Consider the following 57,671-nt stretch of genomic DNA (forward strand, 5'->3'; position numbering starts at 1 on the left):
GTCAGTGCGTGCGGCACGACGCGCTGGCTCGTGAGCAAAAGTTCCTCGCCCATGGTACCAAGGGCGGCCAGCAGGGGAGTCGGCGCCACGAGCGGGGAGGATCGCCCGAGCGCGTCCTGCAGCGCCTCGTGCCACGCGTTGAACGTCACCGGATTCGGTCCCACGAGGTTGATCGGGCCGGAAATCTCCTGGTCCTCGATCGCGAACATGATTGCCGCGACGGCGTCGCCGATCCAAATGGAGGAAAAATACTGCTCGCCGCTGCCGAGCTGCGCTCCCAGGTGCCAGCGGTACAGCGGCTCCAAGACGCCAAGGAGGCCGTCGCCGGTATCCATGAGGTGGCCAGTGCGCAGTTGGATCGTGCGCACCCCCGCCTGTTCGGCAGCCTCGGCGGCCGCCTCCCACGCCAGGCACACCTGCGGCAGCCAGCCCTCACCGGGGCCGCTGTCCTCGCTCAGTTCGGTGGCGCCGCGCGAGCCGTAGTAACCGATGGCGGAGCCGCTGACGAACACCTCTGGCCGCTGCTCGCTCGGCAGCTCGGCGATCGTGCGGGCGAGGAGGTTCACGCTACCGACCCGCGAGGAGATGATCTCGCGCTGCCGAGCCGGCGTCCACGGCCGATCCGCGATGCCGGCGCCCGAGACGCACACGACCGCATCGGCGGCCGCGATCGCCGCCGGATCGAGCTCGCCGCGCGCCGGATCCCACGAGACCTCGTCGCCGCTGCGAGCCTCGCGTCGTACCAGGTGTTTGACGTGCCAGGAGTTCTCGCTGGCGTAGGCGGTGAGGGCCCCTCCGAGGAAGCCGGAGGCTCCCGCGATCAGTAGTGTTCTCATGGTGTCACCCTAGGGGCGCTTGCGCTCGTGCGCCTCCAGAGAGTCCCGGTGGCGGCGGTACTTCGCCAGCCGGGTGCTCATGCGCGACCCCCACGAACTCGCCGATTCCGCCTGCTGCAGGGCCCGGCGCTGCTGACGATAGATTCGGCCCACGAGATCGCGCTGCGCGACCCAGCCGACGAGCTTTCCGTCGTCATCAACAACGGCAATGCCCTCGATGCCGGCGTCCACGAGCGTGCGCAGGACGACCGAGGCGAACTCGCGCCGGTTGACGGCTTCGCGTGCGAGGGCGATGTCGGTGACGGGACGGTGTGGGTCGATGCCGTCCTCGCGTGCGGCCGCAATCCCGAGCGCCCCGAGCGTGCCGAGGTAGGTGCCATCGGGCGCGACGACGGGCACTGCGGTGGAGCCTGATTCGCGAATGACAGCGGCCGCGTCCCGGATGGACAGCGCCTCGCCGATGACGGCGGGCTCGCGGCCCATGAGGCCCTCGGCGCGCACTCGCCCTAGCAGGGTCTGTTCGACCGGGTCGTCCAGGACGTCGCCGCGGCGCACGAGTTTCGTCGTGTAGATCGTGTAGCGGGTGAGGAAGGCGGACAGGCCCGTGGCGAGCCCGACCGCGAGCATCATCGGCAAGATGAGAGCGTATTGGCCCGTCATCTCCACAATGATGAGGACGCTCGTCAGCGGCGCGCGAGCGGCGGCCGCGAAGGCAGCGCCCATGCCGATGACCGCGAAGGTCGTAAGGGAGCTGGCCGCAAAGGGTGCGAAGGCCGATGCGAGCAAGGCGCCCGTCGTCGCGCCGACGAAGAGGGTGGGACCGAATACCCCGCCGGAGCCGCCCATCGCGATGACGAGGGCGGCCAGCAGGATCTGCATGACGAGCAGCAGCGCGATCATTGCGGCATCGAACTGCCCGGTCAGCACGCGGTGCAGCGTCGCGGTGACATCGCCGTACATCGCGGGCACGGCCACGAGGCCGAGGCCCACGAGCAGGCCGCCGACGGCCGGGCGCGCCCATTCTGGTCCGCGGTAGGCCAGGTTCATGGCGTCGTCGACCAGATAGATCGAGCGCGAGAATGCGATTCCGGCCAGGCCCGCGACGAGGCCGACGAGCGCGACCCACCACAGGTCCGTCGTCGATTCGAGCAGGACGGCGGGGATGGAGACGACCTGGGTGTCGCCGAGGATCAGGTGGGCGATGACCGCGCCGGAGACCGAGGCGATGACGACCATGCCGATCGTCTCCGCGGTGAAGGAGACCAGGATCAGCTCGAGGGTGAAGACGGCGCCGGCGAGCGGGGTGTTGAAGGTTGCGGCGATGCCGCCTGCCGCGCCCGCGCCGCACAGCAGCGTCAGCTGCCGCGTGGAGAGTTTGAGTTTCTGGCCGAAAAACGATCCGATAGCGGCCCCCACCTGGACGATGGGCCCCTCTTTGCCGACGGGGCCGCCGCCGCCGATCGTGAGCGCGGTCGCGATGATCTTGACGATCGCGACGCGGCCTGGGATGACGCCGCCCTTGCGCCGCACGGCCAGCATGACCTCGGGAACGCCGTGGCCGCGAGCGAACGGCGAATATCGATTGATCGCGACCCCGCAGATGAGGCCCGCGATCGCCGGCGCGGCGATGACGAAGGCCGGATGCCAGCCCGTTGCGCCGTGGGGCGCGCCAAGCGTCGCGCCGTAATCGGCGTAACCGGTGGCAAGGCGCGAGACGGCGGCGATGAGGTATTGGAAGAGAACGGCGGCGAGGCCCACCCCGATCCCGACGAGCGCGCACAGGGCGGCGAAGGCGCTGCGGTGATGAGTCAGCAGCGAGCGCAGCCGGCGGACCGGCGGGCTCGGAGGCGTGATCGGGGTGGTCATGGAGACAGCGTCAGGCTAGGCCCACGGCACGTCGACCTCGACGTCGTGCGGCCTAAAGCCCAGGACCTCACCGTAGAACGCGAGCTCGGTCGCGATCGCGTCCTTGCGGGCCGCGGCCGCGCGGAAGCCGTGGCCCTCGCCGGGGTACATGCGCAGTGCGACTGGTTTGCCCGCGTTCGCCGTGGCGTCGTAGATGACGCGAGCCTGGCTCGGCGGGACGACCTTGTCATCCTCGCCCTGCAGCAGCAGGAGCGGGACGGTGAGCGCGTCGAGATGGTTAATGGGGGAGCGCTCCTCGTAGCGTTCGGCTTCCTGCGGGTAGGGTCCGATGAGCCCATCGAGGTAGCGCGCCTCGAACATGTGGGTCTCCTTGGCGAGCAAGCTCAGATCCGCGACGCCGAACAGGGAGGTACCCGCCGCGAACGTCTCCAGCGTCGTCAGGGCGCGCAGCACCGCATAACCACCGGCCGAGCCACCGCGAATGACGGCGCGCTTGGCATCGATGAGGCCCTCGGCGGCGAGGTGGCTGACGCCCGCGGCGATATCGGCGTTATCGATCTCGCCCCACAGTCCGGCGAGCGAGTCCCGGTAGGCGCGGCCATAGCCGGAGGATCCGGAGTAGTCGACGTCCAGGACGGCAAAGCCGCGCGTCGTCCAGAACTGGATGGCGTCGCGGTAGGTGGGGCTCGTGGCCGAGGTGGGCCCGCCATGCACCATGACAATGAGCGGCGGAGCCTCCTCCTGCGGTGCGGCCACCTCGGGGTGGTTTGGCGGGTAGAAGTAGCCGTAGGCCTCGTGGGTGCCAAAGCCATCTCCGGCCGGTACCTGCCAGGTCAGCGGCTCGGGCAGGGAGGTCCATTCCTCGGGCAGCGGGGAATCATCGGAGGCAAGGACGAGGCGAGTGCGCGCGTGTGGCAGGTCAATCGCAATGACCGCCGGTGCGGCGGTGGCGCTGGCCCCGAGGACGGCGACGCGGTCGCCCGCGACGGCGGGGGTGCCGAGCGGGTCGTAGCCGATGAGCCATTCCTCGAGCTCACCGGTGCGCCAGGCGAGCGAGCCGAGGTGGCGCTGCCCGTCGGCGGCCCACGTCACGAGCAGGTGATCGTCATCGAGCACCGCGTACGGCATCGTCATGACCCAGGGCGGATCGGCAAAATCGGCCTCCGCGGGATGGAGCGCCCGCACCCGGATCTTCTCGCCGAGTTCCGCGCGGTAGATATTCCACCAGCCGGAGAGGTCATCGATGAAGACGAGGTCGTCGTCGGTGACGAATAGCGGCGCGATGGCAGAGGACGTTCCGCCGTCGATGCGCGTGATCTCGGTGATGGCCGTCTCGAAGCATTCGCCGAGCATGACGCGCGTGTCCTCCCACGGCATCAACCCGAGGTCCCACTCGTACCACGTGATGCGTTCACCCGAGGGTGATAGGCGCACGCCGGCGATGAAGTCCGCGCCGTCGTAGATGACCGTGCGCTCGCCATCGGCGCAGTCGATGTCGACGATCGCGTGGCGCGGGTAGCCATCGGCGCGGGAATCGTCGTGGATTTCGGCGATCGCGATGACGTGGCCGTCGCGCGCCTGCAGGTCGGCGTACCGCCATCCGTCATCGGGCGTGATCGCGAGCGCACGCTCGCCCGGCGCTGCATTCAGCGATGCGCGGTACAGGCGGCCGGTGGTGCGATGGGAGACGATGACGTCGCTGCCATCAACGGCGATGGCTGGCCCGCCGTATTCGTGCAATCGGGAGCCGATCGGGATCTCCGTGCCCGACTCATCCAGCAGTGGGAAGTCGACGATCTCACCGTCACGTTCGAGTGCGAGTCGAGTGGTGCCGCTTGCCCCGGTGCGACCGACAACGATCCCGGTATCGGCGATGAGCGGGTCTGACAGCGTTGTCTTCGCGGCCGTGAGGGAGTCGATCGTGAGAATAGAGGGCCAAGTGCCATACGGCATCGTGGTGGTGGTCATAGCCTCCATTGTATGGCGCATCAGGGGCCAAATCGGCATAGAGTAGGAGGTCGAAGTAATGGCCGCCTGCTAGGAGAACCATGAGTCAGCTATCCCGCATCACCTCTGTTGACGTCGTGCGACAACTGACTCCGAGCGAGCTGGCAGAGCTCGCGAGCGATATTAGGGAATTCCTCGTCGAATCCGTGTCCAAGACGGGTGGACACCTCGGCCCAAACCTCGGCGTGGTTGAGCTGACGATCGCGCTGCACCGCGTGTTCGACTCGCCCAAAGATCGGATCGTGTTCGATACCGGGCACCAGTCCTACGTCCACAAGATCCTGACGGGCCGCCGCGATTTTTCTGCCCTGCGTAAGCGCGACGGTGTCTCCGGTTATCCGGCTCGCAGCGAATCCGAGCACGATATCGTCGAGAACTCGCACGCCTCGACGGCCCTGTCGTGGGCCGAGGGAATCGCGCGCGCTAACCGCATCAAGGGGCTCAACGACCGCAGCGTCGTCGCCGTCATCGGAGATGGCGCCCTGACCGGCGGCATGGCGTGGGAAGCGCTGAATACGATCGCCGACGAAGACGATACGCGGCTGGTCGTCGTCATCAACGACAACGGCCGTTCCTATGAGCCGACGATCGGCGGCCTCGCGCACCACCTCGATGCCCTGCGCACGACGAAGAGCTACGAGAAGATCCTCGACTGGGGCAAGCGCACCCTGCACAAGGGCGGAACTCCGGGCCACATGGCCTACGACGCGCTGCATGGGTTAAAGAAGGGCGTCAAGGATGTGCTGGCGCCGCAGGGATTCTTCGAGAACCTCGGCATTAAGTACATTGGCCCGGTCGATGGCCATGACACCATCGCGGTGGAATTCGCGCTCACCCGCGCCAAGGCCTATGGCGGTCCGGTGCTCGTGCACGTCATCACCGAAAAGGGCCGCGGCTACACCCCGGCCGAGAACCACGTCGATGACCGTTTCCACGCCGTTGGCGTCATCCACCCCGAGACGGGCTTGCCGGTCGCGCCCTCGCGCTTTGGCTGGACCAGCGTCTTTGCCGAAGAGATCGTCAAGGCGGCACGCAAGCGGCCCGACGTTGTGGGTATCACGGCAGCGATGCTTCACCCCGTGGGCCTTGCCCCGATGCGGGCCGAGTTTCCCGACCGGGTCTTTGACGTCGGTATCGCCGAACAGCACGCCGTGACCTCGGCCGCAGGGCTCGCCTTTGGCGGCATGCACCCCGTCGTCGCGGTCTACGCCACCTTCTTGAACCGGGCCTATGACCAGGTCCTGATGGACGTGGCACTGCACAATGCTCCAGTGACCTTCATGCTCGATCGCGCCGGCATCACCGGCGATGATGGCGCCTCCCACAACGGCATGTGGGACCTCGCCCTCATGCGCACGATTCCGGGGATGCGGGTCGCCGTGCCGCGCGATGGCGATGAGCTAACGGAGATGTTCAACACCGCCCTGAATGAGGACGGCGGTCCGACGCTGATCCGCTATCCGAAGGGCTCACTGCCCGAGCCACTGCCCGCGATCCGCTCGATCGGTGAGGGCTATGACCGGGTCGATATCCTCGACGAGGACGAGTCCGAGGCCGGTGGTCGCCGGGTGCTGATTGTCGGCCTTGGGCCGTTCGCGCCCACCGGCATCGCGGTTGGAAAGGCACTGGCTGCGCGCGGCGATCGGGTCACGGTCGCCGATCCGCGGTGGGTGTTGCCGCATTCGAGCACGCTTATGCAGCTCGCAGAAGACAGCGACCTCATCATCCATATCGAAGACGGCCTGGTTGATGGCGGCGTGGGCGATAGCCTGCGAGATGAACTCTCGCGGCGCGGCGCCGCCACGACGGTGCACTGCTTCGGGATCCCCAAGCACTTCCACACCACTGCGAGCCGAGCACAGCTCATTGACGATTTCGGCCTGACACCGGATGCCATTCTCGATGCCGTGGGAGGCGATCAGTGAGCGTTCAAACCCGCGCGGACGCCCAGGTCGCGCCACCTCCGGCGGCGCTGCGGTATGACGTCGTCGTCACCCTCTTCGTGGGGTTCTTGCTGCTGTCAAACATCGCGGCAACGAAACTCATCCAGTTCGACATTGGTCCCGCGTCGCTGATCTTCGATGGGGGAGCGATCCTCTTTCCGCTGACGTACATCCTCGGGGACGTCCTCGCCGAGGTGTTCGGCTTTGCTCGCGCCAAGCGCGCCATCATCTTGGGCTTCGTGGTTTCAATCATTGCCTCGCTGACCCTGTATCTGGTCCAGATTGCGCCAGCGGCCGCCGACTATGAAAACCAAGAGGCCTTCGCGGCGGTCCTCGGCTTCGTGCCGCGTATCGTGGCAGCCTCCCTTGCCGGTTATCTCGTCGGCCAATATCTGAACGCGCTCGTGCTGACGGTGATGAAACGGCACAGCGAAAACCACCTGTGGGCGCGGCTGCTCGGCTCGACGGTCGTGGGCGAAGGCGCCGATACCATCATCTTTTGCACGATCGCCTTCGGCGGGATTCTTACGGGAGGCAACCTCCTCAACTACATCCTCGTCGGCTTTGCCTACAAGGTCGGCGTCGAAGTGATGCTGCTGCCCATTACGTACCGAGTGATCGCATTGTTCAAGCGCTACCGGGCGGGAGAGACCGCATGAGTGAGGTCTTCACTCTCGGCACGCAGCTCGAGACCGGTGGACGCACCGGGATCATTCACACACCGCACGGCGACATCCACACCCCGGCGTTCATCCCGGTCGCGACCCAAGCGACCATTAAGGCCGTTTTGCCGGAGACCATCGCCTCCCTTGGCGCGCAGGCCGTTCTCGCCAACGCCTACCACCTCTACCTGCAGCCCGGACCCGAGATCGTCGAAGAGGCTGGGGGACTGGGCCGCTTCATGAACTGGCTGGGCCCGACCTACACCGACTCGGGCGGCTTCCAGGTGCTCTCACTCGGGTCGGGCTTCAAAAAAGTCCTATCCGATCAGTTTGCTGGCAAAGCCAATGCCGATACGGACATCGCCGAGGACAAGATCCGCCGCGCCCAGGTCGATGATGACGGGGTCTGGTTCACCTCCCACCGCGACGGCACCAAGCATCGTTTCACTCCCGAAGTCTCGATGCAGGTCCAGCACGCGCTGGGCGCCGACATCATCTTTGCCTTCGACGAACTCACGACGCTGCTGAACTCCTATGACTATCAGGTCGAGTCGCTCGAGCGGACTCGGCGCTGGGCAGAGCGGAGCCTGCGCGAGATCACGCGCCTCATGGACTCCCACCCCGAGCGCCCACGCCAACTCCTGTTTGGCGTGATTCAAGGCGCGCAATATGAGGACCTGCGACGTAAATCCGCGCGCGACCTAGGGGCCATGGAAGTCGACGGGCATCAGTTCCCCGGCTTCGGAATTGGCGGTGCGCTCGAAAAGGAAAACCTCGCCACCATCGTTCGCTGGGTGACGGAAGAACTGCCCGAAGACCGGCCCCGGCACCTCCTCGGGATCTCCGAGCCCGACGATCTGTTCAATGCCATTGCCGTCGGTGCCGATACCTTCGACTGCGTCTCGCCCTCGCGCGTGGCTCGGACCTCGGCGGTCTACACCCGGACGGGGCGAACGAATCTGTTGCGCAGCGAGAACCGCACGCGCTTCGAACCGATTGACGACTCGTGCCCGTGCTACACCTGCACGCACTACACGCGCGCCTACCTTCACCATCTATTCAAGGCCAAGGAAATGGTCGCCTCCACGCTTGCGACGATCCATAACGAGTTCTTCACTATCACCCTCGTTGACCGAATTCGTACGGCGATTTCCGAAGGAAATTTTGTCGAGCTGCGTTCGGAGGTTTTGGGAGATTATTACGGCCAAAAGGTGTGAGTGAGGACACCGGTCGAATCGGTCGAAAGTCCCCTGCGCGATTGTGACCTTTTCGTTACGGTAAGAGGGTAGAAACCGATCACTGAAGGAGGCCCGTAACGTGGCTACCGACACCGCCGCCGCCGACACCACTCAGGAAGCATGGCGCGGCTTCACTACTGGACGATGGAGCGAGACGATCGATGTCCGCGACTTCATCCAGCGGAACTACACTCCTTACGAAGGTGATAGCGCCTTCCTTGCGCCGGCAACCGAGCGCACCACCCACATCTGGAACGAACTGTCCAAGATGTTCCCCGAAGAGCGGGAAAAGGGCGTTTACGACATCGACCCGCACACCCCGGCGTCGATCACCGCTCATGCGCCCGGCTACATCGATCAGGATGAAGAACTCATCGTCGGCCTGCAGACCGATGCACCGCTCAAGCGCGCCATCATGCCCTACGGTGGCTGGCGCATGGTTGAGGGCGCGCTGAACACCTACGGGTACGAGGTTGACCCGGTTGTTCGCGACATCTTCACCAAGTACCGCAAGACCCACAACCAGGGCGTCTTCGACGTCTACCCGCCGGACGTGCGCAAGGCCCGCTCCGCGCACATCGTGACCGGCCTGCCCGATGCCTACGGCCGTGGCCGCATTATCGGTGACTACCGCCGTGTCGCCCTGTACGGCGTGGATAAGCTCATCGAAGCCAAGAAGGCCGAGCGCGCCGAGCTCGATTCGGTGCGTTCCACCGAAGACATCATCCGCGACCGCGAGGAAAACACCGAGCAGATCCGCGCGCTTGGCGAGCTGAAAGAGATGGCCGCCTCGTACGGCTACGACATCTCCGGCCCCGCTACGAACGCCCATGAAGCCATCCAGTGGCTCTACTTCGCCTACCTCGCGGCCGTCAAGGAGCAAAACGGCGCGGCCATGAGCCTTGGTCGTACCTCGACATTCCTCGACGTCTTCATCGAGCGCGACCTGGCCGATGGCACCCTGAGCGAAGAGCGCGCCCAGGAGCTCATTGACGACTTCGTCATCAAGCTACGGATCGTGCGCTTCCTGCGCACCCCCGAATACGACGAGCTGTTCTCCGGCGATCCGACGTGGGTCACCGAGTCCATTGGCGGCACCGGCAACGACGGCCGCACCCTGGTCACGAAGAACTCCTTCCGCATGCTTCAGACCCTGTACAACCTCGGCCCGGCCCCCGAGCCGAACCTGACGGTGCTGTGGTCGCCCGAGCTGCCCGAGGGCTTCAAGGAATTCTGCGCCCGCGTCTCGATCGATACCTCCGCCATCCAGTACGAGTCGGATTCCCTGATCCGCGAGTCCTGGGGCGATGACGCTGGCATCGCGTGCTGCGTGTCCGCGATGGCGATCGGCAAGCAGATGCAGTTCTTCGGAGCGCGCGTCAACCTCGCCAAGGCCCTGCTGTACGCCATCAACGGCGGCAAGGACGAAAACTCCGGCAAGCAGGTCGCTCCGGTCTCCGAGCCCGTGGGCGAAGGCATCCTCGACTACGACGATGTTCGCGCGAAGTTCGACAACCTGCTGGACTGGCTCGCCCAGACCTACGTCGATGCCCTGAACTGCATCCACTACATGCACGATAAGTACGCCTACGAGCGCATCGAGATGGCGCTGCACGACAAAGAAATCCTGCGCACCATGGCCTGCGGCATTGCCGGCCTGTCGGTCGCGGCCGACTCCCTGTCCGCCATCAAGTTCGCCAAGGTCACCCCGGTGCGCGATGATCGCGGCATCGTGGTGGACTACCTCGTCGAAGGCGACTTCCCGAAGTTCGGTAACGACGATGACCGCGTCGACGATATTGCCGTCGAGCTCGTGGGTTCTTTCATGGACAAGATCCGTGCGCTGCCGACCTACCGCAACTCGGTGCACACGCAGTCCGTCCTGACGATCACCTCGAACGTCGTCTACGGCAAGCACACGGGCAACACGCCCGACGGCCGTCGCGGCGGCGAGCCGTTCGCCCCCGGCGCCAACCCGATGAACGGACGCGACACCCACGGCATGCTGGCCTCGGCCCTGTCGGTTGCGAAGCTTCCGTACTCCGAGGCGCAGGACGGCATTTCGCTCACCAACACCGTCGTTCCCTCCGGCCTTGGCCGCACCGAGGACGAGCAGGTGAAGAACCTCGTCGGCCTGCTGGACGCCTACATGGGCTCCGAGGGCTTCCACGTCAACATCAACGTGCTCAACCGCGACACGCTGTATGACGCCATGGAAAACCCGGAGAAGTACCCGCAGCTGACAATCCGCGTGTCCGGCTACGCCGTGAACTTCGTGCGACTGACCCGCGAGCAGCAGCTCGACGTCATCTCGCGGACGTTCCACGGCTCCATGTAAGGACCGCATGACCCATCCTCATGGCGGCATCGCCGGCGATGGCGTGACCGGAGAAATCCGGCTCGAGCCCGCCGGCGATGACGTCCCTCGCCTTCGCGGCTCTGCTGGCCTCGCCGGTATCGATGCCGCGGAGGCGATGAGTCGTTCCGAACACTTCGCGGCCGTGCGGGCCGGGGAGATTGGCTCCCTGCACTCCTGGGAGCTCGTCACCGCAGTTGATGGCCCCGGCACGCGCCTGACGGTCTTCCTTGCCGGCTGCCCCCTGCGCTGCCTGTACTGCCACAACCCCGACACGCTGAAAATGCGTGACGGGGAGGCCGTGCGGGCTGATGATCTGCTGCAGCGCATCGCTCGCTACCGCCCGGTCTTTGACGCCACCCTTGGTGGCGTGACCTTCTCCGGTGGCGAGCCCCTCATGCAGCCCGCATTCCTCGCTCGCATGCTTGCCGGCTGTAAGGCCCTTGGCGTGCACACGGCGATCGATACCTCCGGTTTCTTAGGTGCGAACGCCAGCGACGAGATGCTCGACAACCTCGACCTCGTCCTGCTTGATTTCAAGTCCGGCATTCCCGAGACCTATCGCAGCGTCACCGGTCGCGACCTTGCGCCGACGATCGCCTTTGGCACACGGCTCAATGAGCTCGCCATTCCCATGTGGATCCGATTCGTGCTCGTCCCCGGTCTCACCGATGATCCCGATAACATCCAGCGGGTCGCTGACACCGTCGCGACATGGGGCGCCGTGCACCGCGTCGAGGTCCTGCCCTTCCACCAGATGGGGCGCGATAAGTGGGCGAGCCTCGGACTCGATTATCAGCTCGGCGACGTTGAGCCCCCGAGCGCCGAGGAAACTGCCGCGGCCCGCGACGTCTTCGCTGCGCGCGGCCTGACCGTGTACTAGAAAAGAAGCTATGCACTCCGACTCCTCAACGACCGCCGTCGTCCTCGGCGGCGATATCGGCGCCTACTCCGTAGCGCGGGCGTTCTTCCAGGCCACCGGCAACAAACCCGCGATCATCTCCGCCTTTGGCGGTGGCATCGTGCGCGATTCCTCCATCGCCGAGCTCATCGTCGAACCCGACATGGAAGACCTCGCCGTCCTGAAGGCCCGGCTGCTCGAGCTCGACTCCCGCATCACGAGCCCCCACATCATCGCCGTGGCAAGCGCGGACTGGAACGTCGAGAGCCTGCTGAGCTTGCGCGAGCAGCTGCCACCGCGCTGGATCGTGCCATACCCGGATGCGCAGACCGTCGCGAAAGCAACCGATAAGGCGAGTTTTTCCGCGATGTGTGAACGCCTGGGAGTACCGCATCCGCGCAGCATCGTGCGCGAACCGGGCGGCGACATTCCGCTCGATGGCCAGGCCCTGACCTACCCCATCGTCGCCAAGGCCACGGACACGCCCGCCTATCACGAGGTGGAGTTTGTCGGAAAGAAGAAGGTCTTCACCTTCGAGAGTCCTGAGGAGGCCCGCATCGCGCTCGGCGCCGCCGACGATGCTGGCTATCAGGGAGACTTCCTGTTGCAGGAGTACGTCCCGGGACCGGACTCCCAGATGCGCGTGCTGAACCTGTACTGCCAGGAGGGCGGCCGCGTCGTCTTCGCCGGGCTAGGACGGGTGCTGCTGGAGGAACACGCGCCGAGCGCTATCGGTAATTCGGCTGCGATCATCACGGAGATGGATCCGGGCATTGTCGCCGAAGCTGCCAAGATCGTGGCGGATCTGAAGTGGCGCGGATTCGCGTGTTTCGATATCAAGATCGATCCGCGCACCGGCTCGCCCATGATCTTTGAGATGAACGCGCGCCTTGGACGCGCCCACCACTATCTCACGGCGGTGGGGGCGAATCCGGCAGAATTTTATCTGCGGGATTTCGTGGCGGGCGAGGTTATTGAGCGGTGCTACACGGTCGCCAAAGAAGGGCTCTATACGGTCGTGCCGATCAGCCTGCTGATGCTGTACACACCCGGTCAGCGGGCACGAATCGCCAAACTCGTGGCCTCCGGCAGAGTCGCAAGCCCGTTGTTCAACACCGCCGAACGCCACCCGAAGCGCTGGGGGTACGTCCTCGCGGCATACGTCAATCAGTGGCGCAAATTCCTTCGCCACCACCCGCCGAGCAAGGTGAATCGCCCTGGCCTAAGCGGTTAGAGCGCGCGAAGTACCTGCGCGATCGGCTCTGCAAGGAGCCCGATCTGCCAGGACCTTGTCCCCATCTCATCGAGGGCCGCCCGCACGGCGGCTGGGCTGGCAGGAAACTCTACCCACGCCAGCAATCGCTGGTGGGCTGGTAGCAACATATTCTCGGCGGGCACGTTATGCTCCTCGCCGACCTTGGCAACGACATCCCTAATAGCGGCGAGTCGCTCGGCGGCTTCCGGATTGGATTGGGACCAGCGGCGGTGATCGGGCAGGCCCGCTTTACCGGGACCACGTTTGGAGGGCAGCTGGCTGTCATCGAGCAGCCGGGCGCGCTCGATCGCGGCCAACCAGTGATCCGCGAGCCGCCGATTGCGCAGGCCCGGGAGCTTCTTGACCTGTCGGGAGGTACGCGGATTGGCCTTCACCAGCGCGATGATATTGCGATCGGGCAACAGCCGAGACGGGCAGGTGTTGGTCTCACGCCCAATGGCATCGCGTTCTTTCCACAGCTCGCGTGCCATCGCCAGCTGACGTCCCCCCTTGAGGTCCGAAAGCCGGGAAATTCGGCGCCACTGGTGGGGCTTCGTGCTTGGTGGATCGGCCTTGCGGATGAATTCGAATTCTTCCCGGGCCCAGGACAGCTTGCCGGCGGCCTGCAGCCGCGCCTGTTGCTTGGCCATGACCTGATCCAGCAACTCGACATCGAGCGCCGCGTAGACGAGCCATTCGTGCGGCAGCGGCCGCTCGGACCAGTCCACGGCGGAAAACTCTTTGGCGAGCCGGATTCCGAGCTCGCGTTCGACGACCGCTCCTAGCGAGACTTTCGGGTCGCCGAGCAGCCGGGCGGCGAGTTCGGTATCGAAGATTTCTTGCGGCCGCATGCCGACGCGGGCGAGGCAGGGCAGGTCTTGGGAGGCAGCGTGCAACACCCACGTCACGTCCGTCATCGCCTCGGACAGTGCGGACAGATCCGGTAAGAACTCCGGATCAATGAGGGCAGTTCCCGCGCCTTCGCGGCGGACCTGGACGAGGTAGGCGTCCGAGGTGTAGCGGAAGCCGGAGGCCCGCTCGGTATCGACGGCGAGGGGTCCGCGGCCGCGCTTCAGGCGGCGAATATAGTCGCGAAGATCCGCCTCTTCGGTCATGACGTCCGGGACGCCGTCGGCGGGGGAGGAGAGCAGGGGGAGCTCGGATTCGGTCATTGTCCCCTTTCGGGCACGCTATGGGGCAGGGGCGCTAGATCACAGGAGATCTCAACGAGATTTAACCACGCTTGGATGTGCGGCCCCAGATCGTTCGTGACGGGAGTCCACGATCCGCGGATCTCCATCTCGAGCGATTGGTCGGATAGGACGAGTCCACCGAAGGACTCCGAAAGGACGCGCGTGACGGTCCCGGACAGGTGGTGGTAGCCGGCGCCCTGATCTTCGAGGGCACTGGTCAGCCAGGACCACCCGACTTCGCCAAGGAGGGGGTCATCGGAGACCTCGTTATCCATCGGGGCCTTGATAAGGACAATGATTCGGAAATCACCGTGCCAGGCGGGCTGGCCCTCGGGATCATAGAGAATGACGAAGCGGCCGACTCCCGTCAGTTCATCGTCATCGGTAAGGACCTCGGCGCTCAGGGCCGCGGCAAAGGGCGCGAGCCTCGTCGGTCCGGGGATCTCCGTGAGAGTGATCTCGGGGCGGAGGCGGTGACCACGCAGCGACGCCAGTGCGTCACTGAATTCGCTGGGTGCGAGCTGTTCGGCCACACCGCAAGATTAAGGCACGTGTGGCGTTAGAACGTCGTCGGCGCGCCGGAGGATAGCACCGCGGTTGACAGTGCTGGCAGCGACACGCCCGCATCAATTCGCGACACTTCGGTACCGGGCTGACAGTAAGACAGCACGACCTCACCGCTGACGTCCGGAATGCTGACCTCGGATTCGTAGCGGTTGACGAGGACGGTCAGCGGGCCGCGCCGCATCGCGAACCAGTGGTCGCCAAAACTTGGGGTGACGACCTGCTCGTGGGCGCCGTCGCCGAAATACTCGCGGCGCAGCGCGATGAGGTCGGTGTACCACTGCAGCATTCGCGCGTGCGGTTCCGTCGTCCGCTCGTCCCAGTTCAAGACGGCCGAGTCTGCCGTCGCCGGGTCCTGGGGATCGGGCACGGCGGCATCGGGGCCGTAGAGATCGGCCCAGCCGTGTTCGGCGAACTCCTTGCGCCGGCCCTCGCGGATAGCGTGGGCGAGCTCGTCTTCGGCGTGGTCGGTAAAGAACGGGAACGGAGTGGAGGCGGACCACTCCTGACCCATGAACAGCATGGGGGTGAAGGGCGCGAGCAGCATGAGCGCGGCGCCGCCCGCGACCAGGGAGGAGGGCAGGCGTTCGCTTGGGCGATCGCCCATGCCGCGATTGCCGACCTGGTCGTGGTTTTCGGTAAAGGTGATGAACCGGCGGGCGTCGACATCGGGCGGGACCGGTGCGCCCCAGTGGACGCCGCGGAAGGAGGAGAACGTGCCGTTGTGCACGAAGACCTCGGTCAGCGCCTTGGCGAGTACGGTCGATTCTCCGAAATCGGCATAGTAGCCTTGCCGCTCGCCGGTGAGCCAGGCGTGGACGGCGTGGTGGATATCGTCGTCCCACTGGGCGTCCATCCCGAGGCCGCCGCGGGAGGTTGGGGTGACCATCGCGACGTCGTTGAGATCGGACTCAGCGATGAGCCGCAGCGGCCGACCGGTGCTCGCTCGAAGCTCACCGACCCGATCCGACAGCTCGGCGAGCAGGTGCGTGGCGGAGTCGTCGATCAGGGCGTGCACGGCGTCCAGGCGAAGCGCGTCGATCCGGAAGTCGGTGAACCAGCGCAGGGCGTTGTCAATGATGAAGTCGCGCACCGGCCGCGAGTCGGGCCCATCGAGGTTGATGGCGGCGCCCCACGGGGTGTGGTGGGCGTCGGTGAAGTAGGGGCCGAACTCCGCGAGGTAATTGCCCGATGGACCGAGGTGGTTGTAGACGACATCCAGGCAGACACCGATGCCGAGTTCGTGGGCGGCGTCGACGAAGGCCTGTAGCTGTTCGGGTCCGCCGTAGGCCTCGTGGACCGCCCACAGGCCGACCCCGTCATAACCCCAACCCGCCCGGCCGGGAAATGCGGCCAGCGGCATGAGTTCGACCATGGTGACGCCGAGGCGAGCGAGGTCGGGCAGGCGCGTTGCAGCTGCCGCTAGGGTGCCGTCGGAGGTGAAGGTGCCGACATGGATTTCGTACATGACCGAGGTCAGGGCGTCGATCCCAACCTCGGGTGCGCTGCGCCAGGAATAACGTGACAGGTCGATGACCTGCGAGGGGCCGTGGACACTTTCGGGCTGGTAGGCGGAGCGCGGGTCGGGGCGGGCGGGGCCGCCATCGAGCGAGAACGAGTAGGTGGTGCCAGGGGCGAGCTCGGTGATGAACCAGCCCGCAGCCTCGCTTTGCATCGGCTGCCGTCCGGCGTCGGTGATGACGTCGACGGCGCGTGCGTTGGGGGCCCAGAGTCGAACGGGTCGAACCATGATCAGTCCTTGGTGGTCGTGAGGATGGCGACGGGGTAGGTAGCGAGGAGGTCGGCGAGGCGGAGGTTGCTGCCGTCGAACTCTTCACCGGTGAGCAGATCGCGCCAGCTGCCCGGCGGTAGGACGACGACGTGATCGCGGAAGCCGCCGCGCTGCGCGATGCGGGTACCGAGGCGCTCGGCGACCACGGCGATATCCGCGTCCTCGCCGCGCGTGAAGGCGAGGGCGAGGGTGGTCGTCGTCGGAAGTGGGCGCACGATGCCGGACAGGAACACGTCGGGCCGCGCGCGACGCAGGCGAGCAAGGGTTGCGGTCAGCCAGAGCTTTTCCTCATCCAGGCTTGCTGGGTTCTTTCCGGCGTCCAGTTCCGCCAGGGCCTCGGCAAGGGCGCCAAAGTCGACGCTGCGACGGTTGTCGGGATCGACGAGCGAGGAGCGCAAGACTTCGCTGCCCTGGTAGATATCGGCGACCCCGATGAGGCTGAGCTGGACGGCTTTGGTGGACAGGATGGCGGTGCGGATCCCGGCCGATAGCTGCTGAGCGTATGCGGCGAGGTCGGATTGGAGCTCCGCATCGGCGAGGGCTGCGGTCACGGCCTGAGTGAGCGCGGCTTCGGCTTCCTGGTCGACGCGCGTCCAACTCGTGACGTCCTTCTGCTCGCGCGCGGCCTTGATCGCAAAGGCCGAGAGGCGGTCAGCGGTCATCGGGTCGGACTCGATAGCGGTGCCGAACAGGACCTGCCACATGAGGTTGGTGAGGCGCCCGTGGACGCCGTCGAAGAGGTGGGCGTGGCGCGTGATGAGGCGCCGCCAGCCCTGCACGTCCTGGCTGATGACGGACATGCGGGCGCGCACGTCCTCGCCGCGTTTCGTATCGTGCGTCGTGCCGAGCGTCATCGAGACCGGGTGCGTGGCACCGATCTGCTGCGCCCAGGCGTACAGGTCATCGGGATGGAAACCGAAGGTGTGGGGATCGGCTCCGACCTCGGTCAGCGAGGCGAGCAAGGTCCAGCGGTAGTAGGCCGTGTCCTCCACGCCCTTGGCGGTGACGGCGCCGCACACCTGCTGGAAGCGGATCGCGAGTTCAGCGCGGCGTTCTTCGTGGGTGCGTCCGGCGCTGCCGGCCTCGGCTCCGGTCAGCAGATCGAGCAGGACGTCGAGTGTCTGAAGCTCATCGCTCGTGAGGTGCTCGCGGGCCCGGTCGGCGGCGGCACTGAGCGCGGAGCGTTGCTCCGGGTCCATCGGTGGCCAGGGCTCACCGGGCTCGCCGGGCCGGACGTAGGCGCGGTAACGATCGATGGCGACGACGAGTTCTGTCAGGCAGGACTGGATTGCCGCGCGCGTGTGATCGCGCAGCCGAATGTCGTCGTGGAAGATGTCGGCAGCAAGCTGGGCGAGGCGGTGGATCTCCGCGGTGAGCGAGGTGTCGATGATCTCGCGCTTGGAGGCCTCGATGACTTCATCCAGCGTGCCCGGCAGATCGCCGGTGAGCTCGGTCATGATGCGGGCCATGTCGCCCTGGCCGTGGGCATCGACCTGGATGCCGCCGATTCGCCAGGCGGCGTCGTAGCCCGTCGTACCCGCTACGGGCCAGGCTCCGGGCAGCGGTTCATCGCCTTCGAGAATCTTCTCGGCGACGATGTAGGCTCCGCCCGTTGCCTCGAAGAGGCGCTCGAAGTAGCCCTGCGGATCGGCGAGCCCGTCGGGGTGGTCGATCCGGAAGGCATCAATCAAGCCGGCGTTGAACAGTTCGAGCAGCAGGGCGTGGGTAGCGTCGAAAACCTCGGGATTTTCCACTCGCACGGCGGCCAGCGTTCCGACGTCGAAGAAGCGGCGATAGTTCAGCTCTTCGTCGGCGACTTTCCAATAGGCCAGGCGGTAGTGCTGCCGGTCGACGAGTGCGGTCAGCGGCAGGTGCTCGGTGCCGGCGCGCACGGGAAAGACGTGGTCGAAGTAGCGCAGGACGGGGACTTCGCCGTCCTGACCGGGGATCTGCGCGTGGTCGAAGGTGAGGTGGCCGGAGCCGATGGCTTCACCGATTCGTTCGCCGAGAACCGGCATGAGGAGGCCGTCGTCGCCAAAGTCGACGTCGAACCATGAGGCATAGGGCGAGTCGGCACCGAGCGAGAGGACGGACCACAGGGCGGTGTTGTGCCAGGCCGGGGTGGGCACGGCCATGTGGTTGGGCACGAGGTCGACAAGGACGTTCAGGCCCGCGTCATGCGCGGCGCGGGAGAACGCCTCGAAGGCCTCCCGCCCGCCAAGTTCTGCCGAGATCGCGTTGTGGTCTACGACGTCGTAGCCGTGCAGCGAGCCGGGCGCCGCTTGCAAGATGGGCGAGAGGTAGCAGTCGGTGACGCCGAGCTCGCTCAGATACGGCAGCATGGCCTGCGCTGCCGCGAAGTCGAAGTCCGGCGTGAGTTGCAGGCGGTAGGTCGTGACCGGGGTACGTCGGCCAGCTAGGGGGCGATGGAGCGGTGAAGCGGGCATAACCTCAATCTATCGCGCTGCCTACGAACGGTCAGCTGGGCCCCGTTTTTCCGGCTTCTGTAATGCCTGCGGTGGCTGGTCCGGTTTGGTTTTCAGCGACGGCGGGGGAGTCGGGTTATGGGGGATGACCTTGTAGCGCTCGGCGCTGGCCTCACCGCGCTCGGCGAGGTCGACATCATCGCTGAGCTCGGGATTCGCGTCGTGTGACATGAGGTAGGTGACCGAGCGCGCTTCCACCATGACGGTTGCGCCGGGGGCGACGACCGTGCCGAGGGTTTGGGGTGAGTTGGTGTCGACCTCCACCCGCCACGACCTACCAAACTCCTTATCTGGAATCGTGAAGTCGATGGGTTCTTCGGCCGCGTTGAACAAAATGAGGAAGGACTCGTCGTGGATCTTTTGGCCGCGCGAATCCGGCTCGGGGATCGCTTCCCCATTGAGGTAGACCATAAGCGAACGCGCGTAGGTGGTGTTCCAATCGCGGTCAAGCATGGTCGCGGCCGAGGGTGTCAACCATTCGATGTCCTTCAAATCGGACGTTGCGCTCTTTTCGGGGCGGCCCTCAAAGAACCGGCGACGGCGAAACACCGGGTGATCCTTGCGCAGCTGGATGAGGGCTTTCGTAAAGGCCAGCAACGACTCGTTAGCGGGAGTCAGATCCCAGTTAATCCACGACAGCTCGTTGTCCTGGCAGTACGTATTGTTGTTTCCCTGCTGGGTGCGTCCGAGCTCGTCGCCGTGCGAAATCATCGGCACGCCCTGGCTCGCGAGCAGGGTCGTGAGGAAATTGCGTTGCTGGCGCGATCGCAGGCGATTGATCTGCTCGTTATCGGTGGGTCCTTCTGCGCCACAGTTCCAGGAGCGGTTGTGGGACTCACCGTCCATGTTGCCCTCGCCGTTGGCGTCGTTGTGCTTCTCGTTGTAGGACACGAGATCGGCGAGCGTAAAGCCGTCATGGGCGGTGACAAAATTGATGGAGGCTACCGGGCGGCGCCCGGAGTGTTCGTACAGGTCCGCACTGCCCGTCAGGCGCCGCGCAAACTCAGCGAGCGTGGAGGGTTCACCGCGCCAGAAATCGCGCACGGTATCGCGGTACTTACCGTTCCACTCGGTCCATAGGGGCGGGAAGTTGCCGACTTGGTATCCGCCGTCGCCAAGGTCCCAGGGCTCGGCGATGAGCTTGACCTGAGAGATGACCGGATCCTGGTGGACGAGCTCGAAGAAGACGGCGAGACGATCGACTTCGTGGAATTGCCGGGCCAGGGTGGAGGCAAGGTCGAAACGGAAGCCGTCGACGTGCATCTCTTCGACCCAGTAGCGCAGCGAATCCATGATGAGCTGCAGGACCGCGGGCGAGCGCATCAGGAGCGAGTTACCGGTTCCCGTCGTGTCGAAATAGTGCGAGGGATCTTCATCGACGAGCCGGTAGTAGGCCGGGTTGTCGATCCCGCGGAAGGAGAGCGTCGGGCCCAGGTGGTTGCCTTCGGCCGTGTGGTTGTACACGACGTCCAAGATGACTTCGATATCGGCCTCGTGCAGGGCCTTGACGAGGGCCTTGAACTCTTGGACCTGCTGGCCACGCGTGCCATAGGCGGCATAACCGTTATGGGGCGCGAAAAACCCGATGGTGTTGTATCCCCAATAGTTGTGCAGTCCGCGTTCTTGCAGGTGCGGGTCATCGACGAACTGGTGGACCGGCATGAGTTCTACGGCCGTGACCCCGAGTTCGACGAGGTGGTCAATGATTGCTGGATGCGCCATGCCCGCGTATGTGCCGCGAAGTTCTTCCGGCACCTCGGGGTGTAGGGCGGACATACCCTTCACGTGGGCTTCGTAAATGATCGTGTCGTGGTATTCGTGGCGCGGCGGGCGATCGTGGCCCCAGTCAAAGAACGGATTGATCACCACCGAGAGCATGGCGTGGGCTGCTGAGTCGTCCTGATTGCGCTTGTCGGGTTCGCCAAAAGTGTAGGAATACAGCGAGGGATCGCCATCGATCTGGCCATCAATGGCCTTGGCGTACGGATCGAGGAGCAACTTGGAAGGGTCACACCGATAGCCCTTTTCGGGAGCGTATTCGCCGTGAATGCGGTACCCGTAGCGGGTTCCGGGCTGGACGCCGGGCAGGTAGCAGTGCCACACGTGAGCGTCCTGTTCGGTGAGCGTTATTTGAGTTTCGGTCCCGTCATCAGCGATCAGGCACAGGACAACCTTGTCCGCGATGTTGGAAAAGATCGCGAAGTTAGTGCCCGAACCATCGAAGGTGGCGCCGAGCGGATAAGACGTTCCAGGCCAAATCTGCATGTCACTAGGGTGACACGTCAATGCCGTCAGAGTCGGCGCCTGTGCTCGGAGTTTCGTCACACTGCGGCCTAGACGAGACCAACCGCAGGTTTCGCAGGTTAATGAAAGGTAAAATCAGGCAATGCCCTGGTTAGAGTTATTCGGTTGGATCGGTTCTGCGATCCTCGTGTTTTCCATGATGCAACAGCGGATCATGCGCCTTCGCATGATCAACCTCGTTGGCTGCATCATTCATGTCATCTACAACTCCGTCATCCAAGCCTGGCCAATCGTCGGCTTGAACGTCGTGCTCTCGATCATCCAGATCGTGAACCTGTACCGACTGCTGAACACTCGTCACGATGAAGCGACGTACCAAGTCGTCGACACCGATGTCGATGATTCGTACCTGCGCTACCTCATCGATCAGCAGAGTAGTGACATCAAGAAGTTCAATCCCACCTTCGACGGCGCTCGGGATGCCACCCACGCCTTCCTCATCATGCGGGGAACGGAGACCGTTGGTTACGTCCTTGCTAAAGATGCGGGAGATGGTGAAGCGCAGATCGTGCTGGATTACGTCAGCGAGAAGTACCGTGACTTCACGCCGGGCGAGTTCGTCTTTACTAACCCCGCGTGGTTTACCGACCACGGTTTCACCCGGGTGATCGCGCCCAGCAGTGGACCCGACTACTACGAAAACGTCGGTTTCGACAAGACTGCGAACGGGTATGTGAAGGCGCTGGCATAGTCCGCCCCGGAGTGTGGGGCGCGTCATTCGCGGCGGTTTTGACCGCGTGCGCGCCCCCGGTCTAAGATAAGTGGGCGCTCAGGCGCAACGCGGATGTGGCTCAGTTGGTAGAGCATCACCTTGCCAAGGTGAGGGTCGCGGGTTCGAGTCCCGTCATCCGCTCGAAGAGACCACCCCTGGTGGGGTGGTTTTCTTATTGCAGTAGTGCACAGGCAATGTGAGACACGGCACCGGTCACCGGTTTTGCAACTGGTAGGCAAGCCCGGTAAAGTTTCAACCCGCAGGTGATCGCAAGATCACCGCGACACAACGCTTGTGTCGGGCGATTGGCGCAGTGGTAGCGCGCTTCCTTCACACGGAAGAGGTCACTGGTTCGAACCCAGTATCGCCCACGCAACGGCGGGTCGCTAAAGGGCGATTGGCGCAGCGGTAGCGCGCTTCCCTGACACGGAAGAGGTCACTGGTTCGAACCCAGTATCGCCCACCACCGCCGAAGCAACCGGGGAGACCCGGGATGCGGATGTGGCTCAGTTGGTAGAGCATCACCTTGCCAAGGTGAGGGTCGCGGGTTCGAGTCCCGTCATCCGCTCCAGGTCCGGCCCCTTGGCCCGACCATGGTGGGTTGGCCGAGAGGCGAGGCAGCGGCCTGCAAAGCCGTATACACGGGTTCGAATCCCGTACCCACCTCCAAAGGTCCCTTTGCGTTTCGCAAAGGGATTTTTTGTTTTCCGCGATGAGGTGCGCCCCACACCACGAGCGCAACATTTGTCCCAAAGTAGGGAAAGCCCGCGAGCGTCGCTAGACTCGGGAGCGTGCCACAGGGCACGACATGCATTCGCTTCACGAGGAGGACCGGTGTCTGACATCCAGGTAACCATTGACGGCCACGACGCTTCGCTGCCCGAGGGAACCACCGGAACGACCGTGTTCGAAAAGGACCGCAGCATCATCGCGATGCACGTCAACGGTGAGGCGCAAGACCTCTTCCGCACGATTCCCGATGGCGCTGCGGTCACCGGCATCACCATCACGAGTGATGAGGGCCTCGCGATCCTCCGTCACTCCGCCGCGCACGTGCTCGCGCAAGCTGTCCAGGACATCCACCCCGACGTGGATCTTGGCATCGGTCCGCCGATCACGGACGGCTTCTACTACGACTTCGGTAACGTCGAGCCCTTCACGCCGGAAGATCTCAAAGCGATCGAAAAGCGCATGGGCCGCATCGTCAAGGAAGGCCAGACCTTTGCTCGACGAGACGTGAGCGATGAGGAAGCACGCGAAGAACTCGCCGATCAGCCCTACAAGCTCGAACTCATCGGCCTGAAAGGCTCCGATGCCGAGGCCGCTGCCGAAGGTGCTTCGGTCGAGGTCGGCGGCGGCCAACTCACGATGTATGACAACGTCCGACGCGGGGGAGAGGTCGCCTGGAAGGACCTGTGCCGCGGTCCCCACCTGCCCTCCACTCGCCTCATAGGCAACGGCTTCGCCTTGCAGCGTTCGGCTGCAGCATACTGGCGCGGCAGCGAAAAGAACCCGCAATTGCAGCGCATCTATGGCACGGCCTGGGCGAGCAAGGACGATCTGCGCGCCCACCTCGATCGCCTAGCAGAGGCCGAGCGCCGAGACCACCGCAAACTCGGAGCAGAACTCGACCTGTTCTCCTTCCCCGACGAGATCGGATCGGGGCTCGCTACCTTCCATCCCAAGGGCGGCATCGTCCGCATGGAGATGGAGGAATACTCGCGCAAGCGCCACATCGAAGAGGGCTACGACTTTGTCTATAGCCCCCACATCACCAAGGAAAAGCTCTTCCAGACCTCGGGGCACCTCCAGTGGTACGCCGATGGCATGTATCCGCCGATCCATATTGATGAGGAGCGGGATCCCGAAACCGGGGAGATCACCAAGCAGGGCCAGGACTACTACCTGAAGCCCATGAACTGCCCGATGCATAACCTGATCTTCTCCTCGCGCGGTCGCTCCTACCGCGAGCTGCCGATCAGGCTCTTCGAATTCGGCACGGTCTACCGACTCGAAAAGTCCGGTGTCATTCACGGCCTGACCCGAGCCCGTGGCTTCACGCAAGACGATGCCCACATCTACTGCACTCGGGATCAGATGAAGGATGAGCTGACGAAGCTCTTGACCTTCGTCCTCGAGTTGCTCAAGGACTACGGTCTGAATGACTTCTACCTGGAGCTCTCGACCAAGAACCCGGAGAAGTTCGTCGGTGATGACGAGATCTGGGAGGAGGCAACGCGCACCCTGGAAGAGGTGGCCGTGGCCTCCGGCCTGGATCTCGTGCCCGACCCGGGCGGCGCGGCCTTCTACGGGCCGAAGATCTCCGTTCAGGCAAAGGACGCGATCGGTCGCACCTGGCAGATGTCGACGATCCAGCTGGACTTCAACCTGCCGGAGCGCTTCGACCTGGAATACACCGCCGCTGATGGCTCCCGGCAGCGCCCGGTCATGATTCACCGCGCGCTGTTCGGTTCCATCGAGCGATTCTTCGGCGTGCTGCTCGAACACTATGCCGGTGCGTTCCCCGCCTGGCTCGCGCCCGTGCAGGTTCGCTGCGTTCCCGTCGCCGATGCCTTCGACGATTACCTCGAAGAGGTCGCAACGAAGCTGCGCGCCGAAGGCATCCGCGTCGAGGTCGATCGCAGTGATGACCGGTTCGGAAAGAAGATCCGCAACGCGGCCAAGGACAAGATCCCCTTCACCTTGATCGCCGGCGGTGAGGACGTCGACGCCGGAGCCGTCTCGTTCCGTTACCGGGGAGGCGAGCAGCGCAACGCTGTGCCCGTTGACCAAGCCGTAGCGGAAATCGTGGCTGCCGTTCGCTCCCGCCGCAATGACGACAACTTCGCGCCCGATGAGCACTAGCGAGTCCTACCTTCCGGCAGGGGTCCCGGACGCTTTCGAGCGGCTGTGGACCCCGCACCGGATGGCCTACGTCGGGGGCGAGAATAAGCCCGCCGACGCCTCCACCGATCAGTGTCCATTTTGCGCGGCACCCCACCGCAGCGACGACGAGGCGCTCATCATCGCGCGCGGCGAGCTGTGCTACGTCATCTTGAACCTCTACCCCTACAACCCCGGACACCTCCTGGTATGCCCCTATCGGCACGTCGCGACCTACCCGGAACTCACGGTTGAGGAGCGAGACGAATTCGGGGAACTGGCCGCGCGGGCGATGCGGGTGCTTGCCAAGGTGAGCAAACCCGATGGCTGCAACGTCGGAATGAACCAGGGGGATGTTGCCGGCGCCGGAATTGCCGCCCACCTGCATCAGCACATCGTGCCGCGGTGGAAGGGCGATGCCAACTTCTTCCCGATCATTGCTCAAACGAAAGCGCTCCCGCAGGTCCTCGGCGACACACGTGAGCTGCTCGCTACAGGTTGGAACGAATGTTAGGACAGCACGGACGGGGTGTCATCAAGGCAGTTTTCACCCCCATCGCGCGAGCGTTAGTCAAGGCCGGTGTCAGCCCCGACGCCGTCACGATCACGGGCACGATCGCGGCCTCCGTCGCGGCGTTGGCACTCATCGCGCCGGGCTATCTCATTGCCGGCTCGCTCACCGTCGGCATCATCGTTTTCACTGACTCGCTCGATGGGACGATGGCGCGCCTCATTGGCCGCGACTCGCCCTGGGGCTCCTTCCTGGATGCCACTCTCGACCGCATCACCGACGGCGCAATCTTCGCGGCCATCACGATCTACCTCGCGGGGGTGCCGGGGAGCATCGGCCGCTGGGGACTGTACGCGGGCATTGCTGCCGCGATCCTCGGCTCCGTCGTGCCCTATGCCCGCGCCCGTGCGGAAGCTTCGGGCTACCAGGCGAGTGTCGGTATCGCCGAGCGATCCGATCGATTGCTCATCGCGCTGCTGGCCACCCTGCTTGTCGGGTGCGGACTTCCCACCTGGATCTTGCCCGTCGCCCTGACCTACCTCGCTGTTGCCGCGGCCATCACCATCGGTCAGCGCCTCGCAACGGTGTACCAGCAGGCTCGCCCATGACTGTAACCGACCGGCTGCTCAACGCGGCATTTACCTATGCGCCGCGCCTGCCCGACGGCCTCGTCAGGGCAGCGTGCGCCTTCGCGGCCGATGTCGCTTGGCTCATCCGCGGTAGCGGTGTCAAGCAGCTGGAAAAGAACCTGCTGCGGATACGCGCGGCTAATCCCGCGACGGTGTCAAAAGCGAGCCGGACCGCGATGCGGAACTATTTCCGTTACTACGCCGAAGCCCTGCGGCTGGGCGCCTACAGCAAGGAACAGATTGACGCGCGGGTCAGCGTCGTCATGAGTGAGGAAGCCCGGCGCGATATCGCCGATGGCTCGACGCTGCTGGCGCTGGGACACCTCGGCAACTGGGACCTTGCCGGCGCGTGGGGGAGCCGCCACCTAGCCCCGGTGCTGACCGTTGCCGAGCACCTGTCGCCCGAAGAACTCTTCCGAGCGTTCGTCAAGTTGCGCGAGGATGCCGGGATGACGATCATCGCCCTGGAACGGGGCTCTCGAGTATTTCCGCAGTTACTTCGCCACTCGCGCGCCAACCATCACCTCGTGTGTCTGCTTGCGGATCGCGACCTGTCGCACACGGGCCTTCCGGCCTCGCTGTGTGGGCAGCCGGCTCGTGTCGCCGCAGGTCCGGCGGCGCTATCGCTCGCGGCAAAGATTCCGCTGTACTTCGTGGGGATTCGGCACGTTCGCCTGACCGGTCAGGCTCGCCGCGCGGCGGGATCACCGTGGGGGATCGAACTTGAATTCACCGGCCCACTCACAACTGCAGCGTCGGGGTCTGAGGGCATCGCGGACCTGACCGCCCAGTGGACCGCGGCCATGAGCCACTACCTCGAACGCTACCCGCTGGATTGGCACATGCTGCAGCCGGTATTTGATGCCGATCTTGATCTCGCTCGCGTCCGAGCCAAACAGGAGGGGGCGGCATGAAAATCGGAATCGTGTGCCCCTACGCCTTCGATGTTCCCGGCGGCGTGCAGTTTCATATCCGGGACCTCGCCGAATGGCTTCGCGGCAAGGGACACGAGGTCTCCGTCTTCGCTCCGATCGACAAGGGAACCGAGGTTCCCGACTATTACGTCTCTTCGGGGGGTTCTTTCCCGGTCCCGTACAACGGGTCAACAGCGCGCTTGTGCTTTGGTCCGAAGGCCGCGAAGCGCACCCAAAAATGGCTCGCGGACGAGAATCTCGACGTCGTCCATATTCATGAGCCGCTTACGCCTTCACTTGGCATGTTGACGCTATGGCAAGCTGAGATTCCGATCGTCGCGACCTTCCATTCCAACCAGTCGCACTCGCGGGCTATGTGGACCCTGCGCCTGCCCTTTCAGCCGATGCTCGACAAGATCACGGCTCCGATCGCTGTCTCCTCCGAGGCGCGCCGAACGATTGTGGAACACCTCGGAGCTAATCCGGCGATCATTCCCAATGGCGTCCAACTCTCGAATTTCGACGTGCCAGCCAAACCTGAATGGGCGGGTACTCGCATCACCGGCAATCCCGATGCTCCCGTGGTCAGTTTCCTGGCGAGGTTGGACGAGCCTCGAAAAGGGCTTCCCGTCCTGGCCGCAGCCATTCCCGAGGTCCTCAAGCACTACCCGGATGCCCGCTTCCTCATCGCCGGCAGGGGAGAGGCCAGCACGGAACGTGCCGCCCTAGCTCCCTATGGCAATGCGGTCACCTTCCTTGGCGGCATCTCCGAAGCCGACAAGGCGGCACTGTTTGCCTCCAGCGATATCTACGTCGCCTCCCAGACCGGTGGCGAGTCCTTCGGTATCGTCCTCGTGGAGGCCATGGGAGCCGGAGCTAGTGTCGTGGCATCGGGCATCACAGCGTTTCGTGACGTACTCGACCAGGGACGCGCCGGAGATCTGTTTACCGTCAACGACCCACACTCCCTTGCCGAGACGATCATCGATGTTCTGCGCAGGGAGCCGGAAGAGCGCACCGCGCGGGACGAATATGTGCGTGAATGGCGCGGCCAGTACGACTGGGACAGCGTTGGTAAACGGATCGTCTCCACCTATGACTTCGCGGTCTCAGCCGGCGTTCCGCAATCGAGCGCAGGTCTGTTCGCCGGAGCTTGGAAGAAGAACGGCGATTTGACGTGAACTTGCTGCCCTACGTTATCGCCGTCCTCGGTATCGCGCTCCTGATCATTCTCGTTCGAGCGGTCATTCTTGCTCGCGGCCTCGATCGCTTGCACAAGATGCTCATCTCGTGCCGACACGTTCTAGATGCTCAGCTAGTCGCGCGTGCGGGCGCAGCCCAGGAACTGGCCGGTTCCGGCCTACTGGACCCCGCCTCGTCAATGCTGCTCGCCGACGCGGCTCACGCCTCGCTCGGCCGGGCCGGAACGATCGTGGCAGATGGTTTGGAAAAGCAGGAGATCTTCACCTCCGATGGCACGCTGGCCGACGGAATCGTCGATCGCGATCGGGCGCGGGTCGAAACCGAGTTGACCGCGGTTTTGCGCCAGATCCTCGCCTCGCTGCCCGATCACTCGCCTGCGCGTCGCCTCCCGGCATTCGATGATCTGTTGCTGTCGTGGTACCAGGCCGAGCTCGCGCGAACCTTCCATGACTCCCGGCAAACTCAGGTCGTGCGCATCCGGCGTGACCACCTCGTACGGATCTTGCGCCTTGCGGGTTTTGCGCCCATGCCGACGACCTTTGACGCGGATTTAAAGGGCTCGACATACTCCGCACCGGAGCCGCCCGCGAACCCAGCTCAGGCCTATGCGGCTGAATGGCCCATCGGGCCATCGGGTTATCCCGAGCGCGACGCGGCCCGCGTCCTCTTGTTCGACCCCGCCGGACGCATCCTCATGATCCTCGGTCACGATATCGACGACCTAGATCATCGCTGGTGGTTCACCCCCGGAGGCGGCCGGAGCCCAGAGGAGGATCCGCGCGCCGCAGCCGTCAGGGAGCTGTTCGAGGAAACCGGCATTCAACTTGATCCGGCAGCGCTGATTGGCCCCATTGCGCAACGCAGCGAGCAATTCCACTTCGCGGCCGCCACTCGCGTCCAGCACGAGCTGTTCTACACCTATACGCTCGACGCCCCCGTCGACACGCTCGACACCACTCGACACAGCGTCATAGAACAGGACGTCTTGGATGAGTTTGCGTGGCTGACCCCCCAGGAATTGACTGACATGACACAATCAGGCCAGAACGTCTATCCAAGCATGTTGCCTGATTTTGCCTCCACCATTTGGCGTGAGGGCTGGGACGGCACGACGCCAACGATTCGCTAACGAGGTCGAAAAGATGACAGAGCTGACCGAGAACGAGGCCCGGGCCGTATCCCAGATCACGGAGCGCGTCGTCTCACACGTCTCGCGGGGGCTCACCGGAAAAGACGACGTCATCCGATCCGCGTTCCAGGTCATGCTGACCGGCGGCCACCTGCTCATTGAAGACGTTCCCGGCGTCGGTAAAACACTCCTCGCGACGGGCCTGGCCCGCGCCTGCCAGCTCAGTTTCTCCCGCATCCAGTTCACGGCCGACCTCATGCCCGGTGACATTACCGGCGTGCGGGTCTACAACCCCGCCGACGGTGCGTGGAAGTTCGAAGCCGGCCCCATTTTTCACGAGTTGGTCCTCGCCGATGAGATCAACCGTTCCGGTCCGCGCACGCAGTCGGCGCTGCTGGAAGCGATGGAGGAGCGACGGGTCAGCGTCGATGGCACGACCTACCTCACTCCGCAGCCCTTCTTCGTCATCGCGACCGCCAACCCGGTCGAAATGGACGGCACGTTCCAGCTGCCCGAAGCTCAGCGCGATCGCTTCACCGCCCGCTTATCCATCGGTTACCTGGACGAAGCAGGCGAGGCTGCCATGGTCGCGGCTCGTACCGCCGCCCGCCCCGACGAAACCGCGGCTGCGAGCGTGACCGCCGTGACGAGCGCCAAAGACCTGCTCGCCGCCCAGGTCCTGGTGCGCAAGGTTTACGTCGCCGATGCGCTGTACCGCTACGCCGTCCGCCTGGCCGACGGGACGCGCCGCACCGACGTCTTCCGACTCGGCATTTCTCCCCGCGGCGTCATCCACGTCATTGTCATGGCCAAAGCCATCGCCATCACCGCGGGCCGCACCCACGTGTTACCCGACGATATTCAGACGGCAGCACACTCGACGTGGCGGCACCGCCTCACGCTCACCCCGGCGGCGGCGCGCGCCGGCGACAACGTCGGTGACGTCCTGACCAATATCCTGGCCCGCACGCCCCTGCCCTCTCGGACACCGCGCTCATGAGGCGCGTGCGCCCAAGCCTTGTCGCGATCATCGTGATCGCTCTCATCGCTGGTGCGCTCTGGCTCGCAACGACCTGCAGCCTGCGTGCGGGAGCACTCGCCGCCGGAGTCCTGGTCGGCATCATCTTTGCGAGCCTCCTCGCCCTCGCGTACCGCGAGCGCAGGATCACGCCGCGACCTCACCACCCGGCCATCACGAGTGGGCAGGTGCCGACATGGCAGTCCCGCCTGTGGAGCTTCCAGCTGCCGACGCTCGGCTACGGTGTCGCACACCTGCCGCGCTTCGACCTGTTCGCCCTGTTGCCCTTTGGCCTCGCGCGAGCCGCGAGCCCGGTGCGTAGCGATGAGGACATTCTCGTCCTGCCGCGATCAGCTCCCGCCGATGCGCGCTTGCTGTCCGAGATCGTCACGTCCGAGCGCCAGCAGACCTCCTCGATCCTGGACGCGATGCAGGCCCGCGGCTATCTGCCCGGAGACAGTCCCAAATCCATGCACTGGAAGGCGAGCGCCAAAACCGGCTCGCTCATGACCAAGGTCGCAGAACGCGTCTCAAAACCCATCATCGCGATCGCGATCGACAACCGCACCACGCACGCGGGGGTGTCCTTCGCCGATGTCCTCGCCACGGCCGTCGGGGTAGCGGAAACCCTCCACGACCTCGGCGCCCAGGTCGCGCTCGTTGGCCCCCGTGGCGAACTGCTCACCGTCGGCGACGATGAGCGGGACATGCGCCATACGCTGGCGCTCATCGAACCCGATACCGACCTCGCCGCCGAGCTCGGCTACCTCGATGATGCCCGCGTCGTGCTGTGGGCCGGGGCGGGAACACCGCCCAGCCAGCTGCGCGGAATCCCGGTTCGAGCAATCCCGATCGCGGATTCCTCCCAACCGGCCGCAAGCCCCATGGACGTGACGGGGGTGCGCGCGAGTGAACGCCGCAGGCGCCTAGCGCCAGTCGCCTCCCGACTCTTGCGTGCGCTCCTCGCCTTCGTGGTATCGGTCCTCGCAGTTCGGATCGTCGCGGAACTCGCTCCTGGCGCGTGGACTCGAACGGCGATGATCGCCGCCGGCATCATCGTTGGGCTGGGGTTCGTGCTGCGCTCGATTCGCTCCAGCGATTCGACGATCCTCATCGCCGCTCTCCAGGTGCTCGTTCCCATTGGCCTCTACCTGCGTCAGTTCGGCCTCGATAGCCCGGCCGGGCTCCTTGGCGGGGGAGCGAACGAACTCGAACGCATGTATCCGGGCGATGCGCCATCGGCGATTCTTGGCACCCTGCTAGCGATCATGACGAGCTTGCTCGCGATCGCCTTTGACACCGACCTGTCGGCCGGTAGGAGCACCATCCATCTGGTCGAGCGCTCTCGGCGCCGCGGCCTGTGGGTCGGTCCTGCCAGTAGGACTGGATTGTTCTCTATCATCGTGCTGCTCGTGCTGCTCGCCCTGCCCGAAGTCTTTACCGGGCAACTAGGCGAGCGCATCAACGTCATCCTCGCCGCAGCGGCGGTGCTCAGCATTGCCGCTCTCCATCTCGCTCGCGTGCGCCTGATGAAAAGCCCCACAACGGTGCTCGCAACCGGACTGGTGGCAATCATCCTCGGGGGCCTCATCGGGGCCCTAGCACCCTTGACGCCGACCTCCCTGCCGCTGGCACAGCACTTTGCTACCGGCGGAGCGCAATCGCTCTACCGCATCACCGGGATGACCTCGCTCGACCCGCGGGTGTCCATCGTGCAAAACTCCATTGCCCCAGCAAACCACCCGATCTTGCGTACCTCCGAAGAGATCTACCTGCGAACTGCGGTGCTCACCGCATTCGACGGCCGCAGCTGGTCCATGGGCGCTGCCCCCTCGGTTGTTATGGCCAATGGCGGAGCGCCGGAACCAAGCGAGCAGCCGCGCCACGAGCTCGAGATCGTGCCCGAGGACGAAATTGCCGGCTTCCTGCCCGTGCCCGTCCGCCCCCTGCAGATCGCCGGACCGGAGTTCGGGGTCTTCATCCCGCCCGAGGACGCGCCGGCCGTGCGCGCACTTGGCATCATCGACCCCTATCTCGTCGGCTACACCTCGCAGCCCACGATCGAGGATTACCTGAGCGAGACAATGTCGGTGTCATCCCAGTCAATGAGTGACCTCAGCGTGGATCCCGATGACCAACGACGCGAGCTCGCCGTCTCCATCGTCGGGGAGAGCACCCAGGTCGATGAGCAGCTGGGGGAGTTGTTGCGCTACTTCTCCACTTTTGACTACTCGCTTGACGTGTCTACGCCCGCGGGGGCCGACCCGCTCGAGCACTTTCTTGAGACGCGCGAAGGCTACTGCGAACAGTTCGCCGCCGCCTTCGCCCTGTTCGCCAACGATCTCGGCATCCCCGCCCGCGTCGCCGTCGGTTACGCACCAGGCCGCCCCGACGGCGAGAGCTTCCTCGTTACCAGCGCGCAGGCACACGCGTGGGTCGAGGTCTTCCTCGATGGCTCCTGGATCACCGTTGACCCGACCCCTGGCGGACCCGCCGTTGACCGTTCCTTGCAGCGCAGACTCGGGACCTTCCCCGGCACGTTGCCCTCGGTTGGGCCGACCCTCGCTCCGACGACTGAGGCCGAGCCAAGCGCCCCAACAGCCTCTGCGAGCCCGAGCGCGCCGCAGCCCGAACCAAGCGATGTCGGAGCTGCGCCGCGAACAAAGGTCAGTTCTTCGCAGCCGAGCGAACTGCCGCGCTACCTCGCCCTGCTGGCAGTGCTGGCCTCGATCGCGGCTGCTAGCTTCCTGTACTGGCGGCGCACCACCAGCATCGAGCAGGCCCTGATTGCTGACGTCGACGACGCCCTGCTCTACGCGCTGCGCCGATCGGGCTCTGGCGTGCCCGAGGGCAGCACTGAGACCCAGCTCGCCGATTCGCTTGCGGCCGCGCGCAACGATCTCGCGGCCGAAGCCCGGGAAGCAGCCGAGCTACTCACCCGCGCGAGGTATGCCGCAGCGCCCTTTAAGCCCACGCGGGCCGAACGCCAGCGTGCGCGGCAGGTGGCTTCAAAGCTCCGCCGCGAATCATGAGATAATGGCACGCGGATAACACGATTCGAGGATGGAGAACACCCATGTCCGGTCACTCTAAGTGGGCCACGACGAAACACAAGAAGGCAGCCCTCGACGCCAAGCGAGGAAAGCTCTTTGCGCGCTTGATCAAGAACATTGAGGTCTCGGCCCGCACCGGGGGCGGCGACCCCGCCGGAAACCCGACGCTGTTTGATGCGATCCAGAAGGCCAAGCGCAACTCCGTCCCGGCCGACAACATCGAGCGCGCCGTCAAGCGCGGCTCCGGCGAGGAAACCGGCGGCGCCGACTGGGAAACCATCATGTACGAAGGCTATGGACCGGGAGGCGTCGCCTTCCTCATCGAGTGCCTCACGGATAACCGCAACCGAGCCGCCTCCGACGTGCGCGTCGCGCTCACCCGTAACGGCGCTACGCTCGCCGATCCGGGCTCGGTGTCCTACCTGTTTTCTCGCAAGGGCGTCATCGTCGTTCCGAAGACGGAGTCCGTCACCGAAGACGATGTGTTTGCCGCCGTGCTGGATGCCGGGGCCGAAGAAGTCGAAGATCATGGCGAGGTCTTTGAAGTCCGCTGCGAAGCAAGCGATGTTGTAGCCGTGCGCACCGCCCTGCAGGACGCCGGCATCGAGTATGACTCCGCCGAGGCTCAGTTCGTGCCGGCAACGGAAATTGAGGTCGACCTTGAGGGCGCGAAGAAGTGCTTGAAGCTCGTCGATGCGCTCGAGGACTGCGACGACGTGCAAAACGTCTTCGCCAACTTCGATGCATCCGATGAGGTCATGGCGCAACTGAACGAGGACTAGTCCTGAGCCCGCTCATCCTAGCGATCGTGGTGGCCGCCTTCCTCCTCGGAGGCGGCCTCCAACGTATTTCCGGGATGGGCACCGGGATTGTCGCCGGACCAATCCTGGCGCTGAGCCTGGGGCCCGTGATCGGGGTATTAACGACCAATACTGCGGCCATCGCGACCGCGGCGGTCCTGACGATCTCGCTACGGGCCCACGTCGACTGGGGCCGAGTCGCAATGATCTGCGGTCTCGGGACGATCGGGATTATCGCGGGCGTCGCTGTGATCCACGCCGTCACCTCCGCCTGGCTTGAGGTGCTGATCGCGGTGCTCCTGCTCGCGGGGCTCGCCCTGACGAGCTTCCGGCTCGGTAGTCACCCCGCTCGCGCCCGAAGTATCGATGCGGCCAGCGGATTTACCGGCGGTCTCATGAACGCACTCGTAGGCATGGCCGGCCCCATCCTCGTGATGGATTCGCGGATTACCGGGTGGGACCACGTGCGATTTGCGGCCTCGCTCCAGCCCATTTTTCTGGTACTTAACTCGGTCTCGGTTCTCGCCAAGCTCATTCCGGGCTTGCCGCCCGGGAGCACCCTGCCGCCCTGGTGGGTCATTCCGGTTGTCATCGCCGCGGTGTTAACAGGTGCCGCTATCGGTGGCCGGTTGGCGAAACGGATCCCAGCTCACCGCGCACGAGCCCTTGCGATCGTCGTGGCCACGGCCGGCAGCATTTCGCTGTTGGTCAAGGGCCTGTCTGCACTGATCTAGGATCGAAGCTATGCGTGTCATGGGAATCGATCCAGGCCTCACCCGCTGCGGAATCGCCGTCGTGTCCGGTCCTAGCGCCCCGATCCCTGGCAGCATCGGCAGCGCTAAACCGGGCTTCATCGCAGCCGACGTGCTACGCACCCACCCCAACAAAGACCTGGAATTCCGGCTCGCGGAGATCAATACCCAACTCAATCGATGGGTAGAGACCTATCGGCCGGAGGTGCTCGTCGTCGAGCGAGTCTTCGCCCAGCACAACGTCTCTACGGTGATGGCCACGGCTCAGGTTGCCGGCCTCGCAATGGTTGCCGCCGCATCGCGCGGAGTCCCCGTCGCCCAGCACACCCCATCCGAGGTGAAAGCGGCCGTCACCGGATACGGCGACGCGCCCAAGGAACAAATCCAGCACATGGTCAAGCGGATCCTCGGACTTGCAGAGCTTCCGCAACCAGCCGACGCCGCTGACGCGCTAGCCCTCGCCATCTGTCACGTCTGGCGTCAAGGCAGTGCCGTGGCGACCGATACCGCCCAGCAAACCAGCGCCCAACAACGATGGGCGGCGGCAGAGCGAGCCGCACGACGCACCGGCTACCGCTCTGGGCGCGGACGCCTCGGCAAGAAACCATCCTAAGATTCCGGCGAGTCCACCATCGTTTCGTACAGCCGTTCTATTATGCTGTACTCGCAAGCTGCGCGTAAGGAGATGTCATGATCGATCACGTCCGGGGCCAGGTCAGCACGATTGGGCTCGACCACGTCGTCATCGACGCCGGCGGCTTTGGGATGCGGATCGAGGCTACCCCGGCCACTCTTGCTGCTTTGCGTACCGGGGACGAGGCCACAGTGGTGACCGAGTTTATTGTTCGCCAGGACGCGATGCTGCTGTACGGTTTCGCTGACGATGATGAGCGAACCTGTTTCCGTGCCCTGCAGACGGTCACAGGGGTCGGTGCCCGTACCGCACTCGCGGTCCTTGCCGTCCATAACCCGGATGAACTGCGACAAGCCGTCGCTACCGATGACATTAACGCACTCCAAAAGGTCCCCGGGATTGGTAAGAAATCGGCCTCCCGCATGGTCCTTGAACTGAAAGACAAACTTGGGGCACCGCGCCAGGAGGTTGCTGCCGCGTCACCCGTGAGCCAGGCGGATCCGAGTGTGGCTGATGCACTCGTGGGACTTGGCTGGCAGCTGAAGGCGGCCGAAGCTGCAGTCGAGACGGTCTACCAACCGGGCATGACGACCGCGCAGATCCTGCGGGCCGCGCTGCAGCACCTTGGCGGTAAGAAGTGATGGACTTCGAAGAAGAACGGGTAGTTGACGCCCAGGCGGGAGACCTCGAGCGTGCCGCAGAGGCCGCGCTTCGCCCAGGAAGTCTCGGTGAGTTCGTTGGCCAGCCCAAACTTCGGGCCCAGCTCGATCTCGTGCTCACCGCCGCTGCACAGCGCGGGGCGGCGCCCGATCACGTGCTGCTTTCAGGGCCACCCGGGCTCGGAAAGACAACCCTCGCCATGATCATCGCGGCCGAGACCGGGGGAGTGCTGCGGCCTACCTCGGGTCCGGCCGTCCAGCACGCTGGAGATCTCGCGGCGATCCTTTCCTCACTGAACGAACACGACGTGTTGTTTATCGACGAGATCCATCGCTTAGCGCGAGCCGCTGAAGAAATGCTCTACCTGGCCATGGAGGACTTTCGGGTCGATGTCGTCGTCGGCAAGGGCCCTGGAGCCACCTCTATTCCGCTCACCCTGCCGCGATTCACCGTCGTCGGTGCTACGACGCGCGCCGGACTGTTGCCGGCGCCCCTGCGTGATCGATTCGGTTTGACGGGCCATCTCGAGTTCTACTCCGATGATGAACTCGAGCGTGTTCTCACCCGTTCGGCGGGATTGCTGAACGCGACGCTAGATCCGCAGGCTGCCGCTCTGCTTGCGGCGCGCTCGCGCGGAACTCCTCGGATCGCCAACCGGTTGCTGCGTCGCGTCCAAGACTGGGCACAGGTTCACGGCACCGGCGCACTTGATCTCGCGGCCACCGAAGCAGCGCTTGAGCTCTTTGAAGTCGACGCCAAGGGACTCGATCGCCTCGACCGAGCCGTCCTGCACGCACTGTGCACGAGATTTGGCGGTGGCCCGGTCGGACTAACCACATTGGCCGTGGCCGTCGGGGAAGAGGCTGAAACGGTGGAGACCGTGGCCGAGCCCTTCCTTGTGCGCGAAGGGTTTATCGTCCGGTCACCCAGGGGCCGAATGGCGACGGCAGCGGCCTACCATCATCTCGGTTTGACTCCACCTGCCGACGGAGCTTTCCCGGGACTATAAGGTCACACACATCACGTCGTCTTTGTGAAGTGACGGCACTGCCTTAGAATCGGTACGGTTACCCCTGCCCCAACCGTGGAGAGACACATGGATCCGTTGCTGATGATGCTCGTTGTTGTGATCGGCATGGTGTTGCTGATGAACTTCTTTGGCAAGAAGCAGCGCCAAAAGATCATGGAACAACGCGAGAGCGCCATCGTTATTGGAAACCAGGTGCGAACCCAGTCCGGTTTCTACGGCACCGTCGTCGATATCGATGGAGATACCGTCACCCTCGAATCACCTGCCGGTGATGAGACGGTCTGGCACAAACACGCAATTGCCATGGAGCAGGCTCCGCCCTACGCCACTGCAGAGGAACTCGAAATCGAAGGCGAGAGCGCTGACCCCACTAACCCTGCGCTCACCGAAGGCTATGAGCCCGAATTCGGCGAGCGGTTGGATACTCACAACAATGAGCCCGGAGAGGGCCCCACGACGCAGCGATAAGCGCGCGCCGACTTCGTCGTCCCAATCGTCCCGTTGAAAAGACACCTGTGAATACTGCGCCCAAAAGTTCCAAACCGGAACCGATCAAACCGTCACGTCCGCTACGGCCGCTGGCACTCCTCGCGATCCTAGTTATCGCGATCTTCGCGTCGCTGGGAATCGGGACGAAGACCTCCGATGCAAGTTGGGCGCCCAAGCTCGCCTTGGACCTTGAAGGTGGCACCCAGCTCATTTTGACGCCCAAGACGACCGACGGCTCACAAATCACGCCCGAGGATATTGACGAAGCAATCGCCATTATTCGCCAGCGCGTGGATGCCTCTGGCGTCGCAGAAGCCGAGATCACCCGGCAGGGCCAGCAAAACATCGTCGTCGGACTTCCAGGTACGCCGAGCGATGAGACGCTCGACCTCGTCCGGCAATCTGCCTTGATGCGCTTTCGACCGGTCTTGGAAATCGGTAACCCCGGTGTCGTGACCGAAGAGCAACTGAAGAGCACGCAGGGTGAGGACATCGAGGGCGCAGACGATCCGTATCTCGCTGCTGCCGACCAAGATAAGGACGGCAAGCTTTCCGAGGAACCCGCGACTGACCCCGCGAATAACTCGGACCCGGCCTGGGTCACCGAGAAGGTCCTCTATGACTTCTTGAAACTGGATTGCACCGATCCGGCGAACGTCACCGGCGGCGCAACTCACCCGGCCGATAAGCCGATTGTTGCGTGCGACCCGGAAGGTAGCGCTAAGTTCATTCTCGGGCCGACGGATGTCGAAGGCACCCAGATCTCGAGCGCGCAGGGACGTCCGCACTCTAACGGTCAGGTTTTGACCGGTGACTACGAAGTTGGTCTTGAGTTCAAGTCCGAGGGCACCAAGCAGTTCGCCGAAACCTCGCAGCGCCTCGTCTCGCTTCCGCCGCCCCGCAACCAGTTCGCGATGGTGCTCGATGGGCTCGTGATTTCGGCGCCGCGGATGCAGTCAGCAATCCTTGACGGTAAGGCCTCCATCACGGGTGGCTTCACTCAGGAGCAGTCCTTCGCCTTGGCCAAGCAGCTGTCCTTCGGCTCGCTGCCGTTGAACTTCGAAGTGCAGTCCGAAGAACAGATCTCTGCGACTCTCGGGACCGAGCAGCTTGAGCGCGGTATTTTGGCGGGCGTTATCGGCCTCGGCCTCGTCATGATCTACATGATCTTCACCTACCGCGGACTCTCGGTCATTACGATGGCCTCGCTGCTCATGGCCGCGATCCTGTCCTACGGCACGATCGCGTTGTTGAGCTGGACCCAGGGCTATCGACTCTCGCTGCCTGGTGTCGCCGGGTTGATTGTTGCTATCGGTATTACCGCGGACTCCTTCATCGTGTACTTCGAACGTGTGCGCGACGAGGTGCGGGAAGGCGCAGATCTCCAGACTGCGGTCTCTCGCGGCTGGAAGCGCGCTCGCCGCACGATTCTGGCCTCGGACGCCGTGAACTTCCTGGCGGCCATCGTGCTGTATTTCCTCGCCGTGGGCGGCGTCCGCGGCTTCGCCTTCACCTTGGGCCTGACGACGCTTGTCGATCTACTGGTCGTGTTCTGGTTTACGCACCCGCTGCTTGAACTGCTGGTGAAAACCCGGTTCTTTGGTGGCGGCCACAAGTGGTCCGGACTGGATCCGACGCATCTTGGTGCTACTCCGGTCTATCGCGGCCGTGGCCGCGGTATCGAGGCCCCCAAACCCAAAAAGGCGAAGGTCGCGGCCCCTGTGAAGGGATCTAGCACGCTAACCATTGCGGAGCGGCGCGCTGCCGAACGGCGAGCTCAACGCGAAGCGGCTGAGGAGGAGAGCAAATGATCTCACTAGCCACATTCGGTAACGAGCTGTACACGGGGGAGCGGTCCTATCCGATCGTCCAGCGACGCAAGTGGTGGTTTATCATCGCCATTGCGGCGATGGTCCTGTCCGGGCTGATCGTGGGCATCAAGGGTCTGAATCCCGGAATCGAGTTCCGCGGCGGCACCGAGTTCACCATTTCCAAGACATCGGTCCACACTGGCGATGCGGCGCGCGATGTCCTTGCGAAAAACGGGGTGTCTGAACCGCCTCGTGTTTCCACCGTTGGCACCGACACGGTGCGTATCCAGACCGAGAATATTCCGGTCCCCGAAGGCAAGACCTCCGGCGAAATGCTGCGGACGGTCTCAGATGAGTTAGCCGCCGCCTACGGCGTGGCCGATAATGACGTGACCTCTAGCTCCGTCGGACCATCGTGGGGTGCCGATGTCTCGAAGAAGGCCCTCCAAGGCCTCGTCACCTTCATGGTGCTGGTAACGATCGTGATGGCGGCCTACTTCCGCGCATGGCGAATGGGCTTGGCCGCGATCCTCGCGCTCATTCACGACGTCATCGTCACGATTGGCCTGTACGCCCTCGTCGGCTTTGAAGTGACGCCGGCATCCGTGATCGGGTTGCTCACTATTTTGGGCTACTCGCTATACGACACTGTCGTGGTGTTCGATAAGGTGCGTGAGAACACCGAGGGCCTGTTCGAGCAGTATCAGGTGACGTACGAGGATCAGGCGAATCTGGCGGTCAATCAGACTCTCGTCCGCTCGATCAACACGTCGATCGTGGGTATCTTGCCCGTGGGCTCGATTCTCTTCGTGGGTGCGTTCCTACTGGGAGCTGGCACCTTGCGCGATATTGCGCTCGCGCTGTTTATCGGCATGATCATCTCGACCCTATCCTCGATCTTCCTTGCGACTCCGCTTGAGGTCGTCTTCCGTAACGGAGAAGCACGCATCAAGGAACACACCCGTCGAGTCCAGATCGAACGCGGTGAGATCGACCCCGAGGAGGCCACCGTTCCAGTGTCACGGCCGAAGTCCTCGGCAGCCGCTAAGGTGGACACTAGTACTGACGTGGTCGAGCCGGGACAGCACCTGGGAACGCGTCACCAGCCTCGAAAGAAGAAGGGTCGCCGATGAGCTCGCCACAGCTGCCGGTCGAATTGACGGACCTCGTTAAAACCCATATCCGCGAAGTTGCAGACTTTCCGGAACCGGGTGTGCTCTTTAGAGACATCACCCCCCTCTTAGCTGACGGTCCGGCATTCCGGGAACTCATCAAGGGTCTCGCTGAGCACTACCGGGGTCGAATCGACTCCGTGGCGGGGCTCGAATCCCGCGGTTTCATCTTGGCTGCGCCGCTCGCGGTCGAACTCGGAATCGGGATGATTACGATCCGCAAGGCCGGCAAGCTTCCTGGAGCGGTCTTCGGCGTGGACTATGCCCTCGAATACGGTACGGCCCGCATGGAGGTCCATCCGGAGATCGTGAAGGATGGGGATCGCGTCCTCATCATCGACGACGTGCTGGCAACCGGTGGCACGGCACGGGCTGCGATCGACCTCGTGGAGCATTCCGGAGGCAGTGTCGAGGCGCTTTGCATGCTTCTCGAGCTTGCGGGCCTGTCCGGGCGATCCAAGCTCGAAGGCTATCAAGTTGACTCCGTCGTCACATACGAGTGAGCAGAGAACTAGCCAGGCTGGCTTAGACTAGGGGTATGAGTTCACCCGAGTCCACAACCCCAAGTGGGAACACGTCGCAGCGCTCGATGCTGCACTGGCTCGGGACGCGTAAGCATAAGGTCGATCCGGCGATCGAGAAGATCGTCAAGGCCCTGCATGAGAACCACCCCAAGGCACCCACCGATCTGATTGAGCGTGCCTACGTTGTCGCGAAGCGGGCGCACGAGGGTCAGTTTAGAAAGAGCGGCGAGCCATACATCACCCACCCTGTTGCGGTGGCAGAGATTCTCGCCGAATTAGGGATGACGCCGTCAACGCTCGCGGCCGCGCTGCTGCACGATACGGTCGAAGACACCTCCTACCGGCTGTCCGACCTGCGCGCGGAGTTCGGCGACGATATTGCACTGCTCGTTGATGGCGTGACCAAACTCGACAAGGTCAACTATGGCGATGCTGCGCAGGCAGAAACCGTACGCAAGATGGTCGTGGCAATGTCGAAAGACATTCGCGTTCTCATCATTAAATTGGGCGACCGCCTGCACAATGCCCGCACGTGGAAGTATGTTCCGTCCGAATCCGCGAAACGCAAGGCTCGCGAGACCCTTGAGATCTATGCCCAGCTAGCGCATCGTCTCGGCATGAACGCCATCAAGTGGGAACTCGAGGATCTCTCTTTCGAAACCCTGTACCCCGAGGTCTATCAAGAGATCATCCACCTGGTCTCGGACCGCGCCCCTGCGCGCACCGAATACCTCAATAATGTCCTATCGCGCATCGAAGATGTCCTGGGCAAGGCGGGTATTCAGGCAACGGTCACTGGCCGGCCGAAGCATTACTACTCGATTTACCAAAAGATGATCGTGCGAGGTCGAGACTTCAACGACATCTACGATCTAGTCGGAATCCGAGTGCTCGTTGACACCGTGACCCAGTGTTATGGCGTTCTTGGTGCGTTGCATGGCTGTTGGAAGCCGCTGCCCGGCCGGTTCAAAGACTATATTTCGGTTCCGAAGTTCAACCTCTATCAGTCGCTCCACACGACGCTCCTCGGCCCCGGTGGTAAGCCGATCGAAGTGCAGATCCGGACCTATGAGATGCATAAGGCCGCGGAGTTTGGCGTCGCTGCCCACTGGAAGTACAAGCAGAATCCGAACGCTACGACGCACACGGATGCCCCCGGCTCGGATCCGCAAGACATGCGCTGGCTACGGCAGCTGGTGGACTGGCAAAAAGAAACGCAGGACCCTGCCGAGTTCCTCGAGTCCTTGCGCTATGAAATGGCCTCGACCGAGGTCTACGTTTTCACCCCGCGCGGTGACGTCATCACCTTGCCCTCCGGCTCGACCCCGATCGATTTCGCCTACTCGGTTCACACCGAAGTCGGCCACCACACTGTGGGAGCGCGGGTTAACGGCAAGCTCGTTCCCTTGGAGACCCAGCTCGATAACGGCGATACAGTCGAGATTTTCACTTCGAAGGCGGAAAATGCCGGACCCAGCCGCGACTGGTTGACCTTTGTCGGCTCGGCCCGCGCACGTAACAAGATCCGTGCGTGGTTCTCCAAGGAACGTCGCGAAGAGGCCGTTGAAGAAGGCAAGACCCTCATTGCTAAGGCGATGCGGAAACAGAACCTTCCCATCCAGCGCCTCATGAGCCATCAATCCTTGACGGCCCTTGCCGATGAGCTGAAGTACCAGGACGTTTCGGCCCTGTACGCCGCGGTAGGCGAGCGCCACATCTCAGCCGGTAATGTCGTGACGCGAGTCATCGAGCTCGTCGGCGGCGACGAAGGCGCTGAAGAGGATTTGGCCGAGGCGACGGTGCCCGGCACCCAGCAGGAACGCCGCGCGAGCCTGAATGAACCCAACGTCATAGTCGAGGGCATGCAGCAGGGCGAAGCATGGGTCAAGCTCTCCAAGTGTTGTACACCCGTTCCAGGTGACGACATCATCGGGTTCGTGACTCGCGGTTCCGGGATTTCCGTGCACAACGTGGATTGTGCGAACGTTGCCAACCTCAAACGAGAGCCCGAGCGCATTCTCGAAGTTAGCTGGGGGGAGCACCGGCAGGGCTCTTTCCTCGTCCAGGTCCAGGTCGAGGCTATCGACCGTGCGGGACTGCTGAACGATATTACGAAGATCCTGTCGGATAACCACGTCAACATTCACTCCGCTTCCACCTCGGTCAACCGCGACCGACTGGCCGTACTGCGCTTCGTTTTCGAACTCGCCGATGCCACCCATATGACCCATATTTTGTCTGCGTTGCGCAGTGTTGACGGGGTCTATGAAGCCTCCCGCATCCGGCCAGGCGCACGTCGGCAAAGCCGCTAGTGGCCCATCATCTCTAAAATTTCCACGACTTCCTCCCACACGGGGCGGGCGATCTTTGACGCCCGGCAGCGGTGGGCAAGCTTCGATGAAGAAATCCGTGAGCGAAGGTCGATGATGTCACTCAGGTACGTCAACCCGTGGACGCTGAGCGTGTCCATGATGCTGCGATAGGGTTCGGTCACGACGCGGCTACCGAATCGCACGAAATCTCGATAGTGCAGGTGCACGTCCAAGACGCGGGTGCCTGGCGGCGGGGCCTTGGCCCGCGGATAGATCTCGTGGATGTCGGGCACCCGCGCGCCCCACACGAAGAGCGCCGACCGGCCAGCGATGACATAGTCGCCCTGCAGCCGATGGCTCACGATGCGTGACCGGAGATCCGGGTCCGAGCGGATCGGGAGTAGTGACGGATTCGTCGTGAGAAATCCGAGCTGCCAGGAATCGGTTTCCAAGAGCGGATCAATGACGGCGTCGCTTGGTCCCGTGGGACGAAGGTGGGCGATCGGGGAGTGCATACCGTCAGTAGACACGACCTCGGGGCGCCGTGGAAGATATCCACAGCGCCCCGAAACTAGGTATAACTAGCTGATGGTGTCGAGCCAGGCCTGCTTGGCGGCGCGCTCTTCCTCCAGCTTGGCGACCTTGGCAGAATCGTTGGATTCCTTGGCGCGAGCGATCTTGTCATCGAGCGTAGCAAGGGCATCTTCGATCTGGGTGGCGAGTGCGCTCTTGCGAGCCGTCACTTCCGGATCGGTAGCGCGCCACTGCTCCTGTTCGGCTTCCCGGATCGCATCCTCGACCTTGCGCATCCGGCCCTCGACTTCGTTCATCGCGTTGCGAGGCACGAAACCAATCTGCTCCCAGGCATCCTGGATCGGACGCAAGGCGGAGCGGGCGCGCTTGGGATCCGTGATCGGTAGCAGCGCTTCAGCCTGTTCACACAGCTCGCGCTTCTTCACGAGGTTTTCCTGCTGCTCTTGATCGGCCTGGGCATTGGAGGCGTTGCGTGCATCGAAGAAGACCTGCTGGGCCGCGCGGAAACGTTTCCAGAGCTCGTCATCTTCCTTGCGATTGGTGCGTCCCGCAGCCTTCCACTCTTCAAGCAGATCGCGGTAGGCGATCGTCGTGCGTCCCCAATCCGTCGAATCGGACATCTGGGTGGCGCGCTCAATGAGCTCTTCCTTCTTAGCCTTGGACTCCTTTTGCTTGGCATCAAGTTCGGAGAAGAACTGGCGACGATGACGGTCAAAGGTGGTGCGGGCGTGCGAGAAGCGCTTCCACAGGGCATCCTCGGTAGGCCGGTCAAGGCGCGGGCCACGGCGCTGCGCCTCTTTCCATTCTCCGAGCAGGTCACGGATCTGCTGGCCGGACTGCCGCCACTGGGTCTTTTGGGGATCGCGATTCGCGATCTTCTCGGCGCGGGCCACGATCGCTTCGCGCTGCTCGAGCGCGGCCTTCTTTGCCGCTTCGCGTTCCGCTGCCGCCTGCTTCTTGCGTTCTGCGCCAGCGGACTCCAGTGCCTGGACGCGGGCGCGAAGCCCATCGAGATCGCCAACGGCAGCGGGCGCCGCCACCTGCTCCTTCAGGGACGTCAGCGTTGAATCCACCTCACGGGCATTCAAGTGGGGCAGGCGCGCTTCGGCCAGTCGGACTTCGGCATCGAGATCCAGGTAGCGCTGAACGTAGAATGCGAGGGCCTCTTGCGGGGAGGCATCCGGGAACTGGCCGACCGAGCGCTCGCCGGCATTCTCTCGTACCCACACGTTGCCCTCGTCATCAACCCGGCCGTATTCTCCGGCCTGGTCAGCATCCAGACTCGGTGCAGCGACGGTCACCTGCGGGACTCCCGTCGGGGCGGTCAGGGGAGCGGCCGATGGCGGCGGCACCACGGGCGCTGCGGGCGGCGGAGTTGGGCTCGGCACGGGAGCTGCGGCAGGCGGCGCCGGCGTCGGCACCGCGGGGGCTGTCTCGGCGGCGTCCTGCGAAGGCGTTTCTTCTTCTTTCGGCGCCTCGGGGGCCGCAGCCTCCGGGGCCGACTCGGCCTCAGGTGTGGCGTCGGCTGGAGGAGCCTCGGTAGGTGCTTCGGTCTCCCGGCCACCTTCGTGAGCGGGAACCTGTTCGGGATTCTGCTGCTCTTCGGTCAACGGACTCACTCCTTTTCGTGGTTGCGATACCGCAGGGGACTCGCGAGGGCGCGCGTAATCGATGCGCACAGTACATCACCACTCTAGTGTCTTGCAGATCACCTTTCCTCATGAGTGGCTCGATATAATCGAATCGTGATCATTCGTCGCTTCGTTTCCCCCGTGCTCGCCGCTAATTGTTACGTGCTTTTCGATCCCGAATCTAAATCAGCTGTCGTCGTCGATCCCGGTGCTCTGACCAGCGAACCCGTCGGACAGTGGCTCACCGAGCACGACGCATCCGTGGCGGCGGTGCTGCTGACCCACGCGCATCCGGATCACATGTGGGATGCGGCAGCGGTTGCCGGCGAACAGCCCGTCATCGTGCCGTCGCCCGATCGCTACCGCTTCACCGCACCAAACTACGGATTGCCGCCCGAGTTCGCCTTTGAAGCCCTAGCCGGCTATCCGCTATCGGCCCCGACGAACCTCGTCGAGCTGGCCCCCGAGGTCTGCCAGGGCGAGGGCGCGCCGATTGCTCCGGGCATCGTTATTCGGGGTATTCCCGCGCCCGGGCACACCGAGGGCTCCACCGTGTTCCTTGCCCAAGCAACCGCAGACGCCGAGCTCGCGAGCTTCGGCAGCGTCGGCGAGCAAAGTGACTCGGGCGTGCGCCTCGTCATGCTCGGGGGTGACGTGATTTTCGCGGGCTCGATGGGCCGCACCGATCTTCCGGGTGGCGATGATGAGGAAATGAAATCCTCGCTGAGGACCTTGGCGACCGTCATTTATCCCGAGACGATGATTCTTCCCGGACACGGCCCCGCCACGACAATGGCCCATGAAAAGGCAACAAACCCCTTCCTGCAATTCGGCGCGCGTTAGGCGAGTAGTTCGAACAGGGCGCCCGGGCGTGAAACAATAGGAGCCATGGTTCGCTCCTCGATTTCTGGGTTCCCTGAACTCCTGCCTCACGAACGTTTTGCCGAGCTTCAGATGCTCGATTCTTTGCGTCGCACTTTCGAGCTCCATGGTTTTAGCCCGCTGGAAACTCGGGCCGTGGAAAAGCTGGAGACGCTCGCAAAAAAGGGCGAGACGTCCAAGGAGGTCTACGCACTGTCGCGAATCCACGATGTGAAGAGCGATAGTAGTGACGCGCAGCTGGGGCTCCATTTCGATTTGACCGTGCCATTCGCACGTTTTGTCGTCGAGAATTCCGGACATTTAGTCTTTCCCTTCAAGCGCTATCAGATCCAAAAGGTCTGGCGCGGCGAGCGGCCCCAGGAGGGCCGGTTCCGGGAATTTGTGCAAGCCGATATCGATGTCGTCGGCCAGGACACGCTGCCATTCCACTACGAGGTTGATCTCCCGCTTGTCATGGCCGAAGCGCTCGACAGCCTTGATATTGGACAAACGATCATCCAGGTCAACAACCGCAAGGTGTGTGAGGGCTTCTACGAGGGCCTGCAGATCGCCGATGTTGCGGGCACGCTGCGCGCGGTCGACAAGCTCGACAAGATCGGCGAGGAAGGGGTCGCGCGGATTCTCGTCGACGATGGTGGGCTGAGTGCGCAGCAAGCCGAAGCGGCACTTGACCTCGCGCGGATTTCCGGTGAGGACGCCAAGGACGTCCTCGAGCAGGTGCGCGCGCTCGGTGTGTCGACCGAACTGCTCGAGGTGGGCCTGAGCGAGCTGGGGGATTTGCTCACGGAGGCGCAGGCGACGCGACCGGGCGCGATCCGCGCGGTGCTGAAGATCGCACGCGGCCTGGACTACTACACCGGCTCCGTCTACGAGACGCTGCTCGTCGGCCATGAGGACCTCGGATCCATCGGGGGCGGGGGGCGCTACGATTCGCTCGCAACCGTCGGAAAGCGCAGTTTCCCGGGTGTTGGCATCTCTATCGGCGTCACCCGGTTGCTCTCGCGGCTGCTGGCGAGCGCCGAAGTGGGGCGGCCGGTCGCAACGGTCGTGCTCGTCGCCGTGGCGAGCGAGAGTGAACGCCACGCCTCCAACGAGATCGCAGCACAGCTTCGCGCGCGCGGTATTGCGGCCGATGTTGCTCCAACGGCAGCGAAATTCGGCAAGCAGATTCGCCACGCCGACCGCCTAGGAATTCCCTTCGTCTGGTTCCCGGGCGACAATCAAGTCAAGGACATTCGAAGTGGCGAGCAGGTCGAGGCTGATCCGCGCACCTGGCAGGCCCCGGATAAGGACCTCTACCCGGTGGCCCGCTGGCGACAAGGAGACATGCCATCATGACCGAGCATGCGGCCGCGCCCGCCCGTCACGTCGGGGATGCCCTGAGGAAGGTCCGCACGAGCTTTGCTGGCCTGCAGTTTCCGTTTGAGCTCCGCGACGCGCAGCGCGGCAAGGCGCTGAGCCGCCAGGCGATGACCCAGCTCGACGACTACCTCATCCCTCGCTATGAAGCGCTCGACGCTCCGCTGCTCGCGGTCGTGGGAGGTTCGACCGGCGCGGGGAAGTCCACGCTCGTCAACTCGCTGCTTGGCACGAACGTCTCCCACACCTCGGCGATCCGGCCGACGACGCGCCGGCCCGTGCTCATTCACCACCCCGATGACACCTCGTGGTTCGAAGGCTCGCGCATCCTGCCGGATCTGGCTCGGGTGCGACGCGGCATCGATGAACGCATGTCGCCCGTGGAAGAGGGCAGCACGAGCGAAGTCGAGATCCGCGCGACGCGGCGGGTGCCGCCGGGACTCGCGCTCCTCGACGCGCCCGATATCGACTCGGTGGAAGAAAAGAACCGCGCGCTCGCGCGTCAGCTGCTTTCGGCCGCCGACCTGTGGATCTTCACCACGACAGCGGCACGCTACGCCGATGCGGCACCGTGGGAGTTCTTGAGCGAGGCTGCTCGGCGCAAGGTCGTCGTCGCCGTCGTGTTGAATCGAGTTCCGTCGGGGGCGGCCTACGAAGTCCGCTCCGACCTCACCCGTCGCCTCACCGACGCCGGCCTGGCGCAGGCACCTGTCTTTACTATCGGCGAGCAGAACATTACCGACACGGGACGCATCCCCGTGGAATCGATCGAGCCAATCGTCGGATGGCTGAAGGGCTTGACGGATAGCGCAGCGACGCGAGCCATGGTCGCACGCACGACGCTGGCCGGCGCGCTCGACGAGCTCGTTCGTACCGGCGCTGATGCGATCGATGCCTCGCGCGACACGATCTCCTTTTATACGGACCTTGCGCGCCGCGTCGACGACTCCTATGCGGACGCACACTCGCGGATCACCGAGGCCACGAAGGATGGCTCGATGCTGCGTGGCGAGGTGCTCGCGCGCTGGCAGGAGTTCGTCGGCACCGGGGACTTCATCCGATCGATCGAAGCGGCCGTCGGGCGGATGCGGGACCGGCTCGGGGCGTTTTTCAAGGGCAAGCCCGCGCCCGAAGCCGAGGTCGAAGAAGCGATCGAAACCGGGCTGTTCACCCTGCTGGCCGCCGAAGCCTCGCGTGCCGGCAGCGAGGTCGACTACGCCTGGCAGCGCGAGCCCGCCGCCCGCGAACTCCTCATGCGCGCCCACATCAACCTGCCACCGCGAAGCGAGCTCGATGACCGTGCAGCGCAGACGGTTCGGGCCTGGCAACGCGACGTTCTCGAGATGGTCCGAAGTGAAGGCGAGGATCGACGCTTCTCCGCTCGCATGATGTCGCTCGGCGTCAACACCCTCGGGATCGCGCTCATGCTCGTGATCCTGGCTTCCACCGGTGGCGTGATTACCGGCATGGAGGTCGCCGCTGCCGGCGGCACCGCCGTCGTCGGACAAAAACTCTTGGAAGCGGTCTTCGGCGATGAGGCCGTCCGCAAGATGGCTCGCAATGCGCGCAAGAACCTGGAGGAACGCGCGGGCGAACTGTTGGCCTGGCATGCCCAGGCCTACCGGTCGCCGCTGACCGACCTGGGGCTCGATCCCGCAGCGCCCGATACCCTGCACGATGCCTTGATCGACCTGTCACGCGCCCGCAAAGCAGAAGGGTTGACCGCCTGATGGCCACCATCGCCGAGCACCTCAATCACCTGACCCGTGCCCTCGACTTCGCCGATGGCAGGTTCGACCCGGCCGTGATCGAAGCCGGTCGGGAGGTAGTCTCCAACGTCTCGGCGCGCGGCAGCGTCGATACGACGAGGACCGTCGCCTCCCTGTTCGGAACGACGGGCTCCGGAAAATCCTCGCTCCTGAATGCGCTGACGAAGACATCCTTCGCGCGCGTGGCCCACACCCGGCCAACAACCACCGAACCGCTGGCCCTCGCGCGCGCCGTCGATGCCGAGACCACGGCGCTGCTGGACTGGCTCGAGGTCTCCCAACGCGCGACGAGCGAAGTCCTCAGCAAGGATCTCGTTCTCGTCGACCTGCCTGACATCGACTCCGTCGAACGTCACCACCGCGAGCTCAGCGAGAAGATGGCCAAGGTCGTCGACGTCCTCGTGTGGGTCATGGACCCGCAAAAATACGCCGACGCCGTCGTCCATCACGACTTCCTCGCGCCCCTGGCACGCCACGCGGACGTCACGGTCGTCGTCCTGAACCAGATCGACCAGATCGCGCCCGCTGATGTGCCCGGCGTCGTCGCCGACGTCAAGCGCCTGCTCGCCGCCGACGGACTGTCGAAGGTCGAGGTCGTGACGACATCCGCGAAGACGGGCGCGGGCGTCACCCAGCTGCGCGAAACCCTCGAAGGCATTGCCTCCCGGCAGGAAGCGGTGCGCGCAAAGTCCCGCGCCGAAATCACCCACGTGGCCAAGCGACTCCTCGCCGAGGTCGATTCCTCCGAGACCTCGCTCGCGCCGACGCAGCCGCTCGTGACCGCCGCTGCGAGGGCCGCCGGGATGGATGCGCTCACCTCGGCCGTGGCGCGTTCCTATCAGCGCCGCAGCACTCAGCATGTGGGGTGGCCGTTCGTGCGCTGGGTTGCTCGCCTCCGGCCCGACCCGCTGGCAAAACTCCACATCGCGGCTGGACGCAAGGATCGGATCGAGCGCGAAGCGATCGTGCCAACCACCTCGCTTCCCGCCCCGACGGCGGTGCAGGCCGCCAACGTGCGCTCCAGCGCGCATGAGTTCGTCTTGGGCTCGGCGAAGAATCTGCCCGATAGGTGGCGCAATGAGCTCGTTGCCGATACCCAGGCTCGCATTCCGGCGCTGACCGACAGCCTGGATGAAGCCCTCGCGCGGGTCGAGCTGCCGCTTGCCCCCGCCCACTGGTGGACGCTCGCGAGCATCATCCAGGTCCTGGCAGCGATCGCGGTCCTCGTGGGCGGCGGCTGGCTCGCGGCGATCGCGGTCGCCTCCTACCTCCAGTTCGACCTTTCGGCTCCGACGTGGCACGGCATCCCAGTCCCAACGCTCATCCTGCTCGCGGGCCTTGCCATCGGCCTCCTGCTTGCTCTCATCGGGCGATTGACGGCGCGCGCCGGCGCAAAGCGACGGGCCGCCATCACCCGTTCCCGGGTCATGACGGCCGTCGATTCACGAATCGAGCGCCAACTCATCCAGCCGGTACGCGAACAGTTGGAGGATTACTCCTTCTTCGTCGACGCGGCCAGACGCGCGGCAGGCACGCGCTAGAAGCTCTTGCGTCCGTAGCCTTTGCGCTTGGGCTTGTCCCAGTGCCCGGCCTCTTCGCGGCGCTTCTTGCCCTTATAGCCCGTGTGCGCAAACCCGCCCGCCGGCTTGCGGTCGGTGCGCTTGCCGCCGCGCGGCCCGCGGTCGGGACGGATCTTCAGCGCCCGGCCCTGGACCTGGGCGCGGCCGATCGTGCGGAGCGTTTCAGCATCGAGGTCGACGAGGATATCGACGAGGGAGAAGGTGGGGAAGATATCGATCTTGCCGACGTCGGTTCCCTTCAGGCCTGCCTCGCCCGTGATGGCGCCGACAATCGCGCCCGGGAGCACGTGGTCCTTGTGCCCGACCTCCACGCGGTAGCGCGTCCCGCCGGCCGGAACACGGACGCGTCCTTGCCCGCGGCCCTGGCCGCTGCGCGGGTCATCGAAGTCGACGCTGGAAATCTGCTCCGAATCGTCGCTCGACGGCCCGTTGTCCTTGACCGCGAGAGCGAGCAGCGCGGCCGCGAGGTCGGTGACGTCGATACCGGATTCGGCGATGGCCTCGCGGTAGAGCTCTAGTCGGCCGGCCTCGATGCGGGCGGGAACCTCGGAGAGCAGCTGGGTGACGCGATGGTGCGAGACGTCCTTCGGGCTCGGAATCCGGATCTCGGTCAGTTCGGAGCCGGTCAGGCGCTCGATCTGGCGAAGGCGGTGCTTTTCCTTCGGGGTAAAGAAGGTCAGTGCACGCCCGGAACGCCCGGCGCGGCCGGTCCGGCCAATGCGGTGAACGTAGGCCTCGCCTTCCCGGGGCACGTCGAAGTTGACGACGAGTCCAATACGTTCAACATCGAGGCCGCGGGCCGCAACGTCGGTCGCGACAATGACGTTGAGCGAGCCGCCGCGCAGGCGCTCCACGAGCCGTTCCCGCTCCTTTTGGGGTACATCGGAGGACAGCGCGGCCGCGGCGATACCGCGCCCGGTCAGGTCGGCAGTCACCTCTTCAGCGGTGGCGCGGGTACGCACAAAGACGATGGCCGCATCGGCGCTCGTCGTGGCCAGGACCCGAGCTAGCGCACCATTCTTGTGGCGGAAAGGAACGACGGCGTACTCCTGCGTCACCGTATCGACGGTGGAGGCCTGCCTCGTGACTTCGAGGCGGACCGGATCGGACAGGTGCTGCTTAGCGACTTTGGCGATCACCGGCGGCATGGTCGCGGAGAACAGGGCCGTGGTGCGCTCTTTCGGGCACTGGCTGGCGATCTGCTCGACGTCTTCGGCGAAGCCCATGCGCAGCATCTCGTCGGCCTCATCCAGCACCAGGACGTGCACGTGGGAAAGGTCAAGAGCGCCCTTTTCCATGAGGTCCATGATGCGGCCCGGGGTTCCGACAACGACCTGGGCGCCGCGCTTGAGCGCCTTCATCTGCGGCTGGTAGGCGGCGCCACCGTAGACGGCCGCGATCGTGATCTCGGGTAGTCGGGAGGCGAAGGTCTTGATAGCTTCGGCGCCCTGTAAGGCAAGTTCACGGGTCGGGCACAACACGAGGGCCTGAACCTGGGAGGCATCGGGTTCGATGCGAGCGAGCAGGGGAAGGCCAAAAGCGGCTGTCTTACCGGTGCCGGTTTGCGCAATACCGACGACATCTCGGCCGCTAAGGAGCGGGCCGATGGCCTCGCGCTGGATATCTGTTGGGGTGGTAAATGCTAGGTCCGTGACGGTGTCGAGGAGCTCCTCGGGCAGGCCAAGGTCAGCAAAAGTTGTCATGAAATGATCAATCCCATCGGTGCTAAGCGGCTGTCGGGAGTAGCTGACCCGATCAGGAGCACCAATGGCCTAACAGAGAAACCAGGCTCGGGGTGCGCGCTCAGAAAATGTCACCCGCGGACTCTCCAGCGGGGCCCGTCCACCCTATCGCGTTAGTCTGCCCGCGCTGCGGAACCAATGTTGTCCGAGGCGGTGAGCTTGGGCACACGAGTCGCAGTGAACGTCGAGAGCGCGGCCAGCAAGGCCATGAAGATAAGCCCCGGAACGAAGGGATTGCCATCCAACTTTCCGTTACCGACGATGTAGGGCACCATCTGGAAGAACCCGACGACACCGACGGCCAGGGCAGCGCCGATGCCGTCGACAATCTGCAGGGACGCCGAGATCTGACCGTGCTCATGCTGCGGAGTCTTGCCGAGGGCGACAACGCTCATGGCAGGAAGCGTCAGCCCAATGCCCGCGCCCGCGAGCAACCATCCCAGTGCGGTCAGCAATGGGGGAGCGAACGGCAGGGCGGAAAACGCTGCGACCAGGATGCCGATCGTGGCGAGGCCTCCGCCGATGATCGGCAACCGATGACGGAGCTCAGGATCGGCGATCTTGCCCTGGACGAATGATCCGATAGCCCAGGAAATTCCACCGATGGTCAAAATGATGCCCGCACTACTGACCTCCCAGCCATGAATCTTGACCAGCATGAGCGGCAGGAAGGACTCAGTAGCCACGATCGGCGCATTGATCCACATGCGGGTCGCAATGGCCGCGCCGACCTGGTCTTTGTGTGCGGTCAGGGAGCCTGCCGGCAGGAGTTGGCGCAGCAAGTAGAAGACACCCGCAGCAAGGATGAGAAACAGGACAGCCGCGAGGATCGATCGCCGCGCGACCACCACCTGCATGAGAGCAGCACCGCCGCCCGCTCCGGTGGCGATCAGGACAAGGCGGTAGGCGCCGCGATCCTTCCAGACGCTCTCGTGCTTACGCGGCAGGGGCTTCAGGATCGGGATCATCGCGAGGATCGCGAGCACGAGGATTGGAACGACAGCAAGAAATACGACTCGCCAAGAGTATTTTTCCGCGATGAGGCCTGCGAAGTAGGGACCGAACATCGAGGGCACAACCCAGGCAGCGGCAAAGACCGCGAAGAACATCGGCTGCTTCGCCGTGGGGACGAGAGATCCCACCATGGCGTAAAGCGAGACCATGAGCATGCCGGTGCCCAGCCCCATCACGGCACGCCCGATCGCGACAACCTCCATGTGATTGGCGAGGCCAGCAATGACGAGTCCCGAGGCCGCAAGCGCACAACCGATGATCGTGGGAAGGAAAGGCCCCCTGGCATCAACCAATTTGCCACCGAACGTAGTAGAAATCACGTGGGTGGCCAGCGGCGCTCCCATGGCGATGGCGTAGAGGTGATCGCCGTTGAGGGCTTCGGCAACGCGCGGCATAACGGTCGTTAATGCCAGCGCTTCGAAGGCCCCCACGGTGATCAGGGTGACCGAAAGCCACAGTAAGCGGCGAAGAAACGCATCGCTCTCGGAATGCGGCTTGATGTCTGTCACCAGCCGATTGTCGCCCGCATCAGCGGTAGACTCAAGCGCGCGACCGCCCGTTTCGCGGTTCGCACACCGATTAGGGAAGGATGCACCATGCTCCGCACACACCGCGCAGGGGACCTGCGCGAAGAACATATTGATCAGACCGTCACCCTCGCCGGCTGGGTGGACCGTCGCCGCGATCACGGTGGGGTCGCCTTTATCGACCTGCGCGATGCCTCGGGGATCTGCCAGGTGGTCGTTCGCGAGGACGTCGCCCACCAGCTCCGCAGCGAATTCGTCTTGAAGATCACCGGAACCGTGAACCGGCGGCCCGAGGGCAACGAGAACGATACGCTGCCAACCGGCGCCATCGAGGTCATCGCAGAGGACGTGGAAGTCCTCAATCCGTGTGCAGCCCTGCCCTTCCAGATCTCCGATCACGCCGAGGACGCCGGCCAGGTTGGGGAAGAAGCACGCCTGAAGTACCGCTACATCGATCTGCGCCGTTCCAGCGCCCAGAAGGCGATCCGGTTGCGCTCCGATGTCTCGCGCGCCGCTCGCAAGGTCCTCGATGAGCACGAGTTCGTCGAGATTGAGACTCCGACGCTGACTCGCTCGACGCCCGAAGGCGCCCGCGACTTTCTCGTCCCGGCGCGGCTATCACCCGGCTCCTGGTACGCACTGCCGCAGTCCCCGCAGCTGTTCAAGCAGCTGCTGATGGTTGGCGGCATGGAGCGCTACTACCAGATCGCGCGCTGTTACCGCGATGAGGATTTCCGAGCCGACCGGCAGCCGGAATTCACCCAGCTCGATATCGAAATGAGCTTCGTCGAACAAGACGATGTCATCGCCGTTGCCGAGGACGTCCTGAAGGCCGTGTGGAAGCTCGTTGATTACGACCTGTCGACCCCGATCCCGCGCATGACGTACGCCGAAGCGATGGAAAAGTACGGCACCGATAAGCCGGACCTGCGCTTTGATCTCGAACTCGTTGACCTGACCGACTACTTCAAGGACACCCCGTTCCGGGTCTTCCAAAACCCCTACGTCGGTGCCGTCGTGATGCCGGGTGGTGCCTCGCAGCCCCGACGCCAGTTCGATGCGTGGCAGGAATGGGCAAAGCAGCGCGGTGCCCGTGGCCTTGCATATGTCACGGTCCAAGAAGATGGCACCCTTGGCGGCCCGGTTGCCAAGAACATCTCCGATGCGGAGCGCGATGGTCTTGCGGCTGCCGCCGGAGCCGAACCAGGCGACGCGATCTTCTTCGCAGCCGGCGCGGTCGACTCCTCCCGGGCGCTGCTCGGGGCCGCTCGCCTGGAGATCGGCAAGCGCTGCAACCTCATCGATGACGACGCCTGGTCCTTCGTATGGGTTGTGGATGCACCCCTGTTCAAGCCTGCCGGTCAGGACGATGACGTGGATCTCGGCCATTCGGCCTGGACCGCCGTCCACCACGCGTTCACCTCTCCCAATCCCGAATGGATTGACCGCTTCGAAGAGGATCCGGGCAATGCGCTGGCTTACGCCTACGACATCGTGTGCAACGGCAATGAGATCGGTGGCGGCTCGATTCGTATCCACCGTCGAGACGTGCAGGAACGTGTCTTCAAGGTCATGGGTATTGGACCGGAAGAAGCTCAAGAGAAGTTCGGCTTCCTGCTCGACGCCTTCAAGTTCGGTGCGCCCCCGCACGGCGGAATCGCCTTCGGCTGGGACCGAATCGTCATGCTGCTTGCCAAGGCGCCTTCGATTCGCGATGTCATCGCATTCCCGAAGTCCGGCGGCGGCTTCGATCCGCTGACGCAGGCTCCGGCACCGATCACGGCGGAACAACGCAAGGAAGCCGGTGTTGACGCAAGCCCGGAGGACGCCGAGGCGGACAAGGAGTGATCTCCTCGTATGAGGAGGCCGCAGCACACTGGCCAAACATTGCTGCGGCAACGACGCGTTGGGCCGGCCACCGAGTCTTCTCCCTGGACGGCCCAACGCCATCGTTCATCTTGCTTCCCACGGACCCAGAGCGAGGCGATGTCCTCGTCGTAGGGGAGCGTTCACCCGAACTCATCGAGTCCTACCTGCCCGAGGACGTCCACTTCGTAATGGCGGAAGCTCGCGAGGATCACGCCGATGATGAGGTCCTGCGCGCAGCCGGTTTTCTTCCCATCGGTGACTGGTGGTGGATGGCATGCCGCACTCCCGTCGCGCACCAGGCCGGACAAGAGCGGGTTGCGCCTCTTACGCTGAGTCAGGAAGAAATTCGCGATGCGCAATCTCGCTGCAATCCCGACACACACGTCCAAAGCGATGACCCCGCCTATCAGTGGTGGGGTTACGAAGCCCCCGACGGCGTCATTGCGGGCATCGTCGCAGTCCAGGACCTGCCCGAGCATCTCGTAGGCGGCGAGGCCGGAATCTCGCTGTCTGCCCTCGGCGTCGATCCGGCCTACCGCCGGCAGGGGATCGCGGCAGCCATGATGGCGACGCTGACAAACTACGGGCTGACGCGCGGCGCGGTCGTCCAATGCGGCGTGTGGAAAAGCAACGAACCCGCGCTGCGCATCTATCGACGTCTTGGCTATCGCGAAGAGCACGCAATTCGCGGTTGGCGGCGGATGTGACGTCGAATGCGCGGCCCGGCAGTAAACTGAGACCATGGCCCGTTATCTCGACATTCATCCCGTTAACCCGCAACAACGCCTGGTCAACCAGGTAGCTGAGACGCTCGCAGCGGGTGGTGTCGTCGCGTACCCCACGGACTCCGGGTACGCCCTTGGCTGTTCGCTTGCGAACAAGGAAGGGCTCGATCGCATCCGCACGATCCGTCAGCTGAACAAAAAACACCATTTCACCCTCATGTGCGCGGATTTTGCGCAGCTCGGACCGCTCGTGATTGTCGATAATCCGGCCTTCCGCCTGATTAAGCAGCTCACCCCTGGTCCCTTCACCTTCATCTTGAAGGGAACCAAGGAAGTGCCGCGCATGACCTTGAACCCGAAGAAGAACACCGTTGGCGCGCGAATTCCCGATCACGCCATC

Annotated in this window: 43 protein-coding genes, 5 tRNA genes and 1 pseudogene (2 of these 49 running past the window's edge); 37 read left to right on the top strand and 12 right to left on the bottom strand. The window is 64.1% G+C overall.

The window, feature by feature from the left end:
- The 3 genes in view from BLU67_RS02010 to BLU67_RS02020 are tightly spaced (at most 15 nt apart) and all read right to left on the bottom strand, a layout consistent with a single transcriptional unit that may run on beyond the window.
- Positions 1-836, bottom strand: partial view of a TIGR01777 family oxidoreductase gene (locus tag BLU67_RS02010; protein WP_092561489.1) — the 5' portion only. The gene continues 79 nt to the left of window position 1, outside the view; the window shows 836 of its 915 coding nt (coding positions 1-836); the start codon lies at positions 834-836; its stop codon lies beyond the left edge, outside the window.
- A 9-nt stretch (positions 837-845) separates the two neighbouring features.
- Positions 846-2,702, bottom strand: a complete 1,857-nt coding sequence (locus BLU67_RS02015) for a chloride channel protein (RefSeq protein ID WP_092561491.1) — start codon at positions 2,700-2,702, stop codon at positions 846-848.
- Between the two features lie 15 nt (positions 2,703-2,717).
- Positions 2,718-4,670, bottom strand: coding sequence for an alpha/beta hydrolase family protein (locus BLU67_RS02020; protein WP_176780658.1), 1,953 nt, complete (start codon positions 4,668-4,670; stop codon positions 2,718-2,720).
- 80 nt (positions 4,671-4,750) lie between these two features.
- On the opposite strand from BLU67_RS02020, the gene dxs reads away from it, so the two are divergent.
- The 6 genes from dxs (at position 4,751) to BLU67_RS02050 (ending at position 13,043) form a co-directional block, all read left to right on the top strand.
- Positions 4,751-6,634: a 1-deoxy-D-xylulose-5-phosphate synthase gene (gene dxs / locus BLU67_RS02025; RefSeq protein ID WP_092561495.1), complete on the top strand. Its 1,884-nt coding sequence runs from the start codon at positions 4,751-4,753 to the stop codon at positions 6,632-6,634.
- Complete coding sequence (locus BLU67_RS02030; RefSeq protein ID WP_176780659.1) at positions 6,631-7,311, top strand: queuosine precursor transporter; 681 nt, start codon at positions 6,631-6,633, stop codon at positions 7,309-7,311. Before dxs ends, BLU67_RS02030 begins: the two co-directional genes overlap by 4 nt.
- Positions 7,308-8,531 carry a tRNA guanosine(34) transglycosylase Tgt gene (tgt, locus tag BLU67_RS02035; protein ID WP_092561497.1) on the top strand — a complete coding sequence of 408 codons (1,224 nt, stop codon included), beginning with the start codon at positions 7,308-7,310 and terminating at the stop codon, positions 8,529-8,531. The genes BLU67_RS02030 and tgt overlap by 4 nt, the downstream gene beginning before the upstream one ends.
- 100 nt (positions 8,532-8,631) lie before the next feature.
- Positions 8,632-10,890, top strand: coding sequence for a formate C-acetyltransferase (pflB, locus tag BLU67_RS02040; protein ID WP_143027309.1), 2,259 nt, complete (start codon positions 8,632-8,634; stop codon positions 10,888-10,890).
- A 7-nt stretch (positions 10,891-10,897) separates the two neighbouring features.
- Entirely contained in the window at positions 10,898-11,791 is an 894-nt protein-coding gene (gene pflA / locus BLU67_RS02045) for a pyruvate formate-lyase-activating protein (RefSeq protein ID WP_092561501.1), read from the top strand.
- Between the two features lie 10 nt (positions 11,792-11,801).
- Positions 11,802-13,043, top strand: coding sequence for a carboxylate--amine ligase (locus BLU67_RS02050; protein ID WP_092561503.1), 1,242 nt, complete (start codon positions 11,802-11,804; stop codon positions 13,041-13,043).
- On the opposite strand, the gene BLU67_RS02055 is transcribed toward BLU67_RS02050, so the two are convergent.
- Genes BLU67_RS02055 through glgX form a run of 5 tightly spaced genes read right to left on the bottom strand, consistent with a single transcriptional unit; the run spans position 13,040 to position 21,364 of the window.
- Entirely contained in the window at positions 13,040-14,236 is a 1,197-nt protein-coding gene (locus BLU67_RS02055; protein ID WP_092561505.1) for an HRDC domain-containing protein, read from the bottom strand. The genes BLU67_RS02050 and BLU67_RS02055 overlap by 4 nt on opposite strands.
- Positions 14,233-14,790, bottom strand: coding sequence for a DUF3000 domain-containing protein (locus tag BLU67_RS02060; RefSeq protein ID WP_092561507.1), 558 nt, complete (start codon positions 14,788-14,790; stop codon positions 14,233-14,235). Before BLU67_RS02060 ends, BLU67_RS02055 begins: the two co-directional genes overlap by 4 nt.
- 26 nt (positions 14,791-14,816) lie before the next feature.
- Positions 14,817-16,571, bottom strand: coding sequence for a malto-oligosyltrehalose trehalohydrolase (gene treZ, locus BLU67_RS02065; protein ID WP_092561509.1), 1,755 nt, complete (start codon positions 16,569-16,571; stop codon positions 14,817-14,819).
- A 2-nt stretch (positions 16,572-16,573) separates the two neighbouring features.
- Positions 16,574-19,060 (bottom strand): malto-oligosyltrehalose synthase, encoded by a 2,487-nt coding sequence (gene treY / locus BLU67_RS02070; protein WP_092561511.1) that lies wholly within the window; start codon positions 19,058-19,060, stop codon positions 16,574-16,576.
- A 21-nt stretch (positions 19,061-19,081) separates the two neighbouring features.
- Positions 19,082-21,364: a glycogen debranching protein GlgX gene (gene glgX / locus BLU67_RS02075; protein WP_092561513.1), complete on the bottom strand. Its 2,283-nt coding sequence runs from the start codon at positions 21,362-21,364 to the stop codon at positions 19,082-19,084.
- Positions 21,365-21,485: 121 nt separating this feature from the next.
- Here glgX and BLU67_RS02080 point away from each other — a divergent pair, with 121 nt between their 5' ends.
- The 24 genes from BLU67_RS02080 to BLU67_RS02195 all read left to right on the top strand — a co-directional run bounded on the left by BLU67_RS02080 (position 21,486) and on the right by BLU67_RS02195 (position 43,639).
- On the top strand, positions 21,486-22,094 hold the full coding sequence (locus tag BLU67_RS02080; RefSeq protein ID WP_092561515.1) for a YgjV family protein: 609 nt from the start codon (positions 21,486-21,488) through the stop codon (positions 22,092-22,094).
- Between the two features lie 89 nt (positions 22,095-22,183).
- Positions 22,184-22,256 (top strand) — tRNA-Gly (locus tag BLU67_RS02085).
- A 158-nt stretch (positions 22,257-22,414) separates the two neighbouring features.
- Positions 22,415-22,486 (top strand) — tRNA-Val (locus BLU67_RS02090).
- 20 nt (positions 22,487-22,506) lie between these two features.
- Positions 22,507-22,581 (top strand) — tRNA-Val (locus BLU67_RS02095).
- A gap of 29 nt (positions 22,582-22,610) precedes the next feature.
- Positions 22,611-22,686: transfer RNA gene (locus tag BLU67_RS02100), tRNA-Gly, on the top strand.
- A gap of 24 nt (positions 22,687-22,710) precedes the next feature.
- Positions 22,711-22,784: transfer RNA gene (locus BLU67_RS02105), tRNA-Cys, on the top strand.
- Positions 22,785-22,949: 165 nt separating this feature from the next.
- Entirely contained in the window at positions 22,950-24,980 is a 2,031-nt protein-coding gene (thrS, locus tag BLU67_RS02110) for a threonine--tRNA ligase (protein WP_176780660.1), read from the top strand.
- On the top strand, positions 24,970-25,512 hold the full coding sequence (locus BLU67_RS02115; protein WP_092561519.1) for an HIT family protein: 543 nt from the start codon (positions 24,970-24,972) through the stop codon (positions 25,510-25,512). Before thrS ends, BLU67_RS02115 begins: the two co-directional genes overlap by 11 nt.
- Positions 25,506-26,117 (top strand): phosphatidylinositol phosphate synthase, encoded by a 612-nt coding sequence (gene pgsA / locus BLU67_RS02120; RefSeq protein ID WP_092561521.1) that lies wholly within the window; start codon positions 25,506-25,508, stop codon positions 26,115-26,117. Before BLU67_RS02115 ends, pgsA begins: the two co-directional genes overlap by 7 nt.
- The gene (locus tag BLU67_RS02125; RefSeq protein ID WP_092561523.1) at positions 26,114-27,052 is read left to right on the top strand and encodes a phosphatidylinositol mannoside acyltransferase; all 939 of its coding nucleotides are present in this window, start codon (positions 26,114-26,116) and stop codon (positions 27,050-27,052) included. The genes pgsA and BLU67_RS02125 overlap by 4 nt, the downstream gene beginning before the upstream one ends.
- Entirely contained in the window at positions 27,049-28,233 is a 1,185-nt protein-coding gene (locus BLU67_RS02130; protein WP_092561525.1) for a glycosyltransferase family 4 protein, read from the top strand. Before BLU67_RS02125 ends, BLU67_RS02130 begins: the two co-directional genes overlap by 4 nt.
- Positions 28,230-29,384, top strand: a complete 1,155-nt coding sequence (locus BLU67_RS02135) for an NUDIX hydrolase (RefSeq protein ID WP_092561527.1) — start codon at positions 28,230-28,232, stop codon at positions 29,382-29,384. Before BLU67_RS02130 ends, BLU67_RS02135 begins: the two co-directional genes overlap by 4 nt.
- A gap of 13 nt (positions 29,385-29,397) precedes the next feature.
- Entirely contained in the window at positions 29,398-30,384 is a 987-nt protein-coding gene (locus BLU67_RS02140) for an AAA family ATPase (protein ID WP_092561529.1), read from the top strand.
- Entirely contained in the window at positions 30,381-33,434 is a 3,054-nt protein-coding gene (locus tag BLU67_RS02145) for a transglutaminaseTgpA domain-containing protein (RefSeq protein WP_092561531.1), read from the top strand. The genes BLU67_RS02140 and BLU67_RS02145 overlap by 4 nt, the downstream gene beginning before the upstream one ends.
- Before the next feature lie 44 nt (positions 33,435-33,478).
- Positions 33,479-34,237 (top strand): YebC/PmpR family DNA-binding transcriptional regulator, encoded by a 759-nt coding sequence (locus tag BLU67_RS02150; RefSeq protein WP_092561533.1) that lies wholly within the window; start codon positions 33,479-33,481, stop codon positions 34,235-34,237.
- Positions 34,238-34,263: 26 nt separating this feature from the next.
- A complete protein-coding gene (locus BLU67_RS02155; protein WP_092561535.1) occupies positions 34,264-34,989 on the top strand; it encodes a sulfite exporter TauE/SafE family protein in 726 nt (241 codons plus the stop codon).
- A 10-nt stretch (positions 34,990-34,999) separates the two neighbouring features.
- Positions 35,000-35,620 carry a crossover junction endodeoxyribonuclease RuvC gene (gene ruvC / locus BLU67_RS02160; protein WP_092561537.1) on the top strand — a complete coding sequence of 207 codons (621 nt, stop codon included), beginning with the start codon at positions 35,000-35,002 and terminating at the stop codon, positions 35,618-35,620.
- A 77-nt stretch (positions 35,621-35,697) separates the two neighbouring features.
- On the top strand, positions 35,698-36,282 hold the full coding sequence (ruvA, locus tag BLU67_RS02165; RefSeq protein WP_092561539.1) for a Holliday junction branch migration protein RuvA: 585 nt from the start codon (positions 35,698-35,700) through the stop codon (positions 36,280-36,282).
- Positions 36,282-37,310, top strand: a complete 1,029-nt coding sequence (gene ruvB / locus BLU67_RS02170) for a Holliday junction branch migration DNA helicase RuvB (RefSeq protein WP_092561541.1) — start codon at positions 36,282-36,284, stop codon at positions 37,308-37,310. Before ruvA ends, ruvB begins: the two co-directional genes overlap by 1 nt.
- Before the next feature lie 87 nt (positions 37,311-37,397).
- Complete coding sequence (gene yajC / locus BLU67_RS02175) at positions 37,398-37,799, top strand: preprotein translocase subunit YajC (protein WP_261976996.1); 402 nt, start codon at positions 37,398-37,400, stop codon at positions 37,797-37,799.
- Positions 37,800-37,846: 47 nt separating this feature from the next.
- Positions 37,847-39,631, top strand: coding sequence for a protein translocase subunit SecD (gene secD, locus BLU67_RS02180; RefSeq protein WP_261976997.1), 1,785 nt, complete (start codon positions 37,847-37,849; stop codon positions 39,629-39,631).
- Positions 39,628-40,764, top strand: a complete 1,137-nt coding sequence (secF, locus tag BLU67_RS02185; protein ID WP_092561543.1) for a protein translocase subunit SecF — start codon at positions 39,628-39,630, stop codon at positions 40,762-40,764. The genes secD and secF overlap by 4 nt, the downstream gene beginning before the upstream one ends.
- A complete protein-coding gene (locus BLU67_RS02190) occupies positions 40,761-41,306 on the top strand; it encodes an adenine phosphoribosyltransferase (RefSeq protein ID WP_092561545.1) in 546 nt (181 codons plus the stop codon). The genes secF and BLU67_RS02190 overlap by 4 nt, the downstream gene beginning before the upstream one ends.
- A 35-nt stretch (positions 41,307-41,341) precedes the next feature.
- Positions 41,342-43,639 carry a RelA/SpoT family protein gene (locus tag BLU67_RS02195; RefSeq protein ID WP_092561547.1) on the top strand — a complete coding sequence of 766 codons (2,298 nt, stop codon included), beginning with the start codon at positions 41,342-41,344 and terminating at the stop codon, positions 43,637-43,639.
- Here the strand turns inward: BLU67_RS02195 and BLU67_RS02200 are convergent.
- Together BLU67_RS02200 and BLU67_RS02205 are read right to left on the bottom strand one after the other, a co-directional pair.
- Positions 43,636-44,154 (bottom strand): hypothetical protein, encoded by a 519-nt coding sequence (locus BLU67_RS02200; protein WP_092561549.1) that lies wholly within the window; start codon positions 44,152-44,154, stop codon positions 43,636-43,638. The two genes, BLU67_RS02195 and BLU67_RS02200, sit on opposite strands and share 4 nt — an antisense overlap.
- A 66-nt stretch (positions 44,155-44,220) precedes the next feature.
- Entirely contained in the window at positions 44,221-45,792 is a 1,572-nt protein-coding gene (locus tag BLU67_RS02205; RefSeq protein WP_410002414.1) for a DUF349 domain-containing protein, read from the bottom strand.
- Positions 45,793-45,918: 126 nt separating this feature from the next.
- On the opposite strand from BLU67_RS02205, the gene BLU67_RS02210 reads away from it, so the two are divergent.
- Genes BLU67_RS02210 through BLU67_RS02225 form a run of 4 tightly spaced genes read left to right on the top strand, consistent with a single transcriptional unit; the run spans position 45,919 to position 51,355 of the window.
- Positions 45,919-46,647, top strand: a complete 729-nt coding sequence (locus BLU67_RS02210; protein WP_176780661.1) for an MBL fold metallo-hydrolase — start codon at positions 45,919-45,921, stop codon at positions 46,645-46,647.
- 45 nt (positions 46,648-46,692) lie between these two features.
- Positions 46,693-48,024, top strand: coding sequence for a histidine--tRNA ligase (gene hisS / locus BLU67_RS02215; protein ID WP_092561555.1), 1,332 nt, complete (start codon positions 46,693-46,695; stop codon positions 48,022-48,024).
- Entirely contained in the window at positions 48,021-49,775 is a 1,755-nt protein-coding gene (locus tag BLU67_RS02220; RefSeq protein WP_092561557.1) for a dynamin family protein, read from the top strand. Before hisS ends, BLU67_RS02220 begins: the two co-directional genes overlap by 4 nt.
- Complete coding sequence (locus BLU67_RS02225; RefSeq protein WP_092561559.1) at positions 49,775-51,355, top strand: GTPase; 1,581 nt, start codon at positions 49,775-49,777, stop codon at positions 51,353-51,355. Before BLU67_RS02220 ends, BLU67_RS02225 begins: the two co-directional genes overlap by 1 nt.
- An 11-nt stretch (positions 51,356-51,366) precedes the next feature.
- On the opposite strand, the pseudogene BLU67_RS02230 reads toward BLU67_RS02225, so the two are convergent.
- Both BLU67_RS02230 and BLU67_RS02235 read right to left on the bottom strand, forming a co-directional pair.
- Positions 51,367-53,091 (bottom strand): annotated as a pseudogene (locus BLU67_RS02230) (DEAD/DEAH box helicase); the annotation flags it as partial.
- A 158-nt stretch (positions 53,092-53,249) separates the two neighbouring features.
- Positions 53,250-54,659, bottom strand: a complete 1,410-nt coding sequence (locus BLU67_RS02235) for an MFS transporter (protein WP_176780662.1) — start codon at positions 54,657-54,659, stop codon at positions 53,250-53,252.
- Positions 54,660-54,746: 87 nt separating this feature from the next.
- Between BLU67_RS02235 and aspS the strand changes: the two genes are divergently transcribed.
- The 3 genes in view from aspS to BLU67_RS02250 are tightly spaced (at most 34 nt apart) and all read left to right on the top strand, a layout consistent with a single transcriptional unit that may run on beyond the window.
- A complete protein-coding gene (aspS, locus tag BLU67_RS02240) occupies positions 54,747-56,525 on the top strand; it encodes an aspartate--tRNA ligase (protein WP_092561621.1) in 1,779 nt (592 codons plus the stop codon).
- Positions 56,522-57,253 carry a GNAT family N-acetyltransferase gene (locus BLU67_RS02245; RefSeq protein ID WP_092561565.1) on the top strand — a complete coding sequence of 244 codons (732 nt, stop codon included), beginning with the start codon at positions 56,522-56,524 and terminating at the stop codon, positions 57,251-57,253. Before aspS ends, BLU67_RS02245 begins: the two co-directional genes overlap by 4 nt.
- Positions 57,254-57,287: 34 nt before the next feature.
- Positions 57,288-57,671, top strand: partial view of an L-threonylcarbamoyladenylate synthase gene (locus BLU67_RS02250; protein ID WP_092561567.1) — the 5' portion only. The gene runs 234 nt beyond the window's last position; 384 of the gene's 618 nt are visible here — the first part of the coding sequence; the start codon lies at positions 57,288-57,290; its stop codon lies off the right edge, out of view.

This window comes from Bowdeniella nasicola (assembly GCF_900107735.1).
GTDB classification, from domain to species: Bacteria; Actinomycetota; Actinomycetes; order Actinomycetales; family Actinomycetaceae; genus Bowdeniella; species Bowdeniella massiliensis.

What these genes read in the sequence shown, in the direction of transcription:
- BLU67_RS02015 (WP_092561491.1), bottom strand. Translation starts at nt 2,702, where the DNA reads ATGACCACCCCGATCACGCCTCCGAGCCCGCCGGTCCGCCGGCTGCGC.
- BLU67_RS02020 (WP_176780658.1), bottom strand. Translation starts at nt 4,670, where the DNA reads ATGACCACCACCACGATGCCGTATGGCACTTGGCCCTCTATTCTCACG.
- dxs (WP_092561495.1), top strand. Translation starts at nt 4,751, where the DNA reads ATGAGTCAGCTATCCCGCATCACCTCTGTTGACGTCGTGCGACAACTG.
- tgt (WP_092561497.1), top strand. Translation starts at nt 7,308, where the DNA reads ATGAGTGAGGTCTTCACTCTCGGCACGCAGCTCGAGACCGGTGGACGC.
- pflA (WP_092561501.1), top strand. Translation starts at nt 10,898, where the DNA reads ATGACCCATCCTCATGGCGGCATCGCCGGCGATGGCGTGACCGGAGAA.
- BLU67_RS02050 (WP_092561503.1), top strand. Translation starts at nt 11,802, where the DNA reads ATGCACTCCGACTCCTCAACGACCGCCGTCGTCCTCGGCGGCGATATC.
- BLU67_RS02055 (WP_092561505.1), bottom strand. Translation starts at nt 14,236, where the DNA reads ATGACCGAATCCGAGCTCCCCCTGCTCTCCTCCCCCGCCGACGGCGTC.
- treZ (WP_092561509.1), bottom strand. Translation starts at nt 16,571, where the DNA reads ATGGTTCGACCCGTTCGACTCTGGGCCCCCAACGCACGCGCCGTCGAC.
- treY (WP_092561511.1), bottom strand. Translation starts at nt 19,060, where the DNA reads ATGCCCGCTTCACCGCTCCATCGCCCCCTAGCTGGCCGACGTACCCCG.
- glgX (WP_092561513.1), bottom strand. Translation starts at nt 21,364, where the DNA reads ATGCAGATTTGGCCTGGAACGTCTTATCCGCTCGGCGCCACCTTCGAT.
- BLU67_RS02080 (WP_092561515.1), top strand. Translation starts at nt 21,486, where the DNA reads ATGCCCTGGTTAGAGTTATTCGGTTGGATCGGTTCTGCGATCCTCGTG.
- BLU67_RS02115 (WP_092561519.1), top strand. Translation starts at nt 24,970, where the DNA reads ATGAGCACTAGCGAGTCCTACCTTCCGGCAGGGGTCCCGGACGCTTTC.
- pgsA (WP_092561521.1), top strand. Translation starts at nt 25,506, where the DNA reads ATGTTAGGACAGCACGGACGGGGTGTCATCAAGGCAGTTTTCACCCCC.
- BLU67_RS02125 (WP_092561523.1), top strand. Translation starts at nt 26,114, where the DNA reads ATGACTGTAACCGACCGGCTGCTCAACGCGGCATTTACCTATGCGCCG.
- BLU67_RS02130 (WP_092561525.1), top strand. Translation starts at nt 27,049, where the DNA reads ATGAAAATCGGAATCGTGTGCCCCTACGCCTTCGATGTTCCCGGCGGC.
- BLU67_RS02140 (WP_092561529.1), top strand. Translation starts at nt 29,398, where the DNA reads ATGACAGAGCTGACCGAGAACGAGGCCCGGGCCGTATCCCAGATCACG.
- BLU67_RS02145 (WP_092561531.1), top strand. Translation starts at nt 30,381, where the DNA reads ATGAGGCGCGTGCGCCCAAGCCTTGTCGCGATCATCGTGATCGCTCTC.
- BLU67_RS02150 (WP_092561533.1), top strand. Translation starts at nt 33,479, where the DNA reads ATGTCCGGTCACTCTAAGTGGGCCACGACGAAACACAAGAAGGCAGCC.
- ruvC (WP_092561537.1), top strand. Translation starts at nt 35,000, where the DNA reads ATGCGTGTCATGGGAATCGATCCAGGCCTCACCCGCTGCGGAATCGCC.
- ruvA (WP_092561539.1), top strand. Translation starts at nt 35,698, where the DNA reads ATGATCGATCACGTCCGGGGCCAGGTCAGCACGATTGGGCTCGACCAC.
- ruvB (WP_092561541.1), top strand. Translation starts at nt 36,282, where the DNA reads ATGGACTTCGAAGAAGAACGGGTAGTTGACGCCCAGGCGGGAGACCTC.
- yajC (WP_261976996.1), top strand. Translation starts at nt 37,398, where the DNA reads ATGGATCCGTTGCTGATGATGCTCGTTGTTGTGATCGGCATGGTGTTG.
- secF (WP_092561543.1), top strand. Translation starts at nt 39,628, where the DNA reads ATGATCTCACTAGCCACATTCGGTAACGAGCTGTACACGGGGGAGCGG.
- BLU67_RS02190 (WP_092561545.1), top strand. Translation starts at nt 40,761, where the DNA reads ATGAGCTCGCCACAGCTGCCGGTCGAATTGACGGACCTCGTTAAAACC.
- BLU67_RS02195 (WP_092561547.1), top strand. Translation starts at nt 41,342, where the DNA reads ATGAGTTCACCCGAGTCCACAACCCCAAGTGGGAACACGTCGCAGCGC.
- BLU67_RS02200 (WP_092561549.1), bottom strand. Translation starts at nt 44,154, where the DNA reads ATGCACTCCCCGATCGCCCACCTTCGTCCCACGGGACCAAGCGACGCC.
- hisS (WP_092561555.1), top strand. Translation starts at nt 46,693, where the DNA reads ATGGTTCGCTCCTCGATTTCTGGGTTCCCTGAACTCCTGCCTCACGAA.
- BLU67_RS02220 (WP_092561557.1), top strand. Translation starts at nt 48,021, where the DNA reads ATGACCGAGCATGCGGCCGCGCCCGCCCGTCACGTCGGGGATGCCCTG.
- BLU67_RS02225 (WP_092561559.1), top strand. Translation starts at nt 49,775, where the DNA reads ATGGCCACCATCGCCGAGCACCTCAATCACCTGACCCGTGCCCTCGAC.
- aspS (WP_092561621.1), top strand. Translation starts at nt 54,747, where the DNA reads ATGCTCCGCACACACCGCGCAGGGGACCTGCGCGAAGAACATATTGAT.